Genomic DNA, 55,119 nt, shown 5'->3' with positions numbered 1-55,119 from the left:
GTCCGTCCTTACTCAGATTTACCTGACTTTGCGCCTTAACAGAGCAGATTCAGCTATAGTTGTTAATAAAGCTGATTTTTATCAATACCTAAAGGAATGGTTATGGACATTTTAAGAATTATTATCGCGATTCTGCTGCCACCGCTGGGCGTGTTTATGCAGGTCGGTTTTGGTGGCGCCTTCTGGCTGAACATCCTGCTGACGATTTGTGGTTATATTCCCGGTATCATTCACGCCGTCTGGGTCATTGCCCGCCGCTAACGCGCTGCATCGGCATGGTTCTTCGTTTAGACTGTACTCAGTAAATAATCAGGAGAACCGAAATGAAGGTAAATGACCGCGTCAGCGTCAAAACCGATGGCGGCCCACGTCGCATTGGCACCATTCTGGCGATGGAGCCGTTTAATGAAGGCACCATGTTCCTGGTGGCGCTGGAAGATTATCCGCTGGGCATCTGGTTTTTTAACGAGACTCACCAGCCAGATGGCATTTTTGTAGAGCCATACCACGACGCCTGAGCCTGACGCGCATTAAAAAAGCCGCCTTTCCGACTGCCGGAAAGGCGGCTTTTTGCTGTGGGTGATTAAGCGGCTGACATCAGCCGCTGAATATCAACCGGAATGTCCTCAGAAGGTTTCCCAGTTATCAGTTCCGGTGGCCAGAGCCGGACGCGGAGCCTGAGCCGGTGTTTTTAACGGGGCTGAGGCACGTGGAGCCGCAGTAGCGGGGGAATCCTGCAGGCGGAATGCTGCTACCGCCTGCGTCAGTTTACCTGCCTGGTCTTCCAGAGAGGCCGCTGCGGCAGAAGCCTCTTCCACCAGTGAGGCGTTCTGCTGGGTAACGTTATCCATCTCGGTGACCGCCTGGCTCACCTGCTGAATACCGCGGCTCTGCTCGTCTGACGCCGCTGCAATCTCCGACATGATATCGGTGACGCGACGAACAGCTTCGACAATCTCACCCATAGTGCTGCCGGCTTCGCCAACCTGATGCGAACCGTCCTTGATTAACGTGACCGACTCAGCAATCAGGGATTCAATCTCTTTGGCCGCCTGCGCACTGCGCTGGGCCAGACTGCGCACTTCGCTGGCCACCACCGCAAAACCACGACCCTGTTCACCGGCACGTGCCGCTTCTACTGCTGCGTTCAGCGCCAGGATGTTGGTCTGGAATGCAATGCTGTTAATGACGTTGGTAATCTCAGCGATCTTCTTCGAGCTGCCGGAGATATTGGTCATGGTTTTCACCACGCTATTGACCAGATCGCCACCGCTGCGCGCTTTACCAGAAGCATCCGCTGCCAGCTGGCTGGCGTGATGGGCATTTTCGGCGTTCTGCTTCACCGTGGCGGTCAGCTCTTCCATGCTGGCAGCCGTCTGCTCCAGTGCTGCGGCCTGCTGCTCGGTGCGGGAAGAGAGATCGGTGTTACCGGCTGAGATTTCGCTGGAGCCCTGATAAATTGCCACAGCGCCTTCACGCACCGTTCCCACAGTGGTCACCAGCGACTGTTGCATTAGCTGCAGATTGTGGATCAGCGTACCAATCTCACTGCGACCAAAGGGCAGGGGAGCGGAGGTCAGATCACCCTGCGCAATGCGTTCGATACGCATCACCGACTGGCGCAGCGGATTAATCACCACGCGACGCAGGAAGACAAAGGTCAGCAGCACCAGCACCAGTGCGGCGCTGAACGCCACGGCCATAGAGATAAAGCCGATGCGTGACTGATGATCGGCTTCTGCAGTAATGGCATTGGCGCGGTCAGTACGGATCCTGATGGCCTTCAGTAACACCGCGTTATAGTCTTCATCCAGCTTGCGGGTTACGTCCGTCTCCTGCGCGATAATCCCCTCGAAGCTGCCCTGCTTACCGGCCTCGATCATCGGTATCAGGCCTTTAGTAATGTAATCGTTGAAACGAGCCTGCAGCGTGGCGTCCATTTCAGTGTCAGCAGGGGTCTTCACTTCACGTGCCTGATAAACAGCAAAGCCATCTTTTGCCTGCTGAATACGTTTTTCAGCCGCAGCCACGTTGGCGCGAAACTCGTCCATGTCACCAATACGCGCAGCAGCACCGGCCTGAATAATGGTCAGACGCGCAGTACGCAGGTGGTTTGAACTGTTAGAGAGGCCCATACGAACCTGAATCTCATCCGTGGCATCACCAAGGGAGTGATTACCTAAAATCAGAAAGTAACTGGCGACACCAATACAGAGTGCGAACAGCAGCAAAATGCCGCCGAAGATCAGGCTAAACAGCGGCACCAGGCGGAGATTCTGCCAGATGCCTGCGCTTTTCTGTCCATCATTATCTAATGCAGTGTTCATATCCTTGCTCTCTTGAGGCTGTTGTTATAAGGCATAACATCGGCAAAAGAGCGTAAAAGGTTAGCAGTAAGAGTGAGACGTGGATCGCAATTTTAAGCAAAAAAAAACCGGCCATAAAGGCCGGTTATTCAGGTTTTACGATCAGCGAATATTAACGTAAATACCCGAGGTCACATTATCGGTCAAACGCACCACATGATAAATAACCTGCTTATTATGGGTTTTGATTTTGCGTTTAATATTACCTTTGTGTGACGATACCGTTTTGGCCTTAATTTGCATTTTATCTGAGATCTGGATGGTATCATGACCTGACATCCACATCTTCAGCATGTTTGACTCAGTCTGGCTCAGGGTTAATGGATGAACATCCATGCCCGAAGAGATGCGTGTAGACTGGTTAAGCTTCTTCTGCAAATAGGTGCCGAGTAAAGAGTCCAGGGTCGATGTCTTCATCGCTTTTGACGTAATAATCAGGTTCTTACGAACGTAGAGATATTCTTCAAAATGGATATTGCTAATCGCCATGAATATAAAAAACAGCGTATCGGGATGCTGCGTAATAATGGTGCGGATACGTTCACTGGAGTCTGCCTCATGAATGAAGCAATCTTCATTAATAAAGACGACACCAGGGTTTAATTGTTCACATTTCTGCTGTAGTTGCTCAATATCGGAGACAGAAGAGATATTTTTCTTCTTAACTCCTTTTAAAGACATATAGTCTGATAATCCCAGGCGTGTGTAGTTGCAGGAATCCATAATAATAGTTGGCATAATAGCGACCCTCACCAATTTGTTATCCGTTTAAATCAACGATGAATACGCGTTGCGGTACGAGAGAGATTTCTTAAATACTTTTTTATTCTGCTCGTGCAGTTTGGCAACGGGCAAACGCCCGTAAAAGTCTTCATCCCTGACCCGTTCTGCAAAAAATTTGTGCTGCCATGACGTCACATATCCTCCGGCAATGGCGGGGATTGCCAGTGAGATGCCGGAGATTCAGTAAAGCTCATTTTTTTGAGAGCTGTGTCACTATCTCTGAAAACAGGACGTTTTCTGATAGGACAATTCTCAAAAACATTTGTTTTACGAAAGTGTGATGTCTCAGCGTGCGTTGACAATGCCGGAAAAAACATTTTTTAACAAGAAAAATCACTTAAAGATTTTTTTCTTGTAAATACAGTGTATTGCCGATTTTGCCTGCACATTCACAGTCTGACAGCTTCTGTGAACCACCCCACTAAAATACGCGAAGCCTGGTTTAATAAGAATTATTTTCAGACTCTCAGCACATTTATCAGAATTTCCTTAGTTGCATTCTGGAAAACATGGTTCTGAAAATGCATGGATAGTTTTGCAATTCTTAAGTGTTGTAATGCAAAGGTAGTTAGAAACTTAATGTTCAGGGGCGGGATAGTTCTGTCAGGAACAGGGCGAGTAAATCAAATATTTCACCGAACAAATGCTCACAGAACGGGGCTAGCAGAGGCATCAGCAAGCTGATGGTTAAAATTCCGACTGATAAGGTAATCGGGAAGCCAATCGCGAAGATTGATAACTGTGGTGAAACACGGTTTAACAAACCCAGTACCAGATTTACCATGAGTAACAAAACGATTAACGGCAGCGCTAACATCATGCCGTTAAGGAAAATTAATCCGCCCGCCTTCACCAGCGCCATAAACGCGTTGGCATTTATCGGCTCACCGCCAATCGGCAGCGTATGGAAACTGTCCACCAGCAGCGAAATCAGCCAAAGGTGTCCGTTAAAGGTCAGGAACAGCAGCATCGCCAGCATGTCGAGAAAACGGGCCAGAACCGGCATGTTAAGACGGCTGCCAGGATCGAAAAAGGTCGCGAACGAGATACCCATCTGCAACCCAATCACTTCACCGGCCAGGCGTACAGCAGCAAAAGCGAACTGCATGGTGAAGCCGAGCGCGATACCAATCAGCATCTGCTGAATCAGCAACAGAAAGCCGGGCGGTGAAAACAGGGTGACGTTAACAGCCGGTAACAACGGCATCACCAGCCAGGTGATCATCACCGCCAGACCGATTTTGACACGCTTGCTGATAGATCGTTCATTGAGGATCGGTGCGGTGGCGAATAACGCCATGATGCGCACCAGGGGCCAGAAGAACTGACTGACCCACTGAACCAGCTGACTGCTATCGAGAGTAATCATCAGCCGATGATGTAAGGCAGGTTGGTAAAGACGGTACGGATATAGTCCAGCAGCAGATTCAGCATCCACGGGCCAGCAATGATACCGGTGGTCGCTACTGCCAGGATCTTAGGAATAAAGGATAAGGTCTGTTCGTTGACCTGGGTCGCCGCCTGGATAAGGCTGATCAGCAGACCGCTGACCAGGGCTGCCAGCAGCAGCGGGGCGGCCAGCATCAGGGCGACGCGCATCGCTTCCTGTCCCATTACCATTACTGATTCGGGTGTCATGTGTAGCTCCGGTAAGAAAAGGGGGATCAGGAGTAGAAGCTTTGCGCCAGTGAACCGACCAGCAGTTGCCAGCCATCGACCAGAACAAACAGCATCAGTTTAAACGGCAGCGCGATAGACGCTGGTGGGACCATCATCATCCCCAGCGCCATCAGCACACTGGCTACCACCAGGTCGATGATCAGGAACGGGATAAACACGGTAAAACCAATCTGGAATGCGGTCTTCAGCTCGCTGGTCACATAAGCAGGCAGCAGAATACGCATTGGCACCGCTTCAGGACCCGCAATCGGGGCGGTATTCGCCAGACGGGCAAACAGGGCTAAATCAGCTTCGCGGGTCTGACGCAGCATAAACTCGCGTAGCGGCTGAGCACCTTTATCAATTGCCACGTCCATGCTGATCTTGTCCTGACTGAACGGCAGATAGGCGTCCTGATAAATTTTGTCGAAGGTCGGCGCCATAATAAAGAAGGTCAGAAACAGCGACAGTCCCAGCAGCACCTGGTTAGGCGGCGCCGATGGCGTACCCAGGGCGTTACGCAGTAAACCGAACACAATGATGATACGGGTGAAGCTGGTCATCATCAGCAGCACGGCCGGAATAAAGGTCAGCGCAGTGATAAAGACCAGCGTCTGAACCGGCAGTGACCAGCTCTGACCGCCATTTGGCAGTGAGTGACTCACCAGGCCCGGCAACTGGGCATGGGCAACCGGTGCCAGTAACAGCAGTGGCAGTAAAGGAAGCAGTCGACGCATCATTGTGGTTTTCCGGGACGTTTAACCAGATTCTGTAACAGCTGACGAAAATCCTGTGGCGCACTGTTTACCGGCGTCACAGAGACCGGTTCACCCGGCGGCAGCGTATGCAGATGGGTAATCTGCTGTGCAGTGACGCCCAGCACCAGACGTGCATCAGGGGTATCGATAATCACCACCCGCTCACGCTGGCCCACGGATACGCTGGCTGTAAGTTTGAGCTCCTGGCTGCTGACCTTTTTCGGCGCGAAGCCAACACGGCGCGCCAGCCAGGCGCAGGCCAGAATCAATAAGATAATCACGGCTAACACGCTGCTGACCTGAGCCAGCATAGAGCCGGTCGAGATCGCCTGAGCGTGCGGTGCAGCCGGTTGCAGCGTTTGATTCTGGCTATTCATAATGTGACTCTTAGCGACTCAGACGACGCATACGTTCAGATGGGGTGATGATGTCAGTGATGCGAACGCCATATTTGTCGTTCACGACCACAACTTCACCCTGCGCAATCAGGTAGCCGTTGATCAGAATATCCAGCGGTTCACCTGCCAGGCCATCCAGTGACACTACGGAACCCTGCGCCAGACGCAGCAGCTCTTTAATGGTCATCTTGGTGCGACCCAGTTCCACGGTGAGTTTCACCGGGATATCCATAATCAGATCGATATCCTGCAGCGATCCAGCGACATTGCCGCTGTCGAATGATTTGAAGACTTCGTCGGTCTGCGGTGCACTGCTGCTGCCGACCTGCTCATTCATCGCTTCAGCCCACAGATCGTCCGCAGAGACATCGTCAGACGGTTTATTACTGTCAGTCATGGGGCTGTTCCTCGTTCAGCGAATTCAAAATCGGGTTAATCAGGTGTTCGACACGGAGCGCGTACTGACCATTCATCGTGCCATATTGGCTGGTTAATACTGGGACGCTATCGACATGCGCGATAATGCGTTCAGGTTTCTCAATCGGCAGCACATCACCGGGTTTCAGCTGCAGAATCCGTGACAGACGCAGTGAGGTTTCGGCAAAGTGAGCAATCAGTTCCAGCTCAGAGTGCTGCACCTGTTTGACCAGGTTGTCGCGCCAGTGGTTATCTTCCTGACGGGAGTTTTCGAGCGGTGGGTTCACCAGCAGCTCGCGCAGCGGTTCAATCATTGAAAACGGGATGCAGATATTAAATTCACCCACCAGGTTACCAATCTCCACCTGGAACGGCGTGTTAACCACGATATCGTTCGGTGAAGTGGTGATGTTGGTGAACTTTACCTGCATCTCTGAACGTACATACTCGACGTCCAGTGGATAAATAGCCTTCCAGGCGTCGCTGTAACCATCGAGCGCCAGCTTCAGCATGCGGCGAATAACGCGCTGCTCGGTATGGGTAAACTCACGGCCTTCGACTTTGGTCGGAAAGCGTCCGTCGCCACCAAACAGGTTGTCTACAGCGATAAACACCAGGCTCGGTGAGAACACCACCAGCGCGGTGCCGCGCAGCGGCTTCAGGTGGATCAGGTTCAGGTTGGTTGGCACCGGCAGATTGCGGGCAAACTCGTGATACGGCTGAATCTTGATCGCCCCGACGCTGATATCCGGGCTACGGCGCAACAGGTTAAACAGCGCCATACGGAAACTACGGGCAAAACGCTCGTTAATAATCTCCAGCGCCTGCAAACGCTCGCGAACCACACGGCGCTGGGTATTCGGATCGTAAGGACGAATATCGCCTTCCGGTCCGTTTTGTTTCTTTTCTTCTTCCGCGCTGCCGCTGTCGCCGTTTAAAAGGGCGTCAATTTCAGCCTGGGAAAGAATGCTATCGCCCATTGATTCACCTCAAAATGAAGGCAGTAAACAGCACGTCGTTTACAGCCTGCGGAGGTTGACCTTTTACCAGCGGGGGTGTCAGCGCCTGTTTGATTTGTTCAACAAGCGCCTGCTTTCCTTGCTCTGTCGCCAGCGCCGCAGCGCTTTGACGCGAGAGCAGCAGCAGCAAACGGCTGCGCACCTCAGGCAGATAGTCATTCATCCGACGTCGGGTATCCTCATCGGCCAGACGCAGGGTAAAGCCTACGTAGAGCACGCGGTCGGGATCGTTGTCGGGATTGACCAGGTTAACCGTAAATGTATCAAGTGCAAAAAAGACCGGAGCGGGAGGCGGTTCAACTTTCGCCACCTCAGGCTTATCGCCCTCATGTTTATTCATCATTCGCCAGACTGCATAGCCTGCCACGCTACAAGCGGCCAGCGTCAAAATAAGCAAAACTGGTATTAAGAGTTTACGTTTGCTGCCTTTTGCTTTCGCGTTATCAGACATGGTGCAGTTACTTCCTGTGAATTATAGGCAAGCCTCTCGGCTCACGAGACAGATTATCCGCGTCTTAAGTCAAACCAATGGGTAGATAAGACGCGGGTTTTACGCTTACCTTCAGCGTTTGCCGCTGTCAGGCGAAAGTATCGACGGCGCTATTGCCGCTAACACGAGCCTGAAGGGCGGCGGGAACGGCGATCGGCGTAATGTCGGTGTCACTGTCCTGGGTGAGGGAGAAGCGGCCATGCTGTCCATCGCGGCGCGCCTCCTGTTGCTGCTGGAATTGCTGGCCCTGCGCGGAACTGTCACTGCTCACCTGACTCTCGCCCAGGTTGATACCGCTCTCTGCCAGCGCGCTGCGCAGCTGCGGTATCGCGGCTTCCAGTGCCGCTCTGACGTGGCTATGGCCGGAAACCAGATTAATTTGTGCCTGGTCGTTATCCAGTTTCAGGCTGATCTGGATAGCGCCAAGGTCTGCCGGATGTAAACGCAACTCCGCGTTCTGCTGGCCGTTGCGAGTGAACATGACAATCTGCTGACTCAGCGCCTGTTGCCATTCGTCGCTGCCCAGTTGTGAGTTCAGCGTCGGCGTTGACGGGGTGCTGATGGTCGCGGAAGCGGTCACCGGAGCGGGCAGGCTGCTGGCGGTGGCGACGGGCATCGCGTTGATCGTGCTATCGCTGGTACTGGCTTTAATCGCACCCTGATCATCCTGCTTAACCATATTGCTCAGCGCCTGCTGGAAACTGCTATCAAGCGTCAGGCCATTGCTGGTTGCACTCTGCGCGGCGGTGTTGCTCTGGCTGGCGGCAGTTGTGACGGCAGGTTTGCTCTGTGCGTCGCTTCTGACTTCAGCCTTCTCATCGTCACCTTCTGCATGGCTCTGCTGTGCGCTGTTCAGCAGTTGCGTCAGCGAAGTCTGACTCTTCCGGCCGGTGTCGGTCTGGGCAATTAGCTCGCCCGCCTCACTGCTGACCGGGGTCGAAGGGGTCGCTGTCTGCGTCACCGCACCCGGTAACATGGCGAACAACGCCTGCACATTTTGCATGTCGGTGGCGCTTAAGGGTGCCACGTCCGGCTTGTCTTTATCATCGGCTGATTTTGACCCACCTTTAATATTTTCAGGTTTAAACAGGGCGGTCAGCGCAGCAGGATTATCCAGCGCCGCCATCAGTGCATTCAGGGGTGCCTTAGGGCGCGCTTCATCAGCCGTTTCTGCTTTAGCGTCAGTGGATTGCGCCACTTTCCCATGCTGTTTAGCCAGGCCGAGCAACTGGTTTCCCAGCGCAGTCAGAAAGTCCTTAGGCAGGGCATCTTCACCCACTGCAAGGTCAGTTGAGACTGATGGTTCCGCGTCGGTTTTAACCGATGCTTTCATGGCAATGTTTGGCAGCGTAATCATTCGCCTCTCCTCGATGCGGCCCGTTGGGCAAATTCATCCATCCGTTTCTGATCGAGACGGTTTTCCTGTCGTAATGCATTTTCCGCTGCGCGCGTTATCAGAGTCTGATAGGCGTTCAGCCGCTGCTGTTTGTCGCGCCAGTTAATCAGCGCCTGCTCCAGCCGCTGATTCCAGTTATTGAGCTGGTTGCGGTGCTGCTCAATCGCTTTTTCCAGCGTCTGAATAAACTGGTGATAGTTGGTCCAGCGGGTGCTGGCGATACCGGATGACATGTCATCGTTGAGCTTATTGCGATACTCGTCCTGATAATCAAGCAGCATCGTCAGCTGCTCGTTAGCGGCGTGCTGGCCGCGACGCATATCGCCTAAATAAATGGCGGCACGTTCGAGATCCTGCTCCGCTAAGTCGCGCAGCGTATCGATGGCATTTGCAGTTTTCATTGCCGTTACCTCGCGTTAATCATTGTGACTAGCCAAACAGCGCATGCAGATGCAGGCTGGCGTCGTCGTAATCGCTGCGCTCAAAGATGCCCTGTTGCAGGAAGGCTTCCATTTGCGGATAGAGCGTGATCGCTTTATCGAGCATCGGATCGCTGCCGGCGGCATAGGCCCCGACGCTGACCAGATCGCGGTTTCGCTGGAAGCTGGAGAGCAACTGCTTGAACTGGCGCACCTGTGCATAGTGGTTCTCATCGATCAGCGAGGTCATCGCACGGCTGATCGAGGCTTCAATATCAATGGCCGGATAGTGGCCCGCTTCGCCCAGACGACGCGACAGCACAATGTGGCCGTCGAGAATGGCGCGTGCGGAGTCCGCAATCGGGTCCTGCTGATCGTCGCCTTCGGTCAGTACTGTATAGAAGGCGGTGATTGAGCCGCCGCCGTCGATGCCATTACCGGCACGCTCAACCAGCGCAGGCAGTTTGGCGAACACGGAAGGCGGATAGCCTTTGGTCGCTGGCGGCTCACCAATCGCCAGGGCAATCTCACGCTGCGCCATGGCATAGCGGGTCAGGGAATCCATAATCAGCAACACATGCTTGCCGCGGTCGCGAAAATCTTCCGCGATGCGCGTGGCGTAAGCGGCACCCTGCATACGCAGCAGCGGTGACACATCGGCCGGCGCGGCGATGACCACCGAACGGGCGCGGCCTTCAGCACCGAGAATGTTCTCGATAAAATCTTTTACTTCACGGCCACGTTCGCCAATCAGACCGACCACGATCACGTCGGCTTTGGTGTAGCGCGCCATCATGCCGAGCAGCACGCTTTTACCCACGCCCGAACCGGCGAACAGGCCCATACGCTGCCCGCGACCGACCGTCAGCAGGGCGTTGATCGCCCGCACGCCGGTATCCAGCACGTCGGTAATCGGCGTACGCTGCAGCGGGTTAAATGGCGGGGTGTTTAGCGGTGCGCGATAGCCGGTATCCGGCGACGGCAGGCCGTCCAGCGGTCGGCCGCTGCCATCGAGTACGCGGCCCAGCAGTTCCGGCCCCAGCATCATCTGTTTACCCGCCTGCGGGTTCTCACCGTTCTGGCGCGCATAAACCCGCGCACCCGGTAAAATGCCGTCCACTTCTTCCAGTGGCATCATCAGCAGTTTCTGACCATTGAATCCCACCACTTCGCTTTCGATTTCGCTAATGGTTTTGCCATCATTGCGTTCGATCACGCAGGTCGCACCCAGCGGCAGCTGTAAGCCGGTCGCTTCCAGCACCAGGCCGGTGGCGCGGGTCAGGCGGCCATAACGGCGCACCGGTTGCACCTGGGCGATGCGTTTCTCAAAGGCGTCGAGCGAGCCAAGCCAGCGATTCAGACGGGTGGTCATTAAATTTCTCCAGGTGCAGCAAGACGGCAGAGTTCCTGCCAGCGCGTCGCGACGCTGGCATCCAGGTCGCCATCTTCTGCGCTGAGTTTGCAGCCGCCAGGATGCAGGGTGCTGTCAGCGATCAGACGCCAGCCATGCAGATCCAGTGTCGGACCCAGGGTCTGCTCAATGCGTTGTAAATCATCCGGGTGAACACGCAGCTGCGGTTTGCCGCTGAACATCGGTTCCTGCTGCAGTAAACCCTGAATCTGGCGCAGCAGGGCGGTGCCATCTACCGTGGTCGCCTGACCAATCACCGAGCGAGCCGCTTCCAGCGCCAGCTGCATCAGACGGGCAGCGATGACGCTGTCCAGGGATTCCAGCGTGTTCTGGAACTCCGTTACCAGCTGCTGCATCCGCGCCTGAAGTGGCGCCTGCTGCTGCTGGGCGTCGGCCAGACCCTGCTGAAAACCGGCGTCGTAGCCTGCTTTCTGTCCTTCGGTCACACCCTGCTGATAGCCTTCGTTGTAACCCTGGCTCTGCGCCTCTTTGCGCATCTGCTGCTGCAGACGTTCGAGCTGCTGTTGCTGCTCATCAACGCCATCCTGTGCTTCGTAAATTTCTGGCTGCAGCTCAGGTTCAGGCTCATCAAAACGGCCTAAATCGCTGGGCTGCCATAGCTGCCAGGGGCGGGCAGAAAATGCATCAGACATAAGTTTCCTCGCCACCACCAATCACCATCTCGCCAGATTCGGCCAGGCGGCGTACCACCAGCAGGATCGCTTTCTGTTCGTTTTCCACTGCGGACATACGGACCGGGCCCCGGTTGGACAGGTCGTCGCGCAGGATATCGGCTGCACGGGCTGACATGTTCTTGAGGAACTTCTCGCGCAGTGGCTGTTCGGCACCTTTCAGTGCGACCAGCAGCTGCTCGGACTCCACTTCCTGCAACAGACGCTGGATGCTGCGGTCGTCCACGGCCACCAGGTTTTCGAACAGGAACATCTCGTCGATAATTTTCTGTGCCAGTTCGCCATCGAAGTCGCGTACCGCTTCGATAACGGCCTCTTCCTGCTGCGTTTTCATCAGGTTGATGATCTCGGCTGCCGTTCTCACGCCGCCCATCTTCGCGCGCTTGAGGTTGGTGCCATCCAGCAGGCCGTTCAGTACTTCGGTCAGTTCGGCCAGCGCGGCTGGCTGCACACCACCGAAGGTCGCGATACGCAGCATCACATCGTGACGCAGACGTTCGTCGAACAGCGCCACGATATCGGCGGCCTGGGCACGCTTGAGGTGCACCAGGATGGTCGCGATGATCTGTGGATGCTCGTCGCGAATAAGGTCGGCGGCGGCCTGCGGTTCCATAAAGTTGAGCGTTTCCATACCGCTGGTGGTTTCGCGCGTTTCGAGAATGTCCTCCAGCAGGCTGGAGGCGCGCTCTTCGCCCAGTGCACGTGTCAGCACTGAACGCAGGTATTCGTTCGAGTTCAGGCTCAGCGCCGCGAACTGCTCGGCATCCGCTTCGAACTCGCGCAGTACTTCGGTCAGCTGTTTATGGGACACCTGACGCATGTTGGCCATCGAGGCGCTCAGATGCTGCACTTCACGCTGGTTCAGGTGTTTGAAAACTTCCGCGGCGCGCTCTTCGCCAATGGTCATCATGAGGATGGCGCTTTTTTCGGTTCCGGTCAGACTCATAGCTCTTTACTCATCCATTCGCGAATTACCAGCGCTACAACGCGCGGATCGTTTTCTGACATGTCGCGGATGCGTTGACTCATCACTTCTGCGCTCATGCGGTTGTTAGACTTACGTTCCTGATCCAGCTCGTCTTTGCTGAGCTGCACATTAAAGGCTTCTTCTTCCGGCTGTTCAGTCGCACGAGCGGCAATGGCTTCAGCAGCGGCTTTCTCTGCGGCCTGCTTGCGAACCAGGTGCGGACGAACCAGTTTGCGGTAGAGGATGAAGGCTACCAGGGCAATCAACAGCCATTTACCGGCGTTCATCAACTGATCAAAGAAGGACTGCTGTTGCCAGAAGGGCAGGTCGGCGGTCACTGGCTCAGTCGTGTTGAACTGCGAGTTCACTACGTTGATGCTATCGCCACGATTCTGGGAGTAGCCCATCGCTTCGCGGGTCAGGTCTTCAATCTGCTTCAGCTGCTGTTCGTTCAGCGCAACGGCTTTGCCTTTATCATCTGCACGGAAGTTCACCACCACCGCAACCGACAGGCGCTGTACGTCACCGACGTTAACCTTGGTATGACGGATGGTGCGATCCAGCTCGTAGTTCACCGTGTCATCACGACGTGAGTTGGTTGGACCTGAGCTGGCCGGTGCGGTGCTGGTGGTCTGGTTAGCATTATTCGCTGCGTTGTTCTGACCATTCGCGGCCTGACCGTTGGCTGCATTGTTATTAGGTGTTGTTACCGGCGCGGTGTTGGCTGGCGCAGGCTGGTTAGAGAGTGCGCCTGGCACGCCGCCCGGATAAGGGCTGCCTGACTGATCGCTGGTGCTGGTCTGACGCGAACGAATCGCTGAGTTCGTCGGGTTCGCGTTAGGCTGATATTTCTCGTCGGTCTGCTCGCTGGTGTCGAAGTTAATCTGCGCGGTAACCTGCGCATGCACATTGCCCTGGCCGAGAATCGGATTCAGGATGGCTTCAATACGTTGCTGGTAACGCGCTTCAACTTCAGAAGAGTACTTAAGCTGCGCATCATTCAGATCGCGACCGGCAGAATCAGAACGGGTCAGCAGGCGGCCGGTCTGATCGACCACCGTCACGTTGCCCGGCGGTAAACCGGCGACGCTGCTTGAAACCATGTGGGCGATGGCCTGAATCTGACCTTCGTCCAGCGTACGGCCTGGCTGCAGCGTTAAGGTGACAGAGGCGGATGGCGCTTTCTGCTCACGTACAAATAAGGTGGGTTTAGGCATCGCCAGATGAACGCGGGCGCTTTTAACCGGGCCGAGCGATTCGATGGTGCGGGCCAGTTCGCCTTCCAGCGCGCGCTGGTAGTTAACCTGCTCGCTGAACTGGCTGATACCGAACTTCTCTTTATCCAGCAACTCGAAGCCAACCGAGCCGCCTTTCGGCAGACCCTGCTGAGCCAGACGCAGACGCAGCTCATGCACGTTTGCTTCAGGCACCATTAATGCGCCGCCGTTTTCGGCGAAGCGATAAGGGATGTTCATCGCCGTCAGCTGCGTGACGATGGCACCGCCATCCTCATCAGTGAGGTTGTTATAAAGGACGCTATAAGATGGCTGTTTCGCCCAGAGCACCATCGCGATCACGATTGCTATGACGGCAGCAGCGGCGATGACTAAAGGAATACGCGGATTTGCGCGCAGGCGAGCAAACAGGTCACCGAAGCCTTTCTTTTCTTGTTCTGTTGTGGCGGCTGTACTCGCATTCATGACCGTTTCCTGCCTGACGTAATTGACCGGGTAAGTTGAGATGGCAAAACAGACTCCCTGACCTGCGTAGATAAAATTTCCACTTCAATGCCAGGCATTATTAGGTGATAACCAAAATTCGATGGCTGGATAAGGTAGGGTTTTTGATGTCATTTAGCGGCTTTGTCTCATTGACAACGTGCTAACTTTTGCTCACATCAAAAATATCACCCTCTTTATAAGGTATCGTTCATGTCCATTCAGGCAATTGATGGCGTTCTGCAGCAGCTACAGGCGACCTCACTGCAGGCCAGTAACCGCAGCAGTGAATCCCCTAATCAGATCGATTTCGGCGCGACCATGAAAGCAGCGCTGGATAAGATCAGCGAGACGCAGACTACCGCACGCACCCAGGCGCAGGACTTCGAGATGGGGAAACCCGGTATCGCCCTGAATGATGTGATGGTCGATCTGCAGAAATCTTCAATCTCAATGCAGATGGGGATTCAGGTCAGGAACAAGCTGGTGTCGGCGTATAGCGAAATTATGAATATGCAGGTTTAGTGAGCGTATCACGCTGATCAACGTGCATCTGCGTCGTTGCGGATTAAGGTGTGGAATGCCAGCATAAAAGCCGATTCCTTCGCTGAGTCTATGACCCTGTACTGCTTATGATGCAGGCGTCATTGACTATACTGCTCTTTATTACGAGCCGTGCAGCAGGGCACTCACTCTTCGGCGCAGTCGGCTCATCACCCATCAGCAGGACGCCACCTTATGCTTAAAAAACTCATCCTCATAACGTCGTTAATCAGCTTGTCTGTCCCGGCCATTGCCGCCACGCAGTGCGGGCCGTTCTATCTCAAAACCGATAAAAGCGGCTGGTATTCAGTGAATGGGGAGCGGGCAAAAACGCAGAAAGTAACGTTTGCTAAAGAGAAGGGCGATTACGACAACGCCACGGTAAAACTGCTGGTAAAAAACAGCAAAGCGCCGGGGATGGTGGAAATGGAGCAGACGACACGGGATGGCAAAGGATTATTAAGAGCTGAAATCGTCCGCACCAGTCAGAGTCAGATCCGTATCCGGGGTGACTATGATTGCGAACCGGCAAAGTAAGTTAAGTTACCCCTGCAAACTCCAGATATTCGCAGCCCTGAAGTGGGTCGGATAACTGCCTCTTAATAAGCAATAATGCAGGTTGTCACGCCTGCGCTTGCGCGTCGTCTGCCTGTTAACTAAATTTCATTCACCTGAGCATCTGATTTTGATGCCATGCATTTTGGCGATGCAGTTAATGAGATGTTTTGCACGCCGAGATCATTGCTGAAACAGACGCGCTGATATCCGATGCCTTTGGGTCATAGTAAAACGTTGCGCTGGTCTGATGATGACTGAACTTTACCATCTCAACCCAGGCCACGGTTTCATTATCCTGCACCAGGTTAAACCGCTTCCCGCCATTTGGCAGCGGATCATCCTGCTCCAGATAGAGTCTCCTATCCTGTGCCGCTTTGGTCAGGCAGGATTCAACCTGATAAGGATGACCGTCGAGATAAGCGGTTTTCGTTTCCGGGTGCAATCCAACCCGTCCCATATCTACGCATCCGCCCAGCAGAATCAGACTCAGGGCAATCATTATTTTTTTCATCAGCTAAACCATCATGGTTATTTTGTCAACCCATAATATCCGGTTATCGGCTGTTCCGCTCTTTTTCAATCAAAAAATTGCGCTTAATATTGCTAGCATTGCTGAGTAAATGTAACATCCGGCCTTATAAATAAAGAAACGAATATCCCTGAGAATCAATATTATTTTATTACGCTACTATATTGTTAGCCAGCTCACTATAAACACGGAAAGTTTAACGCAGTAAATTACATCATCCATCAGGCTTACCTTAAACCGCCTTTCAACCAGGCGGTCTAATCACTGTTACGCTTTATATACAGAGGTCTCCTGATGAATATTTTTCTACTTAAGTGCCTCTGATTATTATGATTTATGACTGTTTCTTATACTATGACGAAGATATCCTGCTTGAGATGCGTCTTAACACACTTGAGCACGTGGTTGACCGGTTTGTGATTGTGGAATCGCGCTATACCTTCACCGGTAAACGGCGATGCAACCTTAATTTTGATATTGAGAAGTTCGATCGTTTCCGCGATAAAATTATTTATGTCGTCAACGATATTGCGCCTGTGTTTTATCAACAGGCTTTTAAATCGAATAGCTCTCTGGTTAAAGCGGGCGAGACAGATCCCTGGGAAAATGAATCGACTGCACGCAATCAGATTATGCAAGGACTGGTCGGCGCACAGGATGATGATATTATTATTGTGTCAGACGTCGATGAAATTCCCCGACCCGAGGCGATTAAAGCATTCAGCCATCGTCATCTTTGCACGACGTTGCATCAGCAATATTTTAATTTTAAATTCAATGTCCGCGTATTAAACAACGACGGTACACCGCGCTGTGCCACACTGGCAAAAATGGTGACCTTTAAAACCCTACGTACCTTTTTCATGGGACAACCAGAATTGCTGCGCAACGTTAAGCGCCGGGGGACCCCGATACGCGAAAGCTGGTGGCGCCGTAAATGGCTCCATGCCCGGACAAAGGTGATTAAAGAGGGTGGATGGCATTTTTCCTGGGTGATGAGCGATAAGCGCATCAGTGAAAAAATGGCGTCAATCTCCCATACCGAACATAACTGTCCAGAATTCAACAATCCGGATCATATCCGGCGCTGCGTTGAGAACAATATTGATATCTGGAATCGATCGCGAAGGATGGAGATAGTGCCGGTTACTGCTGAGCACTTTCCCGACTGGCTGGTTGAACATCAGCATCAGCTGACAGAACTCATTAAATCATAACGCTGACCAGCGCGCCCGGCGGGCGCGCCTCTCGCACATCAGCTTGCTTTGTAAGGATCTTTCTTATCATCCTGGCTGTCATCATTTTTGCGCGGCACTTCACCATGATCTTTCGGGGCATCAGTGGCGGGATGATCATCTTCCTCATAAGCATTACCGGCATGTGGCGCGGCTTCGGGCAGACTTTTGCTGACATCACCTTCTTTCTTACGTTCTTCATTCGTATTGTGCTTAAACATATTTCACTCCTTTTGTCCCAGTCTCTTAAGTCTAGACCAGCCCTGAAATCCCGCATTCGCATCAGATTGAAAACAAAAAAAAGCCCGCCAGAGGCGGGCTAATCGGAGTTTCTCTCATACTGAACACGTCATTTTTCGATGTTCGGGTGTGTACAGCAGAATCATGCTAACGGGGAATCGATGAGGCTGAAATGGACAAACCTGTCGTCTCGCTTGCGGCAGGTCACATTTCTGTCGATAAAATGCTCGATAAATAAATTCGATTGAAATGATTAACAAAAGGCATATAGTGACCTGCGTTACCAGGAGATAGAAATTATGTTACGAGACTATTTAAAGATTGAAGCTGAAGATCAGTTAATCGAAAAAGGTTCGGTGAGCCTGAAAAATCGTGGTCAGGAAGAAGTGACCGAATGGATTATTGTTAACCGTCAGGGTGTCAAAAAAGGCGGCGTGACGCTTTTCGATAAACTCAGTACCCGCCGCTCATGGCCGGTTAATTACCGCATTATGCAGACCGATCTGCAAGGCAAGGTGATCGTGGATCAACTCACCGACGCCCTGTAATTAAGCGTCCAGACCACCGTTGTACGATGAAAAGTTAACCCGCGTCTGCGGGTTTTTTTATGGCTGGCGATAGCGGCGTAGTTCCACCAGCGTACCCAGTAGTTTCAGGCTATCCCGTCTGGAATGCAGGTCGGGGAAGTTGATATTTACCGGTGCCAGTTCAAATTGCAAAACACCATCTTCACTGCCGCGCTGACGCCAGGTGCGAAGCAGGGCGACCTGTAGCTGCAATGCCAGCACGCAGTCGCCCGGTTGAGGTGACAGGCTGGGATCAATGATCACCACATCATCCTTCAGAATCGCGGGTGTCATCGCCTGTTCTTCTACCCGGAAAGCAAAGCTCTTTTGCGAAAGTGCCATGTCGTTGTGCATCAGCAGTTCATGCCGCACAGAACTGGCGTCATTCAGCCATTGCGCGACGTCGCGCTGTGCCAGCAGTGGGATCTGATGCAGGCCACCATAAGCGCTTTCATTAAAAACAGGTCCATCCCCATCTATCAGAAAAGCCGGGGCGCAGCCCAGTGCTTCGGCGAGCCGTAGCAGGTTCTCACCGCGCGGCAGCGTCTCCTCTTTTTCCCATTGCGAAATCGCCACATGGGAAACTTTTACCTGTTGTGCCAATTGCTTCTGCGTTAATTGCAGTGATTTACGTCGGAGTCGGATGCGGTCACCCAGCGTTTCGTTTTTCATCAGCTTGACTTTTTAGTTGATAATGACTTAAGTATACTTAAGCGTGGTATTTAAGCAATCTTAAATTTCAGGCGGAGGACGTGGCTTTTCAGCACGCAGTGGTTCCAGAGACCTTACCGGACAAAGGGGTGTGGCATGGAAAGTAGTCTTATTACCAGTATGGGTGCGTTAGTTCTGGGTGGGGGCGCAGCAGCACTGTTCTGGAAACCGTTATTGGCGGGTATCGCGTCAATCGTAACCAGTAACAGGGCGGGTGGGGAAATTATAACCAGTTACAAAGAGCAGGTGGTGTTGCTCAAAGAGAGCAACGTGCTGATAAGGGAGGAGAACGATGAATTACGCGAACGACACGACAGGAATCTGCGCCGTATCTCGACACTCGAAACCGATCTTCGGTTAATCAAGAACGCGGTAGGGATTTTACTGGCCATGACCGAAACCGATCACAACGATAAATTTCGTAATGAGATAGATCGGCTTATCTCAACTCTGGAGGATCACAGCAATGGCAACGATTAATAGCACCAAGGCTCCGATGTCATACCGACGCAAAGTTATCCTCGGCTGCATTCTGCTGAGCTGTTCGATGATTTGCATCCTGATGACAATTATTTTTCTCTACGTCAGTAACACTGCAAACCGGCGGATTGAGGAGATTCGGGCGGATTATCGCTTAATTGCCGCGCGGCGTGATGACAGAGTGGAGTTGCTGACCGATCAGGTCACGGCAATACAGCATAAGCTCGATGCGATACCGGATCGTGTAGCCGACAAAACGATCACCAAAGTCAAAGAAGTGGTGATTGTGAGTGAGGCGCCAGCAGCGAAACCGGCTAAAAAACCATAACTTCCGATTATTCCTAGTGCGGCTTCGCTATTATCGACTAGTTTTAAATCTCCGGGCGACATTTGTATCTGAATGCCCGCCCGCTGATTGGCCGGTTGATGAACCGCTAAGCCTAATCATTTTGGATAACTGACCAGAAGGAAATTTAGCATGAGCGATTCAACAGAAACCAAGACCAAAACTGACTATCTGCGCGACGTGACCTCTCAGTTAAAAGAGATGCGCCACTATGCGCAGACTAACACCGAAACCCTCTCCAGCCATTGGTTAGCGTTTGATGCCGGTGAATATAAAGACAAGACTAACGCCGACAGAATTGATGCATTGCTTAACAAGCAGGGCAAACTGCTGGAAGATCTGGATGCCGCTATTCAGGACATTGAGATCGAAATTAATCACAGCGAGCAGGAGAGCTAAGTTATCTCCCGCTAACTGATTGCGGTGGCCGTTAAGGGATTAATCGGCCACCAGCCACATTTCCGCTTCGTCGAACATCTCTTCAACAATCCGCGCAACTGTCGCTTTGTCGTTCTTACTCAGATCTGTATCTATCGCGTTACGTTCCATCGGCTTGACCTTAACTTCAATGTCAGGAAACACCCGATGCACCCGCTTTTCCAGCTCCTCACGAATCATCTCGCGAGCGCCCGGTAAACCGGCAACGTTGCGCTTGTCATAAATCAACTCAACAAACATGATGGCAATCCATTCAGGGCAAAATCGCTGACATATAATACTGTAAATAAAAACAGTGGCAAGGTGGCGTATCCAATTTTGCGTAAATTTTTATCTCGCATAAACCGCGATCTTCGACTAGCAAAATGCGCACGCATCGCGACATAATGACGACTTACTTTTCAGGAGGTCCGCGATGCGACAACTGGTAATTGATATTCTGCTAAAACTGGCAAAGATGGACGTCGATGCGAAAGAATTGACGGCGCAGTTAGAAGCGCAGTCCCTGCTGGTTGCAGCGCTGCTGGTGCAGGCGAAACAGGACAACTCGCTGACTATTTCAGAAACGGTGCAGGATGCCATTGTTACCGCTTCGCAATCTTCGACCGAGTTTCTCCAGTCTGATGTTGATCTGCTGCTAACGCATATTAATCGTCTGCTGGCGGTTGCAAGTTATGTTGAAGTAAAAGGTAAAGCGACGGAAGGTGAGGGGTAGGGGCGGATAAAAAATTCGCCTCTGGAGGTGGAATTGAGACAACACCTGCAGAGGCAGTGCATCAGCACTATTCGTTAAAGGACATCCACGACCTTAGTCGCACGCCGAAGTTATACACTTTCCCCCGGTTAGTACAACCTTATCTGCAGTGCCTGAACTGGTTGGAGGTGTTTGCAATATACAACTTCAACGCGGCGCGGATTAAAGCTCGTTTTTGATGCAAAACTCTTCCCAGCTCATTCCCAGCGACTCAGCATGAGATTTGAGATAAGTCTCGATAGCCTCAGCCGCCACCGCTTTATCCGGCTCAGCGAGCTGAATTGAGAAGATCATCCCATCCAGATTTTTCTGTCGCAAAAAGGCCGCATAGATGCGTTCGGCATGCCATTCGCGAAGCTGTCGCAGTGACAGGTTCGCAGCACGGGCATCGCTCTCGGTTAATTCATCCAGTGCAGACTGAAAGTCGGGATGCGCGGTGAAAAACATCTCGCGTGCCTGGGCATAGTAGGCTTCTGGCGTTTTCATATTCATATTCCTGAAAGTCTGTTGCAGCGCGCCAGTGTAGCGGGTTGTTTATCGCTTGTCAGGCGGGGTAAAGCCAATGGATGAACCCAATCCGTCATCCATTTGCCGATTAAAACACGTACGTTTGGTCTCGCTGCCGGTTAAATTCTGCTGCAATCAGGGTTTACGTGGAGCCTGAATACCCAGATATCTTGCGTAACGCGGTGGAAAAATTATAACGTAGCCGCCATTGATGTGATCTTAGGGATTAAACATGAAAAAGTGGATGCTGATTGCTACGATGGCACTAAGTGGATGTGTGCAAATCAACGATTATGAAAACGCGGTACAGACACCGGCGCCCGCTGATCTGCAGGGAACCTGGCAAACTGTCGGCCCACAGAGCAGCCTGATCAACGACAAGGCGATAGCCAGCGTGATCATTAATGCCGATGGCAGCACCCTGGATTGCCGTCAGTGGATGCGGGTGATCGCCAAGCCGGGCAAACTGACTCGCCTGAGCGGCGATTATGTCAATGTGACACGTCAGCTGCGGGTGATGCCGCTGGTGGTGGAGAATGGCGAACTGAGTTACGACCGGATGACCCTGCGTAAAGTCGCGCGCCCGACCATCGAGTGTCAGCAGGCGCTGGAAGAAGTGGCGAAGCAGCCGAAAGCGGCCGTGATTCAGAACATCGAACCGCAACTGCTGCGCACACCGATTACTGAAAATAACGCGAAGTCGTAACAGCCGACTCCTAATAAAACCGCCCCGGCAGGCAAGAGCGTAAAGTGCGCTCTGCCCGGCCGGGGCGGTTTTCGTTTTTATTGCGTCACTTATTCTGCCACTAACTTATTCTGCAAGGACCCAGACGCTGACGCTGCCACCATTACAGACAAACACTGCGGTGCCGTGCTCGTCGGCTGTAATCGTCTCTTCACGATTACCCAGGTGATCGCGCCAGACCTTACCGGCCAAACCGTCACCCATCGGCACGCTTTTCTCCCCCGCATCGCCGTTCGACATAATCACTACACAGCCCGGCTGCGTTTCGGTACCGCTGCGGCTGAACGCCACGCAGTTGGGGTGATCGAAATAGTCGGTCTGTACGCCCCAGCCATATTGCTGGCGCGCACGGATTAAGCCTTCCAGTTCAGGGATCACCGGCATCTCAATTTTGTACTTTTCGCCGTCGCCGCCTTCATCTTCATAAGTCGCCCCGAACAGATCGGGATAGAAAATGGTAGGCACACCCTGTTCACGTAACAGAATTAGCGCATAGGCCAGCGGTTTAAACCAGGCTTCAACCGGCGCTTCCAGCGACTGCAGCGGCTGGGTGTCGTGATTGGCCACGATAGTCACGGCATGCCACGGATCAGCTACCACCAGCGAGTTGGCAAAAATCTGGCTCATATCGTAGGCGCTGCCCGCGGTTGAGGCCTGATGGAAGTTCATATGCAGCGGTGCATCGAACAGCATGGTTTTGCCTTCCACCTGATGCACATACTCCTGCAGCTTCTCGGTTTCAAACGACCAGTACTCCGCGACGATAAACATCGGCTCCTCAGCGACGTCCTGAATATGCTCGATCCACTCTTTGTAGAACCAGGCCGGAATATGTTTTACCGCATCCAGACGAAAGCCGGTGCAGGGCACCTGTTCCATCACCCAGCGCGCCCAGTATTTCAGCTCTTCCCGGACTGCGTTGTTGCGGAAATCGATGTTTGCACCCATCAGATAGTCGAAGTTACCCAGCTCGTTATCGACCTGATCGTTCCAGCCTTCGGCGGTGTAGTCATTGATGATTTTAAAAACGCCGTTTTCGTCCGGATTTTCAATGTGGTCGACGCCGCTAAAGCATTTGTGATCCCAGGTAAATTTTGAATATTCCCCGGCGCGGGCCGGAAAGGTGAATTTTGTCCAGGCCTCGCACTCAACGACTTCTTCGTAAATTTCGTCGCGGTTATCCGGGTTGACCCGGTTTACGCTGATCGCTTCTTTTTCGTCAGCACCCATTTTATGGTTCAGCACCACATCCAGCAGCACCCCAACGTTGTGGCTGCGCAGGGCTTCGGTGGCTGCCAGTAACTGCTGTTTGTCGCCATATTTAGTCGCAACACCGCCTTTCTGATCAAATTCCCCAAGGTCGAACAGATCGTAACTGTCGTAACCGACAGAATAGCCACCAGAACCCCCTTTGTAGCACGGTGGCAACCACGCCATGGTGATACCGATTTCGCTGAGCCAGGCCGCGCGATCGGCGACTTCCGGCCACAGTTTGCTGCCATCCGGGTAATACCAATGGAAAAACTGTAATAACGTTGGGTTTTGCATGTACCACACTCCAGGGGATGATGAGAATCAAGTATGGAGTAAGCGGCAAAAAAGAGACGCCGCGCAGAGAAATAAATCTGGCGGCGTGGCAGAGCAGGGGATCAGGAGAGGGTTTCGCGCGGCACCATGACTAAGCCGCCCTGACTGCTATAGGCGGACATCACCGACTTCTGTCGGTTGTTCTGACCCACCAGCGAGGCCAGCTCATCCATCCGCGCCTGCAGGAGACGTTTCACTTCGCATTCGTTATCAAGAATACGGCGCAGCACCGGGCGTAACTGCTCCTGCGTCTGCGATGATGGCGACACAGCATCTGTCGATTCGGATAAGTTCTGCACCGCACTGACATACTCCATCTCCCTGCTGATCAATTCATCCCATTCGCCTTGTTCTGCATGACGCAGCATTCCGTGGCTGAGATCGAGTAACTGGTGGTAAACGGTAATCAGATGCGGTGCAGTGGTCATTAAACGGCGTCCTGAATCAGGTGAGATTGAACTACTTCTTTCCACGCGTCCGCGATATTGCGCAGCAGGCCTTCGACCTCTTCGACCGCTGCAACATCATTGTGCAGGTTGGCATGCAGCAGGCGACGGGTCATGTAGTTGTAAAGATCCAGCAGATTATCTGCCAGTTCATCACCACTGTTTTCAAGCAGACCCTCTTTCAGGCCTGCTTCGATAATATTGATCGCTTTGGAGATGGAGCTGCCTTTGCCTTCAATATTGCCATCCTGCATAAACAAGCGGGCGCGGATTAACGCGCTCAGTGCACCGTCGAACAGCATCATCACCAGCTGCTGCTGGGTGGCGCTCATGACGGCGCTTTCGACGCCAATTTTTGCATAGGCTTTGGTGCCTGTAGCGCTGTACATGGTCACTCCTATGATTTGTTAGAACTTGAGGTATCGAACTGCTGCGTCAGATACGTACTGGTCGAGTTGAGTTTACTTATGGCCAGATCAAGCTGGGTAAACTGTGTTTTATAACGTGCGATATCCGCATCAATACGATCGCTGGTGGTGTTATAGAGGGTGGTTAAATTATTCAGTGTCTTGCTGACGCCATCGGTAGCGGCCTGAACAATCCCTTTGGTCGATAACCAGCCCGTGATATTGGTCGCGATTTTGGTGGTAATACCGGTGGTTTTACCGTCGCCCACGATCATCTCTTTCACGCCTGCGGCATCTTTATCCAGCGCGGCGTTAACCTTAGTGGAATCAATTTTCAATGAGCCCGTCTGGGGATCGGTGGTAATACCAATCTGGCCAAGCGATTTGTAGGAAGAGGAGCTTTGCGCGTTGGTGAGCATGCTTTTCAGCTGCGTCTCAATCGTGCGCAATGTGCTGTCACCGATAAGGGCACCATTGCTGGAGTCCTGCGAATCGGTATTAGTATCTACCTTAGTGTACTTGGTCAGCGTATTGAACTGATCCAGCAACGAGTTATAGGCATCCACCCAGCCGCTGATCGCGCTGGACGCTTTTGAGGTGTCTTTGGTAATCGTCAGCGTCTGAGCGCCCGTTGTCTGCGCGGTCAGATTTAAGGTAATCCCTTCCAGCGCATCACTGATCTGGTTGCTGCTGTTCTCAATCGCAACGTTGTTGACCGTGAGTTGGGCATTCTGCGCTTTAACGCTTTCAGTCATCACATTGCTGCTGGCGGAGGCGTCAAAGCCCACAACGCCCTGCAGCGTGCTGTCGCCGGTGACGGCGATCGTGGCTACCGCATTGTCGCTGCCGGTTTTATTGGCGCTCATGGAGAGGCGGAAGCTGCCGTCTGACACCTTAATAATGGTGGCGGTGACACCGGCATTGGCGCCGTTGATGGCGTCGCGCATACCGGTCAGCGAGGTTTGATCGCTGGAGAGGGTCACGCTTTTGCTTGAACCATCTTTTAAGGTAATCGCGATGCTGCGGCTGGCCACTGAACTGTCGCCCAGTGCGGCGGTGTTGCTGCTCTGCACGGAGGAGGTCAGGACCTGCGCCTGGGCCAGCTGCGTCACGTTAATGGCATATTTGCCGGCCACCGTGGTGCCAGAAGTGGTCGCACTGAACGCCGTTGAGCTGCTGGCCGCGGTGGTCGAGGTAAACAGGTCAGCACTGTTCAGCTTGGTGTTAGCCGTCTGGAAAGTCGTCAGTGAGCTTTTCAGGGTGGCATAGGCACTCAGCTTGGCTGTATAAGCCGATTGCTGCTTTGAAATCGGTGTCAGTGAGGCTTTTTCAGCGGTGGTCAAACTGTCAAGCATGGTACTGAGTGGCAGGCCGGAACCCACACCAAGGTTACTTATACTAGCCATGTTAATTCCTTTATAAGGTCGACAGAGAAATTGATACCTGGGTTATCGGCCTTGAATAAGGAAAGTTTAAGGTTATTTGCCTTAGGGTAATGAGGTAAATAAGCACTATAGAGAAGGGTAATTCAGCGGCTAGAAAATTAATGAATTAAGTCTAAAGAAGTTCGGGCGGGTGGCGATAACTTAAAACGTGACAGGTTGAAGCAGAAAAATTCGCCTGGTACTAAAAAAATTCTAAAGGTTGTTAAACGGCAGACGATAACAACTTTGACGGCGCTGAAGCCGGCGGGTTGAAGCCCACACCTTAACCGAAAGACTTGATTAACAGGAAAATTCATCATGGCCCAAGTCATTAATACCAACAGCCTCTCGCTGATCACTCAGAACAACATCAACAAGAACCAGTCAGCTCTGTCTACTTCAATGGAGCGTCTGTCTTCTGGTTTACGTATCAACAGCGCGAAAGATGACGCTGCTGGTCAGGCAATTGCCAACCGTTTCACCTCTAACATCAAGGGCCTGACTCAGGCTGCTCGTAACGCCAACGACGGTATCTCTGCTGCGCAGACTACTGAAGGCGCGCTGTCAGAAATCAACAACAACTTACAGCGTGTTCGTGAGCTGACTGTACAGTCTCAGAACGGCACCAACTCTGATTCTGACCTCGGTTCAATCCAGGACGAAATCAAATCACGTCTGAGCGAAATCGACCGCGTATCTGGTCAGACTCAGTTCAACGGCGTGAACGTGCTGGCTAAAGACGGCGCAATGAAAATTCAGGTTGGCGCAAACGACGGCGAAACCATCAACATCGACCTGAAGAAGATTGACTCTTCTACTCTGGGCCTGTCAGGTTTCGGCGTCTCTAAAAACGCACTGAAAACCAGCGATGCAATCTCTCAGGTTGGCGCAAGCGGTTCACTGAAAAACGTTGACCTGGCAGCTGTTGCAACTGCTCTGAAAGTAGATGCAAGCTCACTGTCACTGAAAAACGTACAGACTTCAGCTGGCGCAGCCACTGCAACTTACGTTGTCTCTTCTGGCAGCGATAACTACGCAGTTTCTGTTGATGATGCGACTGGTAAAGTTGCACTGAACACCACTGACGTTTCTTATACCGACACGGCGAACGGCGTAACTGCTGGTACCATGACCGGTCAGTTCGTTAAAGTTGGCGGCGATGCAACTGGCGCAGCACAGGGTTATGTGACTGTTCAGGGCAAAGACTACAACACCGCAGCGGGTGCCATTGTTGATGGCGCAGCAGCAGGTACTACTGGCGTAGCAAGTGCTATCGGTGATATCGCTTCTGCAACCAACACCAACGTGCACACGGGTTCAGCAACGTCTAACCCACTGGCACTGCTGGACAAAGCTATCGCATCTGTTGATAACTTCCGTTCTAGCCTGGGTGCAGTACAGAACCGTCTGAACTCAGCGGTAACTAACCTGAACAACACCACGACTAACCTGTCTGCAGCACAGTCTCGTATTCAGGATGCTGACTACGCAACTGAAGTTTCCAACATGTCTAAAGCACAGATCGTGCAGCAGGCTGGTAACTCAGTATTGTCTAAAGCGAACCAGGTTCCACAGCAGGTTCTGTCTCTGCTGCAGGGCTAATCGCCTTCGAATCCCCATTCAAAACCCCGCCTCGGCGGGGTTTTTTTTATGCGTACGATTAGCCTGTTTTTTAATCTTTTCTCTGCCAATCAATTTCCTCTCTTTAATTTATCCTGACACTCACCCTCATGGTTTTTAACACCCTGGTTGAGCAGGTAGATAATGAAAAATATTACTGTTGTGGAACCGCTGTTTGTCACTGCCTTTAAATGTATTGGCAGTGAGTGTCGCGATCACTGCTGCAAAGGCTGGGATATCAATCTGGATAAGCCCACGGTCAAGCGCTATTTAAAATCCTCTCAGATTGAAATCAAAACCCTGGCGACCGACAACATCGTCATTACCGGAAAAAGCTTCGCCAACTGGGGCACCATGAAGCTGAATTCATCCGGCAACTGTGCTTTTATGGGTGAAGACCTCCTGTGTAAAGTGCACGCCAGTCTGGGCGCTGAGGCATTGAGTAAGACCTGCTCTACCTATCCCCGTTCAGCCAGGACGTTTAAATATGAGCGACAAAAGACGCTGGTGCTCTCCTGCCCGGAAGCCACCCGGAAGTTATTAGCCTCACCCGATGCCATGCTCTTCGAACAGACCATTCAGACTCAGCCAGAAGCCAATAAAGCCAAAGATCTTGATCAGCACAAGAAGCTGCTCAATCTGATGTGTCTCAATATTGTTAAAATGAGCGGTGAGAAGCTGGATGAAGCGCTGTACGCACTGGCTACCTTTTTGCTGGCTGCTGAAAGGGTGAGTCCTGAGGAGAATTGGCTGGAAAAAATGGAGCGTCATTTTTCTGACGTGCTTGATAATCTGGCACAGGGCGAAATCAGGCGGCAGCTTGACCAGATTAAGCCTGACTATAATCTGCAATGGTCTTTACTGTTGAGATTACAGACCTGGTTCGGCGCAAAGACATACAAGCGTGGCTTTCCCACCCTGGATCACTATCTGAATAAGCTAATTTATATTTTGTCCGAAGGGGCTAAAACCGATGACGTCAGTCAGCCGATGATCCGGCTGGACAACGTCTGGCAGAAGCAGGTTATGCCCTGGCTCGCTGAGCGCCCGTGGATAATGAACAACTATATTCAGTACCGCATTTATGATGAATTTTTCCCTAATGACGAGAGTCGCAGTCCGTTACTGAGCCTGTATCTTCTGACAGCAGAATGGTTCCAGCTTAAGTCATTGATAGCCGCCAGTGTTGAATTGGTCGGAACGATTGATGAAGAGGATATTATCAATATCATCTACAGCTACCACTCAATAACAAAACACAGTGCACAGTCGGTGAGTGCGTTTCTGGCAGAGATTAACAAGGTTAAGGTCAATGACGATCTGTCGCTGATCTATCTGCTTAAGTAAATTAAGGCTCCGCTTCTGCGGAGCTTTTTATTTATCATGCTCCCAAAAGAGACTGGGTTTTTATCGCAGGTCAGGGTTTAACGCTCGTTTAACGCATTCCGGGTTATGCCATGGGCAGTATGCTGGTCGTTTCAGGCATATCACCTATCCGGAATATAAATCCAGCATGAAAACTTTCATCATCAATCTCGCCTCATCAACGGATCGTCGCGCCATTATTGCGGCGCAGTGCGATGCCGCCGGTCTCGGTTATGAATTTATTCAAGCCGTGAATGGTAGCCTGTTAACGGATACGGAGATTGCGCAGCACATCCGCACCGTTAATTATGCGTTCAAGCCGGGCGAAATAGGGTGTGCGTTAAGTCACATCGCTATTTATCGCAAAATGGCAGATGAAAACATTACTCAGGCATTGATTCTGGAAGATGACGCACTATTAACCCCGATGTTTTCAGCGGTATTATCCAGTCCAGTCATTCAGTTGCCCGAAAATAATCCGACGTTAGTATTGCTCTCACGTGTTAATAAATATGTGAACAAAGTGATTGCGACGGTATCGGAAACTGCCAGCCTTTATCCTGTCTACTGCGCCACTACCGCGCACGCTTATGTCATCAATCTGGCAGCGGCGAAAAGGCTGCTCAGTCTGCTCTATCCGGTCTGGATGGTTGCCGATAAATGGTGCTTGTTCGAAGAGTACGGAGCCTTCCGGCTGCTGGCTGTGCATCCAGCCCCGGTGTTGCTACATGAAACGTCTCAGCAGACCACGATTCAGCAGATAGAAGATGTTGAGCGTCACAACCGTAAGAAACGCCAGATCTGGTCAGAAATCATGGCGAAGCGGCCACTCAAAGCGAAGTTGCGTCACCGTTATCGCCGAGCCGTCGTTCCGCTGTTTCATCAAATCGTCGAGGTCAACGCCAGTGCACACCGTTCAATGTAGTGCAGACCGCACAGCGTTGCAGTAACCGGGGCAGGGTAAGGTGGATATGAGCCTGTACCATGTCGTCTTCCCGACTCCTGAGTTCTCACCCCGGTTACAGTTCCCCCCCAGCCTGCCGATAACTCTCTACAGAACAACATCATTAATGATTTTAACTTTGTGGAGTGTCTATGCGCTTCAATTATGACCTGTTACCGGGCGAGCGGCTGACCTTCGACGAGATCGCCCGGCGTTACGCTTTGCAATACCCTGATGATAAAGAGCTGACGGCGCGCGCCTTGCTGAGTCCGTCAACCGGCCTGCGCACGCTGAAAATCCGTGCCGTTTTTGCGCAGGAAGAGAGCAACAGTCCGCTGGAGGACCTGCTGTTCATCTCCCATGACAACGAGCGTAAAAATTATCTGCGTCGCTTTGAGCACTACCTTAAGCAGAATCTCTCTTTCCTCTATTTCCGTCGCAGTGAGAACGAGAAGCGCGAAAACCTGTGGAAGGTGATGGGCAGCAGCCAGGTTTTCGCGATGATCGATCCGCAATCCGCCACGGCGCAGAACCTGCTCAACAGTCGCGGCTACAAACTGGTGCTGATGCATCAGGATGATGATGACGCTTACTGGCAGCTCTTCACTCCTCAGGCGGATCCCTGCTTTGCGCAGTCGCAGCGCATTCAATTCATCGTGGTGCTGAGTACGCCGCAGCACAAAGTCCCTGCGGCGGTCATGCCGGGTACTGAAGTCGGACGTCGCGTCAAAGCACGGGTGCTGCAGCGCGCCAGCCAGGCGGAATTCAGCGCCGGTGTTAAAGCCCGCTACGGTGCCTGCGTGATGACCGGAACCGAGCTGACCGAACGCCACGGCTGGCCGTGGGTGGAAGCCTGCCATATCGACACGCTGGAAGGCGATGACGGTGTGCTGGCCGATAACAGCGTCGATAACGGCCTGTTTTTACGCAGTGATTTGCAACGATTATTTATTAACCGACTGATTAGCATTAATGGTGAGTCGGGAGAGATCCAGGTGCATCCTGGCGAGGAGGCGCGACAGCATATTGCGCCCTGGTATCAGGAGCTGGATGGTCGGATCTGCAGCCTGTGGGCGGCTGTGCCACCCGCTACGCGGCAACGACTGCGCGCCCGTCGTTAATTCTCACCGATGAGTGCAGAAGGATCTGCACTCTGACTTAACAAAAATGAAATAGCCTCGTTTTACCCCGCCTATTCAGTCAATCGAAAACGCTACAGAATTGCATAATCATGCCGATAACTTCATTAACGCAGGATAGTCAACGTGAACGATTTCTATACCGCCGAAGGCGTGATGGACAAGCATTCGCTCTGGCAGCGCTACGTGCCGCTGGTGCGTCATGAAGCGCTGCGTCTGCAGGTTCGCCTGCCAGCCAGCGTGGAGCTTGATGACCTGCTGCAGGCGGGTGGAATAGGGCTGTTAAATGCCGTAGAGCGCTATGACGCGCTCCAGGGTACAGCTTTTACCACCTACGCCGTGCAGCGTATTCGTGGCGCCATGCTCGACGAGCTTCGTAGTCGGGACTGGGCACCTCGCAGCGTGCGTCGTAACGCACGTGAGGTGGCCGGAGCAATGCACAGGGTGGAACAGTCGCTGGGACGCTCTGCCTCCGAGCAGGAAGTGGCGCAGCAGCTGAATGTTTCCATGGAGGAGTACCGGCAGATCCTGCTGGACACCAACAACAGTCAACTTTTCTCCTACGACGAGTATCGGGAAGAGCACGGCGACAGCGCGGAGCTGGTGACGGAAGGCCATGAAGAGGCTAATCCACTTCACCAGTTGCTTGAAGGGAGTCTGCGTGAGCGCGTTATTGAAGCGATCGAAGCGTTACCCGATCGTGAAAAGATGGTGCTGACACTGTACTACCAGGAAGAACTGAACCTGAAAGAGATTGGCGCGGTGCTTGATGTGGGTGAATCCCGTGTCAGCCAGCTGCACAGTCAGGCGATCAAACGCCTGCGGGCCCGACTTGCGGGAGCGCGCTAGCAGTATCAGTTCCTGGCGATTCAAAATTATAAGAAACCGGGGACTCAGTAATGGGAGCCAAGACCAAGGCCAGACCGTTAAGTCGTTATCTTAAAGACTATAAACACAGCCAGAGCAATTGTTCACACTGTGGCAAGGTATTAGATCGAATGGCGCTCGTTTTTCGTGGCCAGATCATCAATAAAGAGGCCATCGCTCGGATGGACCAGATGATTGATGAGCCGCTGTGGCTGAAGCTTCAGCCCGAACTGACTGCGCTTTGTCGTTTTTGCAGTGATATTTTTTGCAATACCCATCCTAATTACTTCGACATTATGGCGTTCAAACAGTACCTGTTTGAGCAGACAGAGATGAGCCCCAGCACGATTCGTGAATATGTGGTGCGTCTTCGTCGACTGGATGAGATGCTGAAAGCCAAAAATTTCCCGGCCGACAGGCTCAAAGGAAATAGCTGGCATCAGTGTCTGGAAAGCGATCTGCCTGATGCCGGTAATAACAATTACCGCATCGCGCTCCGCAAGTACGATCAGTTCTTAGGCTGGCAGCAGGCGTAAACCTGATCTGCACCGATTGCTCCCCCGCGTGCCTGCGGCACGTTCTCCCCTGGCCCGCCAGCCGGGTCCAGGGAAGGGGGAGCACGGCGCTTCTTTCTCCTCGCATTTTTCTCAGTGCCTGTGTCTTACCGCATCTGCGGACACCTGAATCAGGGTGATCCTTTGCGCATCTTCTGCAACACTATAAAGATAATTCCAGTGCCCGAATGGAGGCAGCATTGTCTTTACATCTGTTACACCAATTCCCTCGTCTTGAACTGCTGGGCGCACCCACGCCGTTAGAACATCTGCCACGGCTCTCCGACTATCTGGGTCGCGATATCTTCATCAAACGCGATGATTTCACCCCCGTGGCGATGGGCGGTAATAAGCTGCGCAAGCTCGAATTCCTGGCGGCCGATGCGCTGCGCGAAGGCGCCGATGTGCTGCTGACCGCGGGCGCGATTCAGTCTAACCATGTGCGTCAGACGGCGGCCGTCGCGGCCCGTCTTGGCCTGAAGTGCGTGGCGCTGCTGGAAAACCCGATTGGTACCCACGCTGAAAACTACCTGAGCAACGGCAACCGTTTGATACTGGATTTGATGGACGCGGAAGTGATCATGGTAGATGCGCTGCACAATCCTGCAGAGCAGCTGGCTGAAGAAGCCACGCGTCTGGAAGCTCAGGGCTTCCGCCCTTACATCGTACCGGTCGGCGGCTCAAATGCGCTGGGTGCGCTAGGCTATGTGGAGTGCGCGCAGGAGATCGCTCATCAGAGTGAAGGCGTGGTCGATTTTGCCGCCGTGGTCGTCGCCTCGGGCAGTGCCGGCACCCATGCCGGACTGGCGGTGGGTCTGGAGCACCTGCTGCCGGAAACCGAGCTGGTGGGCGTCACCGTTTCACGTCAGATCGAAGCGCAGTTGCCGCTGGTTGAGCGGCTGCGTCAGTCGCTGGCAGAGAAGCTGGAGGTGCAGGCTAAGGCACCGATCACCCTGTGGGATGACTATTTCGCGCCGCGCTACGGCGAGCCGAATGACGAAGGCATGGCTGCGGTGAAACTGCTGGCGCAGCTGGAAGGGATCCTTCTCGACCCGGTTTATACCGGCAAGGCGATGGCCGGACTCCTGGATGGCATCAGCCAGAATCGTTTCCGTCGTGAAGGTCCGTTGCTGTTTATTCATACGGGCGGCGCGCCGGCGTTATTTGCTTATCATCCTTCGGTCTGAGACAAGCGAATAAAAGAGTTTATACTCCGTGCGTTATCATTTTGGACTGGCAGCGATAAGCGGTGCTGCCCTTATAAGAACACACACACAATACTGTCAATAATGGGGTGAATATGTCCTTTTCTCGTGCAGGTCGTCAGATGGTGATGGGCGTCATGGCTGTGGCGCTGATTGCAGGCGTCAACGTTAAAACCTTTGCAGCGGAAAATCTGCTGAACAAAATTAAAGAGCGCGGCACGCTGCTGGTGGGTCTGGAAGGAACTTATCCGCCATTCAGCTTCCAGGATGAGAAGGGCAAGCTGACCGGCTTTGAAGTGGAATTCGCAGAACAGCTGGCGCAGCATATGGGCGTCAAGGCGAGCCTGAAACCGACCAAATGGGACGGCATGCTGGCCTCACTTGATGCGAAACGCATCGATGTGGTGATCAACCAGGTGACTATTTCTGATGAGCGTAAGAAGAAGTATGACTTCTCCACGCCATACACGGTCTCCGGCATTCAGGCACTGACCATGAAAGCCAACGCGAATACCATCACCAAACCGGCTGATCTGGCTGGCAAGAAAGTGGGCGTGGGTCTGGGCACTAACTACGAGCAGTGGCTGCGTGAGAATGTGAAAGGCGTGGACATCCGTACTTATGATGATGACCCGACGAAATATCAGGATCTGCGTTCTGGCCGTCTGAATGCCATCCTGGTTGACCGTCTGGCTGCACTGGATCTGGTGAAGAAAACCGGCGATACCATGGCGGTTGCTGGTGATGCCTTCTCTCGTCAGGAATCGGGCGTTGCGATTCGTAAAGGCAATGACGATCTGCTGAAAGCGGTCGACCAGGCTATTGCTGACATGCAGAAAGATGGCTCGCTGAGCAAGCTGTCTCAGAAATGGTTTGGCGCGGACGTGACGAAATAATGCAGGAAAGTCTTCAACTGGTGCTGGATTCAGCACCTTTTTTATTAAAAGGCGCGCTGTTTACGCTGCAGCTCAGCATCGGCGGGATGTTCTTCGGTCTGCTGCTGGGCTTTATTCTGGCGCTGATGCGTCTGTCGCGCTTCTGGCCGGTTCGCTGGCTGGCGCGGATCTATGTCTCGATTTTCCGTGGCACGCCGCTGATCGCGCAGCTATTTATGATCTACTACGGCCTGCCGCAGTTTGGCATTGAGCTGGACCCGATCCCGTCGGCAATGATTGGTCTTTCCCTGAATACCGCCGCCTATGCTTCAGAGTCTCTGCGCGGCGCGATTTCATCGATTGAGCGCGGTCAGTGGGAAGCGGCGGCAAGTATCGGTATGACGCGCTGGCAGACCCTGCGTCGGGTTATCCTGCCGCAGGCAGCACGCACCGCGCTGCCTCCGCTGGGGAACAGTTTTATCAGCCTGGTGAAAGATACCTCGCTGGCGGCGACCATTCAGGTGCCGGAGCTGTTCCGTCAGGCGCAGTTGATCACCTCGCGTACGCTGGAAGTCTTCACCATGTATCTGGCGGCCTCGCTGATCTACTGGGTGATGGCAACGGTGTTGTCTGCGTTGCAGAACCGGCTGGAACAGCATGTTAATCGTCAGGATTCGGAGTCGAAATGAGCGCCATCGAAGTCAGAAAGCTGGTGAAATCGTTTAACGGCCAGACGGTGCTGCACGACATCGACCTTGATGTGGCCGCCGGTGAAGTGGTGGCGATTATCGGTCCCAGCGGCTCGGGTAAAACGACGCTGCTGCGCAGTATCAACCTGCTGGAAGTGCCGGATAGCGGCACTATCCGTGTCGGGGAGATTACCGTGGATGCGGCGCTGGCCCAGAGCAAGCAGAAAGAGCAGGTGCGTCGTCTGCGTCAGCAGGTTGGGTTTGTTTTCCAGAACTTCAATCTGTTTCCGCACCGTTCGGTGATGGAGAACATTATTGAAGGGCCGGTTATTGTCAAAGGCGAAGCGAAAGCGGATGCGATAGCCCGCGCCCGCACGCTGCTGGAGAAGGTCGGACTGCACGGCAAGGAAGATAGCTATCCACGACGTCTGTCGGGTGGACAGCAGCAGCGTGTGGCAATTGCCCGTGCGCTGGCGATGCGGCCGGAAGTGATTCTGTTTGATGAACCGACCTCGGCGCTGGATCCGGAGCTGGTTGGCGAGGTGCTCAGCACTATCCGCGCGCTGGCCGAAGAGAAACGCACCATGGTCATCGTCACGCATGAGATGAGCTTTGCCCGTGACGTTGCTGACCGCGCCATTTTTATGGATCAGGGACGCATTGTGGAGCAGGGCGAGGCGAAAGCGTTGTTCAGCAATCCGCAGCAGCCACGAACCCGTCAATTCCTCGATAAATTTCTTAATCAGTAACCTCACTGCCTTCTCCGGAAGGCAGTTTTAATCGGTTTAATCCTCTTTTTTCAGCGGCAACACGCTTAATTTGCCGTGCGATATCACAGGTAATTATTCAGCCGTTAAACCTTTTGCTGCATCTGACAAATCTTTTCCTTTCATCGGATATTAAATGGCGTTGACTGCTGCCACTTCCTCTTATTTCTATTCTGTGGATTATCAAACGATATTATCCTTTGGTCTGGCTGAGGCGCAGATTATTCGCTTATTGCCCGCTTGATTAATAAGTGTAAGGAAACGTTCTGCTAAGTAAATAACTGTGGCAACAGGGCCAGTCAGCGGCTTTTAAGAGTTTCGCTACATTCATCACCGGTTCAATGGCGAATAATCGCTGGATAATCATAAAAGCAATACTGATTTCCTCGCTTTTACTTTCCAGCATTCTGACCTACACAGCAGGAGTCATTGAATGAGCCAGACTAAGTCAGACCAGATATTGTGGGTAGATACCCTGAAGGGCGCCTGCATATTGTTGGTGGTCCTGTACCACACGGTTTTACCCGGCTTTGAAGGGACGATGAAATACCTTACTGCCGGATGGATCCCCGCCGAAATATGGATACAGTTTAATACGGTCCTGTCGCCGTTGCGTATGCCCGCTTTTTTCTTTGTGTCGGGATTGCTGGCGACCAATGGCATTATTAACCGGCCCTGGAAACAGGTGTTTACCAGTCGCATCACCAATCTCTTTTATCTCTATATTCTGTGGGGCTTTATTCAGTGGTGGTCAATTATTGGCATCTCTACCGAAATTACCGGCCAGCGTATTTCACAGAATCTCAATGCCGCCTATGCCAGTTCGCTGCTGGAATTTCTTAAACTGACCTTTATGGCGATGAGCACCTCATGGTATCTCTATGGACTGGGGCTGTATTTCCTGTGTGCTAAAGTTTTTCGTCAATATAAGCTGGCCCTGGTGGCGGTGGCGATCCTGCTCAATTATCTGGCGGTCGAAAAAGTGATTCCGTTCTGGGGACCCCAGAGTCTGGCGCAATATTTCCTGTTCTTCCTGCTGGGTGCGTTCTGGAGTCAGACCATGCTGCGCCTCAGTGAATGGCGGCGGGAGAATCTGATGCCCTGGGCGCTACTTGCTGCGGTCGCCGGGATTCATGTGATATTCGGCCTGGATAAGAGTTTGTTCCTGTGTGTACTGGCGGTGTTATTCAGTATCGCCGCCTGCCGCTGGCTGAATCAGCATTTCAGCATGCGCTATCTCAACTGGGTTGGCCGCAATACGCTGCAGATTTACGTCATCCACCGTATTTTTATCGAGTTCTTTGGTATGTCCGCGATTCTGTTCGCGCAGCGGCATCATCTGTTTGAGCAGGCGTGGTTTTCGTTTCTCTGGGCGTGCTTCTATCCGGTGGCAATCGTGGGGATTTGCTCGCTCTGTTCAGTGGCAATATGGTCGCTGACCAATCGCGGAGTAGGGCAGTCGCTTTTTGTATTTCCGACATTAATGAAAAGGGCGCCTGGCAGCGCGAGCAGTGGGTAAGTTACGCTTAGCAGCGGGTATGCACTGAGTAAGTTTCGCCCGTCAGGATATGGGGAGTTTCAGGTTGCCCGTGCAGGCGGACGCGTCAAGGGGCGGACGCCCGCCCCTTAACAATCCCGGCGTCCGGCTGCCTCCGCGCTGCGGATGCCTCTGGCAAACCCCGCCTTTAATATCTTTGTTTTTCCTGAATGGTTTGTTGTCTGCTGGTATGAGAGCCAAAGACAATCTTTGAAACTCACCTCAGTAACGGTAAATTGTGAACTGAAATAACGACTACACGGAAAGAGGGATATTCAGGATGAGTAAGCGTTCGGAAATTATTGATGGTAGAGATGCAAGCACCGCTAAGTACGGAATAGCTTATACGGAAGTACTTGGCTGGGTGGACCTGGGGCATGCCCAGGGAACGGACATTCGAGACCTTTTGAGAGTGATGTCACAGGGTGAATTATAGGGAAAGGAATTTTATGATGTCAGGTATGTCCAGGGAATGACGTCACCGTTTAGGTTGTTCCGATCAGGTAAGGTTATGACCAGGAGTATCCGGAGAGGCCGCCCTTACTGGGAACATAAAAGCATTGCCCTGGCGATGATGATGACTATGGCTCGCAAGTTCGAGGCGTTTCAGGGGGTGTTTCCCAATAATATAGTCACTGACAGTGGGTTTAGTGGTGAGGACCTTGTGTCAGATCTGCTGGGTTTTTATCGCGTAGTGTCGGTTCAGAGCCCCTTTGATATGCTCCGCCCAGTGAGTAAAGAAGAGGCTCTGAAACGCTGGGACTACTACGGAAAAATCGGTAACTGGAAAAATGAGACGTTTCAGCCTCTGCTGTTCCCCGACCCGGAAAAGTTCCCGCACTTACGGCCGCGTAAAGGTTTGTTACCGCCGTTCATGCGCACGGTAATCCCCTATAACGATTTTCTGTCCGGGAACGTGATTCTGCCGTGGCATGATGGGACCTTTGTGATACTCGGTACCAGCAACGGCAGGATGGAATTATGAGGAAGGCTATCGTCGCCCTGATTGGTGTGATTGCCAGCGCTGGTATTGCGCTGGTTGTTGGCTGGCCTTATGTGAAGATGGAGTTTGCCAGCAGCGCATATTATACCGAGCAAGATAAACGGGCGTATGACTATTACACACCAGAGTTATTAAAAAAAATTCCAAGAGTATCAGGCGATTATAAATTCGAATTTGGGAGAATTACAGACACAGAAGCTAGCGTATTTACCGTGAAATTTTATGGTGTTGCTGAAAACCAAATTATTATTAACTACCTGAAATCAGAAGGATATGAACGCCAGGCTTCGTGTGATGTTGAAGCCGAGTGTTGGAAAAGCCGAGCGACCCATGATGAAGTTACGGTCGGTAATATTCACTCCCAAAAAGGGGTGTTTGTGCAGATATATCGACGGTTATATTCAAACCCATAAACCAGACGCGCATCACGCAGATGGACAACAGGCGGTGGGGAGTTTCAGGTTGCCCGGCTGCCTCCGCGCCCCGCCTGGCGGGGTGCCTTCGTCACGCCCTGCGGCCAGCGGACCGTCCGGACTCGCCATCCCTGGATCGCGCCGTCCTTTCGCAGACATCCTGTCGGCTCATCCTGAGCTCCGGTTGTTCCTCAGCGTTTCGGACGCCTCTCACAAACCCCCGCCTGCAAAAATTTTTTGTTTTCTTGATGCTGCGCTGTTTGTTGACTGAAGACCCATCCCGGGACGTAAAGCGATGAATTACTCAACACAAAAAGAAGAGATAACAGCGGGGGAGGGAGGCCGTCAGAGCCGCTGAGCGGATGAGGGATTTCAGGACGAGCGACAGGGATGGCGCGTCCCGGCGGTCCGTGAGAAATCCGGAAGAAGCGAAGGGACCGCGAAGCGGCGGTGAAGCAGGCCGGAGCCCTGGGTCAAGGGGGCGCGGCGACTGGCGCCCCCTTGTTGGTCGCCTGCAGAGGCGGTTCTGAAACTGCCCGACTCACCAGGCGAACGAAACCATCTCATAGCCCGTTCGCGCAGCGAACATTCCAGCTTCAGCACCGCAGCAGGCCCATTCGCATAGCGCACAACCCCTGCGAACGGCCCTTACCCTATAGTCATCAGACTCGCATTACCCCCCGCCGCCGCGGTATTCACACTCAGTGACCGCTCAATCAGCAGACGCTCCAGCAGCAGATTGGTCTCGCCGCGGGAAAAGCCCTGCACCGACACAATCGCGCCGTCACGCGCCGCAATCTGCTCGCAAAGGGTGCGCAGTTGATCGGCATCGCCGTGATAGATGACTGCATCAAACTCCGCCGTTAACGGGTCACGCGCCAGCGTGATGCGCGCTTTCACGGCGTCAGGCAGCGAAGCCTGCAGAGCGCGATGCAGCTCATCATCCGGCCACAGCGCTTTACTGCCCACGCTGGTGACTGCAGCCAGCTGGATTAATGCATCCTGCTCGTTGTCGGCCAGGCAGAGCACCTGATCCCGCGGCAACAGTGAGAAGGTGTTGCGCTCGCCCGTTGGGCCAGGCAGCAGACGGACCACGCCCGCCTGTGCCAGCTCGCCATAGTGCTGGCAGAGTTGTGCCAGTTCCGGTTTATCTTTTGCCCAGTTGCTGAGTGCCTGATGCGGCGCCAGCAGCGCCTGACGCAGCGTGCTGTCTGCCGGACGTTCGGCATCCTGACGATCAAAGGTCAGACGCAGCGCGCTATCCGGGCGATGGGCCAGCAGGCGGTAGAGATAGAGCGGACCACCCGCTTTCGGACCGGTACCGGATAAGCCTTCGCCACCAAACGGCTGGACGCCGACCACCGCGCCCACCATGTTACGGTTGACGTAGAGATTGCCGACCCGGGCGTTCGCCGTCACCTGCGCAATGGTCTCGTCGATGCGGGTATGCACGCCCAGCGTCAGGCCATAGCCCGAGGCATTGATCTGCTCAACCAGCTTCGGCAGATTGTTGCGGCTGAAGCGCACCACATGCAGCACCGGCCCAAAGATCTCTTTATCCAGATCGCTGACCTGATTCAGCTCGATCAGCGTCGGTTTAACAAAGGTGCCACTGTTCCACTCTTTGCTGTCCTGCGGGTTATCCTGCACCGCCTGATAAACCGTGAAGCCTTTATTGCGCATCGCCTGAATATGACGATCGATATTGGCTTTCGCCTCGGCATCAATCACCGGGCCGATATCGGTTGAGAAGCGCTCCGGATTGCCCATGCGGCACTCCGCCATTGCACCACGCAGCATCTTAAGCGTATGGTCGGCGACATCTTCCTGAATGCAGAGCAGACGCAGGGCAGAGCAGCGCTGCCCGGCACTGTCAAATGCAGAGGCGACGATATCGATCACCACCTGTTCAGTTAGCGCAGAAGAGTCGACGATCATCGCGTTCATCCCACCGGTCTCAGCAATCAGCGGCACCGGACGACCGTGCTGGTCAAGGCGACCGGCCAGATTACGCTGCAGCAGTGTCGCGACCGCAGTCGAGCCGGTAAACATCACGCCACGCACACGACTATCCCCGGTCAGCTGCGCGCCAACGGTTTCGCCCTGACCCGGCAGCAGTTGCAGCACGCCTGGCGGAACACCCGCATCCAGCAGAATCTGAACCGCCTGCGCGGCAATCAGCGGGGTCTGCTCAGCCGGTTTAGCCAGCACGCTGTTGCCTGCAGCCAGTGCAGCCGCAATCTGACCGGTAAAGATCGCCAGCGGGAAGTTCCACGGACTGATGCAGACCACCGGACCCAGCGGACGATGTGTTTCGTTGTCGAAATCGTCGCGCACCATACCGGCGTAGTAATAGAGGAAATCAACCGCTTCGCGCACTTCCGCGATGGCGTTGTTATAGGTCTTGCCCGCTTCACGCACCAGGGTGCCAAGCAGTTGCTGCATCTGGCCTTCCATAATCTGTGCGGCGCGTTCCAGAATCGCCGCACGCTCCTGCGGCGGTGTGGCAAACCAGATTGGCCCATTGTTCACCGCGGCATCCAGCGCCACAGAGACTTCCTGCTCAGTGGCTTCACGTACCTGACCCACGCGATCGGCAGGTGCCGCCGGGTTCAGAATATCGCGCAACTCGCCGGCACCCGCTTCACCGTCAATCATCGGCTCGGCCAGGCAGGGCTGTGCCGCGCTGCTCAGCAGGGCGCTGGAAAGTGAGGCAAGGCGATGTTCGTTTGCCATATCCAGACCCGCAGAGTTAACGCGGTTCTCGCCATACAGTTCGCGCGGCAGGGGGATCCTGGGATGCGGCAGGCCAATGGCACCTTCGCTGGCGCCCAGTTTCTCGACGGCAGTCACCGGATCGGCCACCAGCTCATCGATCGGCAGCGACGTATCGGCAATGCGGTTAACAAAGGAGGTGTTGGCCCCGTTCTCCAGCAGGCGGCGAACCAGATAGGCCAGCAGGGTTTCATGCGTGCCGACCGGCGCATAGATGCGGCACGGGCGATTTAGCTTGCCGTCTGCCACTTTGCCGACCACCTGCTCATACAGCGGTTCGCCCATGCCGTGCAGGCACTGGAACTCATACTGACCCGGATAGTAGTTATTGCCCGCCAGCTGATAAATCGCCGCCAGCGTGTGGGCGTTGTGGGTGGCGAACTGCGGATAGATCAGGCTTGGCACCGCCAGCAGTTTGCGGGCGCAGGCCAGGTAAGAGATATCGGTGTAAACCTTGCGGGTGTAAACCGGATAGCCCTCCAGTCCCTCCATCTGGGCGCGCTTGATTTCGCTGTCCCAGTACGCGCCTTTCACCAGACGAATCATCAGACGGCGGCGGCTGCGCTGCGCCAGATCGATCAACTCATCAATCACAAACGGACAGCGTTTCATGTAGGCCTGAATCACGAAGCCGATGCCGTTCCAGCCTTCCAGCTCTGGCTCGAAACAGAGTTTCTCCAGTAAATCCTGCGACAGTTCCAGCCGGTCCGCTTCTTCTGCGTCGATGTTGATGCCGATGTCATAGGAGCGGGCGAGCAGCGTCAGCGATTTCAGAATAGGGTAGAGCTCTTCCATCACGCGCTCATACTGCGCGCGGCTATACCGGGGATGAAGTGCGGAGAGCTTGATGGAGATACCCGGACCTTCATAGATGCCACGGCCATTTGACGCTTTACCGATGGCATGGATCGCCTGCTGATAAGAGAGCAGATAAGCTTTGGCATCGCCTGCGGTCAGCGCCGCTTCGCCCAGCATGTCATAGGAGTAGCGGAAGCCTTTCTCTTCCAGCTTGCGGGCATTCGCCAGTGCTTCGGCAATGGTTTCACCAGTAACGAACTGCTCACCCATCAGACGCATCGCCATATCTACGCCTTTGCGGATCAGTGGCTCGCCACCTTTCCCGATAATGCGGTTAAGCGAGCTTGAGAGGCTGGCTTCGTTGTGGGTCGAGACCAGACGGCCAGTAAACAGCAGGCCCCAGGTCGCCGCGTTGACAAACAGGGACGGGCTGCGTCCCAGATGTGACTGCCAGTTGCCGTTGCTGATCTTGTCACGGATTAACGCATCGCGCGTTGGTTTGTCGGGAATACGCAGCAGCGCTTCAGCCAGGCACATCAGCGCCACGCCTTCATGAGAGGAAAGGGAGAACTCCTGCAACAGGCTCTGCACCATACCAGCGCGCCCGGTTGCCCCTTTCTGGTGCCGCAGCTTATCGGCGAGCTGGTAAGCCAGTTGATGAGTTTTCTCTGCCAGCGCCGCGGGTAAGCGGGCCTGCTCCAGCATCATCGGCACCGCATCGGTCTCCGGACGACGCCAGGCGGCAGTCACCGCTGAACGGGTCACTGACTGAGGTAAAATTTGCTCTGCGAAGTCAAGGAACGGCTGGTGCGACTCCTCTGGCTGGGTGTCGTCAGACTCCGCTGCCGCCTGGGCAGAAAGCGGGATCTCCGGCACGGCATCGCCGCTTTCCAGCTGACTCAGGTAGTTAAAGATCGCCTGTTTAATCAGCCAGTGTGGCGTGCGATCAATACGCTGCGCAGCCAGTTTGATGCGCTCGCGTGTCGCGTCATCCAGTTTTACACCCATGGTGGTTGTAGCCATGACTCCAGAGCTCCTTGATAGTGGTTCGATACGGCGTTGGCTGCACTATCACTTAAGTTGCAACTTTGTGCAACCGTGTTAAATGTGAGCCAGTTAACACCCTTTTAATGTTGCCGATTGTTAAATTTCGCAATGCGGCACGGATATTGCTGCAAGATCCTCGCCAGGTTGGCAAGCCCGATAAAATGCGGGTTTCAGGCAGGTGTTACGCAGGTGCAACCAGATAACTGTGAGCGAGTGCAACCTATCAGCACGTTTTCACAAACGGTTAGTGAAATCACTGTAACGCCTGTGTTAAATCCATTGTGCGCACAACGCCTTTCCGGCAGGATACCGCGCCGCTGGGAAATGACTGACGCCCTGACGAAGAAAATCGACCCGTTCTGCCCCGTTCCGGCAGACGGGTAGCTGGCGATTTCTCTGGGATATCAAATAATAAGTGGAGAGACAGATGAGTGTAAGTACACCAATGCTGGTGACCTTTTTGGTTTATATTCTTGGGATGGTATTAATCGGTTTTGCAGCTTATCGCTCGACCAAAAACTTCGATGATTACATCCTCGGTGGCCGCAGTCTGGGTAGCGTGGTCACGGCACTCTCTGCTGGTGCATCCGATATGAGCGGCTGGTTGCTGATGGGCTTACCGGGTGCCATTTTCATCTCCGGTATCTCTGAAAGCTGGATTGCGATTGGCCTGACCATCGGTGCCTGGCTGAACTGGAAAATCGTAGCCGGTCGCCTGCGCGTTCAGACCGAGCATCACAACAATGCTTTGACGCTGCCGGACTTCTTTACCAGCCGCTTTGAAGACCACAGTAAAATTCTGCGGGTGATCTCCGCCATTGTGATCCTGGTATTCTTCACCATCTATTGCGCCTCGGGCGTGGTGGCCGGTGCGCGTCTGTTTGAAAGCACCTTTGGTATGAGTTACCAGACTGCCTTGTGGGCAGGTGCAGCGGCGACCATCCTCTATACGCTGGTGGGCGGTTTCCTGGCAGTGAGCTGGACCGATACCGTTCAGGCGAGCCTGATGATTTTTGCGCTGATCCTGACGCCGGTGTTCGTGATTATTGCTGTCGGTGGCTGGTCCGATTCGATGGCGGTGATCGAGGCGAAGAGCCTGGAAAACCTCAACATGCTCAAGGGCCTGAACTTCGTCGCGGTGATCTCGCTGCTCGGCTGGGGCCTGGGTTATTTCGGGCAGCCCCATATTCTGGCGCGCTTTATGGCGGCGGATTCGCATCGCTCAATCCGTACCGCACGTCGCATCGGGATGACCTGGATGGTGCTCTGTCTGGCGGGTGCCGTGGGCGTGGGCTTCTTTGGTATCGCCTACTTCCAGAACAACCCGACGCTGGCCACTGGCGTTAACGACAACGCTGAGCGTGTCTTTATCGAACTGGCACGTATCCTGTTCAACCCGTGGATTGCCGGCATTCTGCTGTCAGCGATTCTGGCGGCGGTGATGTCAACGCTGAGCTGTCAGTTGCTGGTCTGTTCCAGCGCCCTGACTGAAGATCTCTATAAAGGGTTGCTGCGTAAAAATGCCAGCCAGAAGGAGCTGGTGTGGGTAGGGCGTCTGATGGTGCTGCTGGTGGCGCTGATTGCGATCGCGCTGGCGTCTAACCCGGAAAACCGCGTGCTGGGCCTGGTAAGCTACGCCTGGGCGGGCTTTGGTGCTGCGTTCGGTCCGGTCGTCCTGTTTGGTGTCTGCTGGAAGCGCATGAATCGCAACGGTGCGCTGGCGGGTATGATTATCGGTGCACTGACCGTGCTGGTGTGGAAACAGTATGGCTGGCTGGGCCTCTATGAAATCATCCCTGGCTTCATCTTCGCCAGCATCGCGATTGTGGTCTTCAGCCTGATGGGACGTGAGCCATCAGCAGAAGCGCAGCAGCGTTTTGCAGCCGCTGAGGCTGAGTTCCAGACTAAATAAGCGAAGCGTTTACCGGCAAGGCCCGTCCCGCAAGGGGCGGGCCTTTTTGTTACAAAGATAAATCACCCAAAGATGAAATTATCTCCGCCAGTAACTTGTTTTTTTCTCAGCGATAATGATAATCGGTATCGTTTACACTTTACCTGTTTTTACTATTTATTGACGCTGCTTAACATTCAAGAGGTTGGCGATGTTTGTTCCTTTTCTCATCATGCTGCGCGAAGGGCTCGAAGCCGCGCTGATAGTCAGCCTGATAGCCAGCTATCTCAAGCGCACCCAGCGCACCCAATGGTTCCCGGCAATGTGGGCGGGCGTGTTTATCGCCGCTGCGCTCTGTCTGGGCCTGGGTCTGTTCATCAATGCCACCACCGGTGAGTTCCCGCAAAAAGAGCAGGAGCTGTTTGAAGGTATCGTGGCGCTGATTGCGGTGGTGATTCTTACCTCAATGGTGTTCTGGATGCGTAAAGTCGCCCGCAATATCCGGGTCGAGCTTGAGCAGGCGGTCGATCAGGCGTTGCAACGCTCCGGCCGTGGCGGTCTGGCACTGGTGCTGATGGTGTTTCTGGCCGTGGCACGTGAAGGGCTGGAGTCGGTGTTCTTCCTGCTGGCGGCCTTTACCCAGGATGTGGGTTATGCGCCGCCGATTGGCGCGGTGCTGGGTCTGGCAACCGCGGTGGTGCTGGGCATGCTGCTCTACTGGGGCGGTATCCGCCTGAACATGGCCCATTTCTTCCGCTGGACCAGCGTGTTCATTCTGTTTGTCGCAGCGGGCCTGGCAGCCGGTGCGATTCGCGCCTTTCACGAAGCGGGCTTATGGAATCGCTTTCAGGATGTGGCCTTCGATCTCAGCAATACCTTATCGACCCATTCGCTGTTCGGCACCCTGCTGGAAGGCATTCTGGGTTATCAGGAGACACCAAGCGTCAGTGAAGTGACCCTCTATTTCGTCTACCTGATCCCGGCGCTGATTTTGTTCTTTATGCCTGCGCGTCCTGCTGCATCGGCCACGGTTTAATCAGACATTTTTGGGCGCGTTCGCCGCGCCTGCAACTTAACAGGGAATATCGAGATGACAATGCGTTTCCGCCGCAAGGCACTGCTGCTTCCTCTGCTGGCCATCTCCGCTTCGGCGGCTGCGGCGGTTCCTCAGGTTACCGTAAGCGTCAACGACAAGCAGTGTGAGCCGATGAGCTTAACGGTCAAGGCTGGCAAGACCCAGTTCCTGATTAAAAACAACAGCCAGAAAGCGCTGGAGTGGGAAATCCTCAAAGGCGTACTGGTGGTAGAAGAGCGTGAGAACATCGCGCCAGGCTTCAGTCAGAAGCTGACCGCCAATCTGGAAGCGGGCGAATATGAGATGACCTGTGGCCTGCTGAGCAATCCAAAAGGCAAGCTGATTGTTGAGGCGGGCGAGGGCGCGGCGAAAAGCTCTCCTTCGGCACGTATGCAGCTGGAAGGTCCGATCACCGCATATAAAGCTTATGTGACAGAACAGGTGAACCAGCTGGTGAGCAATACCCAGGCGTTTACTGACGCCGTTAAAGCGGGTGATGTGGAAAAAGCCAAAGCGCTGTTTGCTCCTACGCGTCAGTACTACGAGCGCATTGAGCCAATTGCTGAGCTGTTCTCCGACCTCGACGGCAGCATTGATGCCCGTGAAGATGACTATGAGAAGAAAGCGGCCGATCCTAAGTTCACCGGTTTCCACCGTCTGGAGAAAGCCCTGTTTGCTGATAACAGCACCAAAGGCATGGCAGACTACGCTGAGAAGCTGAATAAAGATGTGAAAGATTTGCAGGTGCGCATCAGCGAGCTGGCCTTCCCGCCAGCCAAAGTGGTCGGCGGCGCAGCCGGTCTGATTGAAGAAGTGGCCTCAAGCAAAATCTCCGGTGAAGAAGATCGCTACAGCCGTACCGACCTGTGGGACTTCCAGGCCAATATCGATGGCGCGCAGAAAATTGTTGAGCTGCTGCGACCGATGGTGAGCAAGGCGAACCCGCAGTTGCTGGCTAAGGTTGACGCCAATTTCAAAAAAGTCGATGCGATCCTGAGCAAGTATCGCACCAAAACCGGTTTCGAATCCTATGAGAAACTGACCAGCGCCGACCGCAACGCGCTGAAAGGACCGATCACCGCGCTGGCGGAAGATCTTTCATTACTTCGTGGCACCCTGGGTCTGGATTAATCATGAGTCGTAAGGAAGATGACGCGCAGCCTGCGCGCCGTCGTTTACTGAAAGGCCTGGGTCTGCTGGGCGGCGCGGCGGCCATCGGCGGCGGTTGTCCGTTCCATGCCGCTGCTGCGGACAGCTTTTCGCCGGGTACGGTCACGCCGCAGGCGCGACAGCAGACGCAGCCATTTTACGGTCAGCACCAGGCGGGCATCACGACGCCTCAGCAGGCATCGATGATGCTGGTGGCGTTTGACCTGCTCAGTAGCGATAAAGCGGAGCTGAAGCGTCTGTTTCAGCTGCTGACCCAGCGTATCGCCTTTCTCACCACGGGCGGCCCGGCGCCTGCGGTTACTAATCCGCAGCTGCCGCCGATGGATTCCGGCATTCTTGGGGCAACTATCGCGCCTGATAATCTGACGATTACCGTGTCGGTCGGCAATTCGCTGTTTGATGAACGCTTTGGTTTAGCGCCGCACAAGCCGAAAAAATTGCAGCCGATGACGCGCTTCCCCAATGATTCGCTTGATGCCAGTCAATGTCATGGCGATTTGCTGTTGCAGATCTGTGCCAACACGCAGGATACGGTGATTCATGCTCTGCGCGACATCATCAAGCATACGCCTGACCTGCTGGGCGTACGCTGGCGACGTGAAGGCTTTATCTCCGACCATGCCGCACGCAGTCAGGGGCAGGAGACGCCGATCAATCTGCTGGGCTTTAAAGATGGCACCGCCAATCCGGATACCCATAATCCTGCGCTGATGAATCAACTGCTGTGGGTGACCGCCGACCAGGAAGAACCCGCCTGGGCACGCAACGGCAGTTATCAGGCCGTGCGGCTCATCCGATTTCATGTGGAAATGTGGGATCGCACCCCGCTGGGTGAGCAGCAGACCATCTTTGGACGCGAGAAGCTGAGCGGCGCGCCACTGGGAATGAAGCATGAACATGACGTTCCGGATTACGCGCGTGACCCTGACGGCGATGTAATTGCACTGGATGCGCATATCCGTCTTGCTAATCCCCGTACGCCAGAGACCGCCAGCAGCCTGATGCTGCGACGCGGCTACAGTTACTCCGCGGGTATCTCCGCATCCGGCCAGCTGGAGATGGGATTACTGTTCGTCTGCTATCAGCACGATCTGGAACGCGGCTTTCTCACGGTGCAGCGGCGCCTGAATGGCGAAGCGCTGGAAGAATATATCCGGCCTTTTGGCGGCGGTTACTTTTTTGTTTTGCCCGGTGTACCAGACGCCAGCCATTATTTAGGGCAGTCGTTGCTGGAGGCCTGATTAAAATTCAACCACTGTGGGTGTCCCTGTTCTGGTCGCCCACGTTTTACGGTTTTCGTGCTTTGCTGACTGAGGTTAAACTGAGTTTTAGCGGTTGTCTGGCATATATAAAATAAGCTAATGCACTGTAATAACTCGCTTTTACATTTTGCCTTAAAAGAAATGCATACACATGATTAGCAATTCTTTTGCCAGCAGTTAAAATTACTATTGCAAAGGCCCAACAAAATGGTGCACTTTATTCAACAGGCGTAATCGTATGTGTCGATGTATCACACTGGAGTTCGCGCATGGGTCGAGTCTTTAATGGAACGTCACTGTCACTGAATAAACTGCGCCTGACCGCGAGGGCAATTCTGCCTCGTTATTTCTTCCTTCCTTCAACCATCTCTTATGTCTTATCGCATCCTGTTTTATCCGGTGTTCAGCTACGCTATTGCGCTGCTGCATACCCACTATCCTGTCCTGTCATGGCTCAAAAGGAAGCCAACTGAAACCTCTAAAGCGTTCACGTTATCGCAACGGGCCACCGGCCTGACGCAGGAAATGAAACCAACTGAAAGGTGCCACTATGGGAAGACAGAAAGCAGTGATCAAAGCGCGTCGTGAAGCAAGAAGAGTGCTTCGTAGTGACTCAAGAAGTCATCGTCAGCGTGAAGAAGAGTCGGTCACTTCGCTGGTGCATATGAGTGGACTGGATGCCATTGGCATGGCGCGCGATACGCGTGACCGGTTGCCAATTGAAGCCCGTAATGAAGCTCAGGCGCACTATCTTAACGCCATAGAGAGAAAACAGCTGATCTTCGCAACCGGTGAAGCCGGGTGCGGTAAAACCTGGATCAGTGCCGCAAAAGCGGCTGAGGCCCTGATTAATAAGGATATCGACAGGATTATCGTTACGCGCCCGGTACTGCAGGCAGATGAGGATTTGGGATTCCTGCCTGGTGATATTTCTGAGAAATTCGCCCCTTATTTCCGCCCGGTTTATGACATTCTGGTTAAACGTCTTGGCACATCATTTATGCAATATTGTCTGCGTCCGGAAATTGCCAAAGTAGAGATTGCGCCCTTCGCCTATATGCGTGGCCGCACCTTTGAAAATGCGGTGGTGATTCTGGACGAGGCGCAGAACGTAACCGCCGCGCAGATGAAAATGTTCCTGACCCGACTGGGCGAAAACGTCACGGTCATTGTTAACGGCGATATTACCCAGTGCGATTTGCCCGCTGGGGTGCCTTCCGGTCTCGCGGACGCGCTGGCGCGTTTTGAAGAGGACGAGATGGTTGGCATTGTGCGCTTTGGCAAAGAGGATTGTGTGCGTTCTGCGCTGTGTCAGCGCACCCTGCACGCCTATAGCTAGCGTTTGATTGAGTAGAAGTGTAGCGCCCAAACCCGGCTCCGGCCGGGTTTTCTTTTTAGGTAATCGCTCAACATAATTCATTCTCATCTAATAAGTGATTTCACTCTCATTTCCCCATGAAACCGGTTGCATGAAATATCCCTCAGGATACCGTGAAACCGGCGGCATGGCCGGTTTCCAGAGGATCATGCAACCGGTTTCACTTTTTCAGACGCTGAAGTCACTGACAATGAAAGGGAAAAAATATGACTGGGATCAGGGATTACACTAAGTTAGCAAGTGATATTCTTCACGAGGTCGGTGGGGAAGAGAATGTGAGTAGTTTTACTCGCTGCGCCACGCGTTTAAGGCTGGTCCTGAATAAAACGCCCGCTGACGCAAAACGTAATGTGCAAAGTTTGTCGGGCGTAATTGCCGTGGTTGAAAGTGGCGGACAGTTTCAGGTCGTTATTGGTACTCATGTCGCTGATGTATTTAATGCGATGTCTGGTCTGGTGAAAGAGACTGGAACGACGAGCCAACCGAAAAAAACGCGCAAGCTGGATGCGGTCATTGCCACGATGTCGGCAGTATTTGCCCCCATTGTCTATATCCTTGCAGCGGCAGGTATCCTGCAGGGATTGCTGATCGTTGTGGGCCTGATTGATACTGACATCAAAACGACCGGCACATTTGCCGTACTCAACTTTATGTCCTGGACGCCGTTTGCCTTTTTGCCTGTCTTCATCGCCATGACAGCCGCACGGCATTTCAAATGTAACCCGTTTATAGCGGTACTGTGTTGTTGCGCATTAATCAGTCCGGACTGGACTTCCCTGGCAGCGCGCATTGCAGGGGGAGAAAGCATTCATTTTCTTTTCTTCCCGCTCTCTGAAACAGTTTATACCTCTTCCGTTTTACCTCCCTTGTTTCTGGTCTGGGCGCTCTCCTGGTTTGAACACCGCGTCGTCAAATGGGTGCCAGAGGTGGTCAGTCCACTTTTTACCCCGTTAATCTGCTTTGTGGTGATTGTGCCGCTGACCCTAATCGTGATTGGCCCGATGACTACCTGGGCGGCTTTGGCGGTAGCAAATGGCTATAACGCCTTGTTCCATGCCGCGCCCATGCTGGCCGCGGCGGTAATTGGCGGTATCTGGCAGATTATCGTTATCTTTGGGGTGCATTGGGGGATTACGCCCGTCATTATGGCGAACTTTGATACGCAGGGTCATGACTCCTTCCAGGCTTATCAGACTATCGCGGTTATCGGTCAGATGGCGGCAGTGTTAGGTGTCTTTCTGAAAACCCGCAATGCGCGGTTAAAAGCAACCTCGCTCTCTGCCGGCGTAACCGCTATTTTTGGCATCACTGAGCCGGCGATTTATGGCGTGACGTTGCGTTTTAAAAAACCCTTTATCTGTGGCTGTATTGGGGGAGCAATCGGTGCCGTTGTTGCCAGTCTGTTCGGTAGCCTTTACTACGCCTATGCTGCACTGCCGGGGCTGTTTACGCTGGTGAATGCCATCAGCCCTGATGCGCCGATGTCGTTTATTGGTGAGCTTGCAGGAGCGGGTACGACAATAGTGCTGACTATTCTGATGGTGCAGTTTGTGGGCTTCGACGATCCAGTCGATGAAGAAGAGTCAACGTCTCTGGCCTCCACCCCGCAGGCAACATTCAACGCCGCAGGTGGGCAAGCGATTGATATCCTCAGCCCGTTAAAAGGTGAAGTCCTTGCGCTGGAAAGGGTTGCCGATGAGGTCTTTGCCGGTAAGGTGATGGGTGACGGTATCGCCATTAAGCCGGAAGAGGGGAAAGTGGTGGCGCCCTGTGATGCGAGGGTGGAATCGCTGATCGCTTCCCATCATGCCATCGGGTTAGTGTGTAATAATGGCGCAGAGTTACTGATCCATGTTGGATTAAATACGGTCGGGTTGCAGGGGCAATATTTCCGGCCGTTAGTAAAAGAGGGGGATGCGGTAAAAGCAGGTACGCCCCTTCTTGAATTCGACAAAGACCGCATTGAACGTGAAGGCTATGACCTGACGACACCTGTCCTGGTGGTGAACAGCGAAGACTTTACTTTGACAAGATACCTGTCTCAGGGCCCCATCGGGATAGGGATGCCTCTGATGTCTATTACACAAAGCGATGCGGTCGGACATGCACCAGCTGAATGAGCCGTGCTTTAGCCGATAATGTAATCAGTATCACACTCCAGGGCAGGGTTAAGACCCGGCTCTTCCTGATCAGTTTGAGCCATACAATGATTGAGGTTCCCTTATGGTTACAATACTGGACATCGCAAGGGTGGCCGGTGTATCAAAAGCCACCGTATCGCGTGCGTTAAGCGGCAAAGTTTTTGTGCGGGAAGAGGTGAAAGCCAGAATTATGCAGGCTGTAGCTGATACGGGTTATCGGCCCAATCTGCTGGCACGCAATCTTTCTACTAACAAAACACATTCGATTGGGCTGGTTATTACTAACGGATTGTACAACGGCCCGTTCTTTTCAAGCCTTGTTTATCAGGCTGCAACGCTCAGCGAGAAACAAAATCGTCAGCTGGTTCTCGCGGACGGCAAACACAGTGCTCAGGATGAGCGCAATGCGATTAACTTACTTATCGAACTTCGCTGCGAAGCGATTATGCTCTACCCCAGGTATCTGTCAGTCAGTGAGCTGGATGATATCGTTGACAAAATTCAGACTCCGATAGTGGTCATAAATCGTGAGCTCATCAGAAACCGAAGCCACTGTGTGTTTACCGATCATCAGCGCAGTAGTGAAGAGATGGTGGCGCATCTGCTGGGACTGGGGCATACCCGAATTGCATTTATATCGGGATGCAGTGATTCACCGACAGGTGAGTGTCGTTTGCAGGGCTATCGCAATGCGCTACTGAAAGCAGGGATTAATTTGGATCCACAATTAGTGGTGCAGGGTAGCTGGAGCACGGAGAGCGGATACGAAGCGGCACTCCAGTTGTTAGCGCGCGATATTCCGTTCACCTGCGTGCTGGCAGCCAATGACGATATGGCCATTGGTGTGGCAAAAGCACTTCAGGACGCGGGCAAAACTGTACCTGGCGACATTTCACTCGCTGGGTTTGATGGCTCAGTGATTGGAAAGTATTACACACCTTCTTTAACGACAGTGTCTGTGCCTATCGATGAAATGATACAGGATGCGATTAAGATTTTATTGCATCCCGACGAGCGAGTCCTGTCTTCTCATCAGGGAACGCTGGTAAGCCGGGATTCGGTCACGGCACGCGTTGTAGCGGTGTGACCCTGGTGTAAGACGTAAAGACCATCTTTTCTCTGCATCTAAAAGGAAAGGGGCTGCGCCCGCGGTCTTGCCCGGCGGGGGGCTCACCGCTTTCTCTGTACAATATGCAAAAAAAAGCCTGAACTTTCGTTCAGGCTCATCTCAGAAGATGGCGGTGAGAGAGGGGTTCGAACCCTCGATACGTTGCCGTATACACACTTTCCAGGCGTGCTCCTTCAGCCACTCGGACACCTCACCAGATTTACTTCACTGACCGCGCTGGGTCAACGGGGCGGTACTATAGGGAGTCGGCTGAAAACGGTCAAGCACTATTTTCCTCTTTTGTTCTATTCGCTTAAGCTCTGAACGAATCGATTTACTGCGACATAAAACCGGAGATTTATGCCGCATATTTTGCCCCGTCAAAGGCTAAATCAGCGCTTTACCCGATTCGCGAAACTTTTACGCAGCTTCTGCAATTTCGGTGGAATGACCGCCATGCAGTAGCCGTTGCGCTGGCCTGCCCCTTCCCAGTAATCCTGATGATAAGCTTCAGCGGGATACCACTCTTTTAGTGGCTCAATGGTGGTCACCACCGGCACATCATGGTCAGCCTGAGCACGTGCAATGGCGGCGCGTGCTTCCGCTTCCTGCTCTGCATTGGCCGGGAAAATGGCGGAACGATACTGGGTGCCAATATCATTACCCTGACGGTTAAGCTGGGTCGGATCATGCGTAACAAAGCTGATATCCAGCAGATCGCCGTAGGTCACTTTTTCCGGGTCGAAGCCAATGCGGATTGCTTCCGCGTGACCGGTTGCACCGCTGCAGACCTGCTCATAAGTCGGATTAGGGCGGGCACCGCCGGTATAACCGCTTTCAACCGACTCAACGCCGATCACATCCTTAAATACCGCTTCGGTACACCAGAAACAGCCGCCAGCGATAACTGCGTATTCGATTGCCATAATAATTTACTCCTGTCAGGTCGAAAGAGGTGAATGGGGGCGCGGCAGACCGCTTTCAACTAGATCAGCATCTCCGGTTTAAAATCTCCGCTCTTATCCAGCATTTTGTCGCTCATCACGCTGAAGCGGCCTTCGCCAGTGTAGTGCAGGGTAGCGGGATATTCCGGCTGCTCGGCGACATGAGCTTTCACGATCTCAAAAATAAACAGGTTGTAGTTGGCGACCATTGAATCGTCATAGAGCTGACACTCGAAGCTGGCAAAGCATTCGGCAATCATCGGCGCGCCCACGACCTGCGCCGGTTCCAGTGTCAGGCCAAACGCTTCAAACTTATCCAGCTGGTCGCCGTGGCTGTTGCCGATCGCGACAACCTCATCAATTAGTGAAGCGGAGGGGATATTCAGCACGCACTGACCGCTGTTGCGGATCAACTCGTGGCTGTGATTCATTCCGGAAATCATGCAGCCGACCAGGGACGGCGAGAACTCCAGCACCGTGTGCCAGCCGAGCGTCATGATGTCGTGCTGATCCTGATACTGGGAACTGAGCAGCAGCACCGGCC

The 55,119-nt window shown here is 53.4% G+C and carries 59 protein-coding genes, 1 tRNA gene and 1 pseudogene; 32 read left to right on the top strand and 29 right to left on the bottom strand.

The genetic code is table 11. The features are described from left to right. Positions 1-102: 102 nt before the first annotated feature. A complete protein-coding gene (locus AC2LB6_RS15110; protein WP_003854456.1) occupies positions 103-261 on the top strand; it encodes a YqaE/Pmp3 family membrane protein in 159 nt (52 codons plus the stop codon). A 62-nt stretch (positions 262-323) separates the two neighbouring features. After that, complete coding sequence (gene dsrB / locus AC2LB6_RS15105; protein WP_090959991.1) at positions 324-518, top strand: protein DsrB; 195 nt, start codon at positions 324-326, stop codon at positions 516-518. A gap of 108 nt (positions 519-626) precedes the next feature. Here dsrB and AC2LB6_RS15100 read toward each other — a convergent pair whose 3' ends face one another. The 15 genes from AC2LB6_RS15100 to fliF form a co-directional block, all read right to left on the bottom strand. After that, complete coding sequence (locus AC2LB6_RS15100; protein WP_490094121.1) at positions 627-2,327, bottom strand: methyl-accepting chemotaxis protein; 1,701 nt, start codon at positions 2,325-2,327, stop codon at positions 627-629. Positions 2,328-2,468: 141 nt separating this feature from the next. After that, positions 2,469-3,104: a transcriptional regulator RcsA gene (gene rcsA, locus AC2LB6_RS15095; protein WP_490094120.1), complete on the bottom strand. Its 636-nt coding sequence runs from the start codon at positions 3,102-3,104 to the stop codon at positions 2,469-2,471. A 628-nt stretch (positions 3,105-3,732) separates the two neighbouring features. Then, the gene (fliR, locus tag AC2LB6_RS15090; RefSeq protein ID WP_490094119.1) at positions 3,733-4,518 is read right to left on the bottom strand and encodes a flagellar biosynthetic protein FliR; all 786 of its coding nucleotides are present in this window, start codon (positions 4,516-4,518) and stop codon (positions 3,733-3,735) included. Further along, complete coding sequence (fliQ, locus tag AC2LB6_RS15085) at positions 4,518-4,787, bottom strand: flagellar biosynthesis protein FliQ (RefSeq protein ID WP_003854466.1); 270 nt, start codon at positions 4,785-4,787, stop codon at positions 4,518-4,520. The genes fliR and fliQ overlap by 1 nt, the downstream gene beginning before the upstream one ends. A gap of 26 nt (positions 4,788-4,813) precedes the next feature. Then, complete coding sequence (gene fliP / locus AC2LB6_RS15080) at positions 4,814-5,545, bottom strand: flagellar type III secretion system pore protein FliP (RefSeq protein WP_031593200.1); 732 nt, start codon at positions 5,543-5,545, stop codon at positions 4,814-4,816. Beyond that, positions 5,545-5,943, bottom strand: coding sequence for a flagellar biosynthetic protein FliO (gene fliO / locus AC2LB6_RS15075; RefSeq protein WP_090960002.1), 399 nt, complete (start codon positions 5,941-5,943; stop codon positions 5,545-5,547). The genes fliP and fliO overlap by 1 nt, the downstream gene beginning before the upstream one ends. 10 nt (positions 5,944-5,953) lie before the next feature. After that, positions 5,954-6,361 carry a flagellar motor switch protein FliN gene (fliN, locus tag AC2LB6_RS15070; RefSeq protein WP_090960006.1) on the bottom strand — a complete coding sequence of 136 codons (408 nt, stop codon included), beginning with the start codon at positions 6,359-6,361 and terminating at the stop codon, positions 5,954-5,956. Beyond that, positions 6,354-7,361 (bottom strand): flagellar motor switch protein FliM, encoded by a 1,008-nt coding sequence (gene fliM, locus AC2LB6_RS15065; RefSeq protein WP_003854473.1) that lies wholly within the window; start codon positions 7,359-7,361, stop codon positions 6,354-6,356. Before fliM ends, fliN begins: the two co-directional genes overlap by 8 nt. A 4-nt stretch (positions 7,362-7,365) precedes the next feature. Next, positions 7,366-7,851: a flagellar basal body-associated protein FliL gene (gene fliL / locus AC2LB6_RS15060; RefSeq protein WP_090960008.1), complete on the bottom strand. Its 486-nt coding sequence runs from the start codon at positions 7,849-7,851 to the stop codon at positions 7,366-7,368. A 127-nt stretch (positions 7,852-7,978) separates the two neighbouring features. After that, entirely contained in the window at positions 7,979-9,247 is a 1,269-nt protein-coding gene (locus AC2LB6_RS15055) for a flagellar hook-length control protein FliK (RefSeq protein WP_490094118.1), read from the bottom strand. Further along, positions 9,244-9,687, bottom strand: coding sequence for a flagellar export protein FliJ (gene fliJ / locus AC2LB6_RS15050; RefSeq protein ID WP_003854478.1), 444 nt, complete (start codon positions 9,685-9,687; stop codon positions 9,244-9,246). Before fliJ ends, AC2LB6_RS15055 begins: the two co-directional genes overlap by 4 nt. Before the next feature lie 28 nt (positions 9,688-9,715). Further along, entirely contained in the window at positions 9,716-11,077 is a 1,362-nt protein-coding gene (gene fliI, locus AC2LB6_RS15045; protein WP_136198748.1) for a flagellar protein export ATPase FliI, read from the bottom strand. Then, positions 11,077-11,769, bottom strand: coding sequence for a flagellar assembly protein FliH (gene fliH, locus AC2LB6_RS15040; protein ID WP_419138472.1), 693 nt, complete (start codon positions 11,767-11,769; stop codon positions 11,077-11,079). Before fliH ends, fliI begins: the two co-directional genes overlap by 1 nt. Next, on the bottom strand, positions 11,762-12,754 hold the full coding sequence (gene fliG, locus AC2LB6_RS15035; protein ID WP_090960019.1) for a flagellar motor switch protein FliG: 993 nt from the start codon (positions 12,752-12,754) through the stop codon (positions 11,762-11,764). The genes fliH and fliG overlap by 8 nt, the downstream gene beginning before the upstream one ends. Further along, a complete protein-coding gene (gene fliF / locus AC2LB6_RS15030; protein WP_490094117.1) occupies positions 12,751-14,475 on the bottom strand; it encodes a flagellar basal-body MS-ring/collar protein FliF in 1,725 nt (574 codons plus the stop codon). The genes fliG and fliF overlap by 4 nt, the downstream gene beginning before the upstream one ends. A 231-nt stretch (positions 14,476-14,706) precedes the next feature. On the opposite strand from fliF, the gene fliE reads away from it, so the two are divergent. Both fliE and AC2LB6_RS15020 read left to right on the top strand, forming a co-directional pair. Next, complete coding sequence (gene fliE / locus AC2LB6_RS15025; RefSeq protein ID WP_090960026.1) at positions 14,707-15,018, top strand: flagellar hook-basal body complex protein FliE; 312 nt, start codon at positions 14,707-14,709, stop codon at positions 15,016-15,018. A gap of 213 nt (positions 15,019-15,231) precedes the next feature. Beyond that, positions 15,232-15,573 carry a hypothetical protein gene (locus tag AC2LB6_RS15020; protein WP_490094116.1) on the top strand — a complete coding sequence of 114 codons (342 nt, stop codon included), beginning with the start codon at positions 15,232-15,234 and terminating at the stop codon, positions 15,571-15,573. A gap of 175 nt (positions 15,574-15,748) precedes the next feature. Here AC2LB6_RS15020 and AC2LB6_RS15015 read toward each other — a convergent pair whose 3' ends face one another. Beyond that, positions 15,749-16,105, bottom strand: a complete 357-nt coding sequence (locus tag AC2LB6_RS15015; protein WP_490094115.1) for a hypothetical protein — start codon at positions 16,103-16,105, stop codon at positions 15,749-15,751. Between the two features lie 347 nt (positions 16,106-16,452). Between AC2LB6_RS15015 and AC2LB6_RS15010 the strand changes: the two genes are divergently transcribed. After that, on the top strand, positions 16,453-17,340 hold the full coding sequence (locus AC2LB6_RS15010) for a glycosyltransferase family 17 protein (RefSeq protein WP_490094114.1): 888 nt from the start codon (positions 16,453-16,455) through the stop codon (positions 17,338-17,340). A 38-nt stretch (positions 17,341-17,378) separates the two neighbouring features. On the opposite strand, the gene AC2LB6_RS15005 is transcribed toward AC2LB6_RS15010, so the two are convergent. Further along, on the bottom strand, positions 17,379-17,579 hold the full coding sequence (locus tag AC2LB6_RS15005; protein ID WP_090960039.1) for a hypothetical protein: 201 nt from the start codon (positions 17,577-17,579) through the stop codon (positions 17,379-17,381). A gap of 318 nt (positions 17,580-17,897) precedes the next feature. Between AC2LB6_RS15005 and AC2LB6_RS15000 the strand changes: the two genes are divergently transcribed. Further along, entirely contained in the window at positions 17,898-18,146 is a 249-nt protein-coding gene (locus AC2LB6_RS15000) for a hypothetical protein (RefSeq protein WP_490094113.1), read from the top strand. A 57-nt stretch (positions 18,147-18,203) separates the two neighbouring features. Here the strand turns inward: AC2LB6_RS15000 and AC2LB6_RS14995 are convergent, their stop codons facing one another. Next, on the bottom strand, positions 18,204-18,836 hold the full coding sequence (locus AC2LB6_RS14995) for a helix-turn-helix domain-containing protein (RefSeq protein ID WP_490094112.1): 633 nt from the start codon (positions 18,834-18,836) through the stop codon (positions 18,204-18,206). Between the two features lie 135 nt (positions 18,837-18,971). On the opposite strand from AC2LB6_RS14995, the gene AC2LB6_RS14990 reads away from it, so the two are divergent. The 3 genes from AC2LB6_RS14990 (at position 18,972) to AC2LB6_RS14980 (ending at position 20,100) form a co-directional block, all read left to right on the top strand. Beyond that, positions 18,972-19,355: a hypothetical protein gene (locus AC2LB6_RS14990; protein ID WP_490094111.1), complete on the top strand. Its 384-nt coding sequence runs from the start codon at positions 18,972-18,974 to the stop codon at positions 19,353-19,355. Further along, positions 19,342-19,683: a hypothetical protein gene (locus AC2LB6_RS14985; RefSeq protein WP_490094110.1), complete on the top strand. Its 342-nt coding sequence runs from the start codon at positions 19,342-19,344 to the stop codon at positions 19,681-19,683. Before AC2LB6_RS14990 ends, AC2LB6_RS14985 begins: the two co-directional genes overlap by 14 nt. Before the next feature lie 150 nt (positions 19,684-19,833). Beyond that, the gene (locus AC2LB6_RS14980) at positions 19,834-20,100 is read left to right on the top strand and encodes a hypothetical protein (RefSeq protein ID WP_003854505.1); all 267 of its coding nucleotides are present in this window, start codon (positions 19,834-19,836) and stop codon (positions 20,098-20,100) included. Positions 20,101-20,139: 39 nt separating this feature from the next. Here AC2LB6_RS14980 and AC2LB6_RS14975 read toward each other — a convergent pair whose 3' ends face one another. After that, complete coding sequence (locus AC2LB6_RS14975) at positions 20,140-20,379, bottom strand: DinI-like family protein (RefSeq protein WP_003854508.1); 240 nt, start codon at positions 20,377-20,379, stop codon at positions 20,140-20,142. 175 nt (positions 20,380-20,554) lie between these two features. On the opposite strand from AC2LB6_RS14975, the gene iraP reads away from it, so the two are divergent. Further along, positions 20,555-20,854, top strand: coding sequence for an anti-adapter protein IraP (gene iraP / locus AC2LB6_RS14970; RefSeq protein WP_010247621.1), 300 nt, complete (start codon positions 20,555-20,557; stop codon positions 20,852-20,854). Between the two features lie 201 nt (positions 20,855-21,055). On the opposite strand, the gene AC2LB6_RS14965 is transcribed toward iraP, so the two are convergent. Beyond that, positions 21,056-21,379 (bottom strand): DUF6388 family protein, encoded by a 324-nt coding sequence (locus tag AC2LB6_RS14965; protein WP_008926858.1) that lies wholly within the window; start codon positions 21,377-21,379, stop codon positions 21,056-21,058. A 253-nt stretch (positions 21,380-21,632) separates the two neighbouring features. On the opposite strand from AC2LB6_RS14965, the gene yedD reads away from it, so the two are divergent. After that, positions 21,633-22,106: a lipoprotein YedD gene (gene yedD, locus AC2LB6_RS14960; protein ID WP_490094109.1), complete on the top strand. Its 474-nt coding sequence runs from the start codon at positions 21,633-21,635 to the stop codon at positions 22,104-22,106. A 105-nt stretch (positions 22,107-22,211) separates the two neighbouring features. On the opposite strand, the gene amyA is transcribed toward yedD, so the two are convergent. The 4 genes from amyA to fliD all read right to left on the bottom strand — a co-directional run bounded on the left by amyA (position 22,212) and on the right by fliD (position 25,991). Next, the gene (gene amyA / locus AC2LB6_RS14955; RefSeq protein ID WP_490094108.1) at positions 22,212-23,693 is read right to left on the bottom strand and encodes an alpha-amylase; all 1,482 of its coding nucleotides are present in this window, start codon (positions 23,691-23,693) and stop codon (positions 22,212-22,214) included. Positions 23,694-23,794: 101 nt separating this feature from the next. Beyond that, positions 23,795-24,160, bottom strand: coding sequence for a flagella biosynthesis regulatory protein FliT (gene fliT, locus AC2LB6_RS14950; RefSeq protein ID WP_490094107.1), 366 nt, complete (start codon positions 24,158-24,160; stop codon positions 23,795-23,797). Continuing rightward, entirely contained in the window at positions 24,160-24,567 is a 408-nt protein-coding gene (fliS, locus tag AC2LB6_RS14945; RefSeq protein WP_090960064.1) for a flagellar export chaperone FliS, read from the bottom strand. The genes fliT and fliS overlap by 1 nt, the downstream gene beginning before the upstream one ends. A gap of 8 nt (positions 24,568-24,575) precedes the next feature. Continuing rightward, positions 24,576-25,991, bottom strand: a complete 1,416-nt coding sequence (gene fliD, locus AC2LB6_RS14940; RefSeq protein ID WP_490094106.1) for a flagellar filament capping protein FliD — start codon at positions 25,989-25,991, stop codon at positions 24,576-24,578. 336 nt (positions 25,992-26,327) lie between these two features. On the opposite strand from fliD, the gene AC2LB6_RS14935 reads away from it, so the two are divergent. The 13 genes and pseudogenes from AC2LB6_RS14935 (at position 26,328) to AC2LB6_RS14875 (ending at position 38,986) form a co-directional block, all read left to right on the top strand. Beyond that, the gene (locus AC2LB6_RS14935) at positions 26,328-27,611 is read left to right on the top strand and encodes a FliC/FljB family flagellin (protein WP_490094105.1); all 1,284 of its coding nucleotides are present in this window, start codon (positions 26,328-26,330) and stop codon (positions 27,609-27,611) included. 162 nt (positions 27,612-27,773) lie between these two features. Continuing rightward, entirely contained in the window at positions 27,774-28,976 is a 1,203-nt protein-coding gene (gene fliB / locus AC2LB6_RS14930; RefSeq protein ID WP_490094104.1) for a flagellin lysine-N-methylase, read from the top strand. Between the two features lie 166 nt (positions 28,977-29,142). Next, entirely contained in the window at positions 29,143-29,919 is a 777-nt protein-coding gene (locus tag AC2LB6_RS14925; RefSeq protein ID WP_490094103.1) for a glycosyltransferase family 25 protein, read from the top strand. A gap of 170 nt (positions 29,920-30,089) precedes the next feature. Continuing rightward, complete coding sequence (locus tag AC2LB6_RS14920) at positions 30,090-31,058, top strand: HNH endonuclease signature motif containing protein (protein ID WP_490094102.1); 969 nt, start codon at positions 30,090-30,092, stop codon at positions 31,056-31,058. Positions 31,059-31,202: 144 nt separating this feature from the next. Next, a complete protein-coding gene (locus tag AC2LB6_RS14915) occupies positions 31,203-31,925 on the top strand; it encodes an RNA polymerase sigma factor FliA (protein ID WP_003854529.1) in 723 nt (240 codons plus the stop codon). Positions 31,926-31,975: 50 nt separating this feature from the next. After that, positions 31,976-32,479 (top strand): flagella biosynthesis regulatory protein FliZ, encoded by a 504-nt coding sequence (gene fliZ / locus AC2LB6_RS14910; RefSeq protein ID WP_090960078.1) that lies wholly within the window; start codon positions 31,976-31,978, stop codon positions 32,477-32,479. 218 nt (positions 32,480-32,697) lie between these two features. Next, entirely contained in the window at positions 32,698-33,684 is a 987-nt protein-coding gene (locus AC2LB6_RS14905; RefSeq protein ID WP_490094101.1) for a D-cysteine desulfhydrase, read from the top strand. A 113-nt stretch (positions 33,685-33,797) separates the two neighbouring features. After that, a complete protein-coding gene (tcyJ, locus tag AC2LB6_RS14900) occupies positions 33,798-34,598 on the top strand; it encodes a cystine ABC transporter substrate-binding protein (RefSeq protein ID WP_090960084.1) in 801 nt (266 codons plus the stop codon). Continuing rightward, positions 34,598-35,266 carry a cystine ABC transporter permease gene (gene tcyL, locus AC2LB6_RS14895; RefSeq protein ID WP_003854540.1) on the top strand — a complete coding sequence of 223 codons (669 nt, stop codon included), beginning with the start codon at positions 34,598-34,600 and terminating at the stop codon, positions 35,264-35,266. Before tcyJ ends, tcyL begins: the two co-directional genes overlap by 1 nt. Further along, positions 35,263-36,015 carry an L-cystine ABC transporter ATP-binding protein TcyN gene (gene tcyN / locus AC2LB6_RS14890; protein WP_490094100.1) on the top strand — a complete coding sequence of 251 codons (753 nt, stop codon included), beginning with the start codon at positions 35,263-35,265 and terminating at the stop codon, positions 36,013-36,015. The genes tcyL and tcyN overlap by 4 nt, the downstream gene beginning before the upstream one ends. 451 nt (positions 36,016-36,466) lie before the next feature. After that, the gene (locus tag AC2LB6_RS14885; protein ID WP_490094099.1) at positions 36,467-37,552 is read left to right on the top strand and encodes an acyltransferase family protein; all 1,086 of its coding nucleotides are present in this window, start codon (positions 36,467-36,469) and stop codon (positions 37,550-37,552) included. Between the two features lie 298 nt (positions 37,553-37,850). Continuing rightward, positions 37,851-38,555, top strand: a pseudogene (locus AC2LB6_RS14880) (hypothetical protein). Continuing rightward, positions 38,552-38,986, top strand: a complete 435-nt coding sequence (locus AC2LB6_RS14875; RefSeq protein ID WP_490094098.1) for a hypothetical protein — start codon at positions 38,552-38,554, stop codon at positions 38,984-38,986. Before AC2LB6_RS14880 ends, AC2LB6_RS14875 begins: the two are co-directional and overlap by 4 nt. A 12-nt stretch (positions 38,987-38,998) precedes the next feature. Here AC2LB6_RS14875 and AC2LB6_RS14870 read toward each other — a convergent pair whose 3' ends face one another. Next, positions 38,999-39,145, bottom strand: coding sequence for a hypothetical protein (locus AC2LB6_RS14870; RefSeq protein ID WP_490094097.1), 147 nt, complete (start codon positions 39,143-39,145; stop codon positions 38,999-39,001). 489 nt (positions 39,146-39,634) lie between these two features. After that, positions 39,635-43,582 carry a trifunctional transcriptional regulator/proline dehydrogenase/L-glutamate gamma-semialdehyde dehydrogenase gene (putA, locus tag AC2LB6_RS14865; protein ID WP_490094096.1) on the bottom strand — a complete coding sequence of 1,316 codons (3,948 nt, stop codon included), beginning with the start codon at positions 43,580-43,582 and terminating at the stop codon, positions 39,635-39,637. Positions 43,583-44,033: 451 nt separating this feature from the next. On the opposite strand from putA, the gene putP reads away from it, so the two are divergent. From putP to AC2LB6_RS14825, 8 genes are all read left to right on the top strand, one after another. Continuing rightward, the gene (gene putP, locus AC2LB6_RS14860) at positions 44,034-45,518 is read left to right on the top strand and encodes a sodium/proline symporter PutP (protein WP_490094095.1); all 1,485 of its coding nucleotides are present in this window, start codon (positions 44,034-44,036) and stop codon (positions 45,516-45,518) included. 190 nt (positions 45,519-45,708) lie between these two features. Further along, complete coding sequence (gene efeU / locus AC2LB6_RS14855; protein ID WP_490094094.1) at positions 45,709-46,533, top strand: iron uptake transporter permease EfeU; 825 nt, start codon at positions 45,709-45,711, stop codon at positions 46,531-46,533. A 54-nt stretch (positions 46,534-46,587) separates the two neighbouring features. Beyond that, entirely contained in the window at positions 46,588-47,703 is a 1,116-nt protein-coding gene (gene efeO, locus AC2LB6_RS14850) for an iron uptake system protein EfeO (RefSeq protein WP_490094093.1), read from the top strand. Between the two features lie 2 nt (positions 47,704-47,705). Then, on the top strand, positions 47,706-48,983 hold the full coding sequence (gene efeB / locus AC2LB6_RS14845) for an iron uptake transporter deferrochelatase/peroxidase subunit (protein WP_490094092.1): 1,278 nt from the start codon (positions 47,706-47,708) through the stop codon (positions 48,981-48,983). Positions 48,984-49,554: 571 nt separating this feature from the next. After that, positions 49,555-50,343, top strand: coding sequence for a phosphate starvation-inducible protein PhoH (gene phoH, locus AC2LB6_RS14840; protein ID WP_490094091.1), 789 nt, complete (start codon positions 49,555-49,557; stop codon positions 50,341-50,343). Positions 50,344-50,473: 130 nt separating this feature from the next. Continuing rightward, complete coding sequence (locus tag AC2LB6_RS14835) at positions 50,474-50,614, top strand: hypothetical protein (RefSeq protein WP_490094090.1); 141 nt, start codon at positions 50,474-50,476, stop codon at positions 50,612-50,614. After that, positions 50,589-52,502 (top strand): beta-glucoside-specific PTS transporter subunit IIABC, encoded by a 1,914-nt coding sequence (locus AC2LB6_RS14830; RefSeq protein ID WP_490094089.1) that lies wholly within the window; start codon positions 50,589-50,591, stop codon positions 52,500-52,502. Before AC2LB6_RS14835 ends, AC2LB6_RS14830 begins: the two co-directional genes overlap by 26 nt. 103 nt (positions 52,503-52,605) lie before the next feature. Then, the gene (locus AC2LB6_RS14825; RefSeq protein ID WP_490094088.1) at positions 52,606-53,610 is read left to right on the top strand and encodes a LacI family DNA-binding transcriptional regulator; all 1,005 of its coding nucleotides are present in this window, start codon (positions 52,606-52,608) and stop codon (positions 53,608-53,610) included. Positions 53,611-53,759: 149 nt separating this feature from the next. On the opposite strand, the gene AC2LB6_RS14820 is transcribed toward AC2LB6_RS14825, so the two are convergent. The 3 genes from AC2LB6_RS14820 to AC2LB6_RS14810 all read right to left on the bottom strand — a co-directional run. Further along, positions 53,760-53,847 (bottom strand) — tRNA-Ser (locus tag AC2LB6_RS14820). 176 nt (positions 53,848-54,023) lie between these two features. Further along, positions 54,024-54,557: a peptide-methionine (S)-S-oxide reductase MsrA gene (gene msrA, locus AC2LB6_RS14815; RefSeq protein WP_490094087.1), complete on the bottom strand. Its 534-nt coding sequence runs from the start codon at positions 54,555-54,557 to the stop codon at positions 54,024-54,026. Positions 54,558-54,616: 59 nt separating this feature from the next. After that, on the bottom strand, positions 54,617-55,119 hold a 503-nt coding region (locus AC2LB6_RS14810; RefSeq protein WP_490094086.1), incomplete at its 5' end, for a flavin reductase family protein.

This window comes from Pantoea sp. RCC30.1 (assembly GCF_058148845.1).
This window is presented reverse-complemented; position numbering and strand designations above follow the sequence as displayed.

What these genes read in the sequence shown, in the direction of transcription:
- fliJ (WP_003854478.1), bottom strand. Translation starts at nt 9,687, where the DNA reads ATGAAAACTGCAAATGCCATCGATACGCTGCGCGACTTAGCGGAGCAG.
- fliN (WP_090960006.1), bottom strand. Translation starts at nt 6,361, where the DNA reads ATGACTGACAGTAATAAACCGTCTGACGATGTCTCTGCGGACGATCTG.
- fliP (WP_031593200.1), bottom strand. Translation starts at nt 5,545, where the DNA reads ATGCGTCGACTGCTTCCTTTACTGCCACTGCTGTTACTGGCACCGGTT.
- AC2LB6_RS15005 (WP_090960039.1), bottom strand. Translation starts at nt 17,579, where the DNA reads ATGTTTAAGCACAATACGAATGAAGAACGTAAGAAAGAAGGTGATGTC.
- AC2LB6_RS14995 (WP_490094112.1), bottom strand. Translation starts at nt 18,836, where the DNA reads ATGAAAAACGAAACGCTGGGTGACCGCATCCGACTCCGACGTAAATCA.
- AC2LB6_RS14985 (WP_490094110.1), top strand. Translation starts at nt 19,342, where the DNA reads ATGGCAACGATTAATAGCACCAAGGCTCCGATGTCATACCGACGCAAA.
- fliL (WP_090960008.1), bottom strand. Translation starts at nt 7,851, where the DNA reads ATGTCTGATAACGCGAAAGCAAAAGGCAGCAAACGTAAACTCTTAATA.
- AC2LB6_RS15020 (WP_490094116.1), top strand. Translation starts at nt 15,232, where the DNA reads ATGCTTAAAAAACTCATCCTCATAACGTCGTTAATCAGCTTGTCTGTC.
- AC2LB6_RS14830 (WP_490094089.1), top strand. Translation starts at nt 50,589, where the DNA reads ATGACTGGGATCAGGGATTACACTAAGTTAGCAAGTGATATTCTTCAC.
- AC2LB6_RS14925 (WP_490094103.1), top strand. Translation starts at nt 29,143, where the DNA reads ATGAAAACTTTCATCATCAATCTCGCCTCATCAACGGATCGTCGCGCC.
- AC2LB6_RS14975 (WP_003854508.1), bottom strand. Translation starts at nt 20,379, where the DNA reads ATGTTTGTTGAGTTGATTTATGACAAGCGCAACGTTGCCGGTTTACCG.
- AC2LB6_RS14990 (WP_490094111.1), top strand. Translation starts at nt 18,972, where the DNA reads ATGGAAAGTAGTCTTATTACCAGTATGGGTGCGTTAGTTCTGGGTGGG.
- tcyJ (WP_090960084.1), top strand. Translation starts at nt 33,798, where the DNA reads ATGTCCTTTTCTCGTGCAGGTCGTCAGATGGTGATGGGCGTCATGGCT.
- msrA (WP_490094087.1), bottom strand. Translation starts at nt 54,557, where the DNA reads ATGGCAATCGAATACGCAGTTATCGCTGGCGGCTGTTTCTGGTGTACC.
- fliF (WP_490094117.1), bottom strand. Translation starts at nt 14,475, where the DNA reads ATGAATGCGAGTACAGCCGCCACAACAGAACAAGAAAAGAAAGGCTTC.
- fliH (WP_419138472.1), bottom strand. Translation starts at nt 11,769, where the DNA reads ATGTCTGATGCATTTTCTGCCCGCCCCTGGCAGCTATGGCAGCCCAGC.
- fliO (WP_090960002.1), bottom strand. Translation starts at nt 5,943, where the DNA reads ATGAATAGCCAGAATCAAACGCTGCAACCGGCTGCACCGCACGCTCAG.
- amyA (WP_490094108.1), bottom strand. Translation starts at nt 23,693, where the DNA reads ATGCAAAACCCAACGTTATTACAGTTTTTCCATTGGTATTACCCGGAT.
- AC2LB6_RS15015 (WP_490094115.1), bottom strand. Translation starts at nt 16,105, where the DNA reads ATGAAAAAAATAATGATTGCCCTGAGTCTGATTCTGCTGGGCGGATGC.
- AC2LB6_RS15110 (WP_003854456.1), top strand. Translation starts at nt 103, where the DNA reads ATGGACATTTTAAGAATTATTATCGCGATTCTGCTGCCACCGCTGGGC.
- AC2LB6_RS14870 (WP_490094097.1), bottom strand. Translation starts at nt 39,145, where the DNA reads ATGTCTGCGAAAGGACGGCGCGATCCAGGGATGGCGAGTCCGGACGGT.
- tcyL (WP_003854540.1), top strand. Translation starts at nt 34,598, where the DNA reads ATGCAGGAAAGTCTTCAACTGGTGCTGGATTCAGCACCTTTTTTATTA.
- fliZ (WP_090960078.1), top strand. Translation starts at nt 31,976, where the DNA reads ATGGGAGCCAAGACCAAGGCCAGACCGTTAAGTCGTTATCTTAAAGAC.
- efeB (WP_490094092.1), top strand. Translation starts at nt 47,706, where the DNA reads ATGAGTCGTAAGGAAGATGACGCGCAGCCTGCGCGCCGTCGTTTACTG.
- fliM (WP_003854473.1), bottom strand. Translation starts at nt 7,361, where the DNA reads ATGGGCGATAGCATTCTTTCCCAGGCTGAAATTGACGCCCTTTTAAAC.
- AC2LB6_RS15000 (WP_490094113.1), top strand. Translation starts at nt 17,898, where the DNA reads ATGTTACGAGACTATTTAAAGATTGAAGCTGAAGATCAGTTAATCGAA.
- efeU (WP_490094094.1), top strand. Translation starts at nt 45,709, where the DNA reads ATGTTTGTTCCTTTTCTCATCATGCTGCGCGAAGGGCTCGAAGCCGCG.
- fliQ (WP_003854466.1), bottom strand. Translation starts at nt 4,787, where the DNA reads ATGACACCCGAATCAGTAATGGTAATGGGACAGGAAGCGATGCGCGTC.
- fliT (WP_490094107.1), bottom strand. Translation starts at nt 24,160, where the DNA reads ATGACCACTGCACCGCATCTGATTACCGTTTACCACCAGTTACTCGAT.
- AC2LB6_RS15055 (WP_490094118.1), bottom strand. Translation starts at nt 9,247, where the DNA reads ATGATTACGCTGCCAAACATTGCCATGAAAGCATCGGTTAAAACCGAC.
- AC2LB6_RS14935 (WP_490094105.1), top strand. Translation starts at nt 26,328, where the DNA reads ATGGCCCAAGTCATTAATACCAACAGCCTCTCGCTGATCACTCAGAAC.
- AC2LB6_RS14980 (WP_003854505.1), top strand. Translation starts at nt 19,834, where the DNA reads ATGAGCGATTCAACAGAAACCAAGACCAAAACTGACTATCTGCGCGAC.
- fliI (WP_136198748.1), bottom strand. Translation starts at nt 11,077, where the DNA reads ATGACCACCCGTCTGAATCGCTGGCTTGGCTCGCTCGACGCCTTTGAG.
- AC2LB6_RS15100 (WP_490094121.1), bottom strand. Translation starts at nt 2,327, where the DNA reads ATGAACACTGCATTAGATAATGATGGACAGAAAAGCGCAGGCATCTGG.
- fliD (WP_490094106.1), bottom strand. Translation starts at nt 25,991, where the DNA reads ATGGCTAGTATAAGTAACCTTGGTGTGGGTTCCGGCCTGCCACTCAGT.
- efeO (WP_490094093.1), top strand. Translation starts at nt 46,588, where the DNA reads ATGACAATGCGTTTCCGCCGCAAGGCACTGCTGCTTCCTCTGCTGGCC.
- AC2LB6_RS15010 (WP_490094114.1), top strand. Translation starts at nt 16,453, where the DNA reads ATGATTTATGACTGTTTCTTATACTATGACGAAGATATCCTGCTTGAG.
- phoH (WP_490094091.1), top strand. Translation starts at nt 49,555, where the DNA reads ATGGGAAGACAGAAAGCAGTGATCAAAGCGCGTCGTGAAGCAAGAAGA.
- AC2LB6_RS14920 (WP_490094102.1), top strand. Translation starts at nt 30,090, where the DNA reads ATGCGCTTCAATTATGACCTGTTACCGGGCGAGCGGCTGACCTTCGAC.
- AC2LB6_RS14875 (WP_490094098.1), top strand. Translation starts at nt 38,552, where the DNA reads ATGAGGAAGGCTATCGTCGCCCTGATTGGTGTGATTGCCAGCGCTGGT.
- AC2LB6_RS14885 (WP_490094099.1), top strand. Translation starts at nt 36,467, where the DNA reads ATGAGCCAGACTAAGTCAGACCAGATATTGTGGGTAGATACCCTGAAG.
- dsrB (WP_090959991.1), top strand. Translation starts at nt 324, where the DNA reads ATGAAGGTAAATGACCGCGTCAGCGTCAAAACCGATGGCGGCCCACGT.
- fliE (WP_090960026.1), top strand. Translation starts at nt 14,707, where the DNA reads ATGTCCATTCAGGCAATTGATGGCGTTCTGCAGCAGCTACAGGCGACC.
- yedD (WP_490094109.1), top strand. Translation starts at nt 21,633, where the DNA reads ATGAAAAAGTGGATGCTGATTGCTACGATGGCACTAAGTGGATGTGTG.
- tcyN (WP_490094100.1), top strand. Translation starts at nt 35,263, where the DNA reads ATGAGCGCCATCGAAGTCAGAAAGCTGGTGAAATCGTTTAACGGCCAG.
- fliG (WP_090960019.1), bottom strand. Translation starts at nt 12,754, where the DNA reads ATGAGTCTGACCGGAACCGAAAAAAGCGCCATCCTCATGATGACCATT.
- rcsA (WP_490094120.1), bottom strand. Translation starts at nt 3,104, where the DNA reads ATGCCAACTATTATTATGGATTCCTGCAACTACACACGCCTGGGATTA.
- iraP (WP_010247621.1), top strand. Translation starts at nt 20,555, where the DNA reads ATGCGACAACTGGTAATTGATATTCTGCTAAAACTGGCAAAGATGGAC.
- putP (WP_490094095.1), top strand. Translation starts at nt 44,034, where the DNA reads ATGAGTGTAAGTACACCAATGCTGGTGACCTTTTTGGTTTATATTCTT.
- putA (WP_490094096.1), bottom strand. Translation starts at nt 43,582, where the DNA reads ATGGCTACAACCACCATGGGTGTAAAACTGGATGACGCGACACGCGAG.
- fliS (WP_090960064.1), bottom strand. Translation starts at nt 24,567, where the DNA reads ATGTACAGCGCTACAGGCACCAAAGCCTATGCAAAAATTGGCGTCGAA.
- AC2LB6_RS14835 (WP_490094090.1), top strand. Translation starts at nt 50,474, where the DNA reads ATGAAATATCCCTCAGGATACCGTGAAACCGGCGGCATGGCCGGTTTC.
- fliB (WP_490094104.1), top strand. Translation starts at nt 27,774, where the DNA reads ATGAAAAATATTACTGTTGTGGAACCGCTGTTTGTCACTGCCTTTAAA.
- AC2LB6_RS14965 (WP_008926858.1), bottom strand. Translation starts at nt 21,379, where the DNA reads ATGAAAACGCCAGAAGCCTACTATGCCCAGGCACGCGAGATGTTTTTC.
- fliR (WP_490094119.1), bottom strand. Translation starts at nt 4,518, where the DNA reads ATGATTACTCTCGATAGCAGTCAGCTGGTTCAGTGGGTCAGTCAGTTC.
- AC2LB6_RS14825 (WP_490094088.1), top strand. Translation starts at nt 52,606, where the DNA reads ATGGTTACAATACTGGACATCGCAAGGGTGGCCGGTGTATCAAAAGCC.